Origin of the sequence: Kitasatospora sp. NPDC088861, from assembly GCF_044750105.1 — a bacterium.
Classification (GTDB): Bacteria; Actinomycetota; Actinomycetes; order Streptomycetales; family Streptomycetaceae; genus Kitasatospora.
Map to the genome: position 1 here is coordinate 395,994 of NZ_JBIVJF010000004.1, position 57,671 is coordinate 453,664.

Sequence of the window (57,671 nt, forward strand, 5' to 3'; positions counted from 1 at the left end):
CGGCCTGCCATCCGAGTTGGCGAGGCGATTCGACCGCGACTGGGGCAAGGTCGTGCAGCCCGTCGGCCCGCACGACCCGGGCCGCCCGGCGTACGAGGCGCGGCTGCGCGGCCTCCAGACGTACATCGCCGACGTCGTCGCCCACAAGCGCGCCGGGAACCCCGTCGATGATCACGACCGACACGACCCGGCCACGGCCGGCGCCGACCTGCTGGGCCGGCTCGTCGCCGCCCACGACGCGGGCGAGTTGAGCCGCGAGGAGCTCGACTCCATGGTGTTCCAGCTGCTGGTCGCGGGCCAGGAGCCGGTCACCAACCAGATCACCACCATGCTGATCACCCTGCTGCGCCACCCGGACCAGCTCGCCCGGCTGCGCGGCTCCCTCTCCGAGGGGCCCGCCCACGACCCCGACCTGCTGGCCCGCGCGGTGGAGGAACTGCTGCGCCACGACGCCGCGTTCGAGCTCACCACCTGGCGTTTCCTCGCCGAGGACGGAGACCTGTTCGGGACCACCGTCCCGGCCGGCGACTCGGTGATCGTCTCGCTGTGTGCCGCCAACCGGGACGAGACGCGGTTCCCGGACGCGGACCGCCTCGACCTCGACCGCACGCCCAACGCCCATCTCGCCTTCGGCCACGGCATCCACTACTGCCCCGGCGCCGCCCTGGCCCGGGCCGAACTCCAGACCGCCATCGCCACCCTGCTCACCCGGCTGCCCGGGCTGCGCCCGTCCGCAGCCGCCGGTGAGGGCCTGGACTCCCTCGCCTGGATCCCCGCCGTCCTGGCGCGCGGGGTCAACCGGCTGCCCGTCGGCTACGACCGGCGCGTCTGAGCCGGGGCCCTCGGCCACCGCACGAACACCCCGAGGCCGCCCGCCGACGTCCACCCGGCGTCCGCTCCACGCCCGCACCACCTTCCACGGAGGACCACCATGCCGCCCGCCGGCACCGTTTCCACCCGCCACCACCGCACCGCACCCGGGCCCACACCCGCGCCCGAGCCCGCGAACACCGGGGGCGGCGCCGACCCGCAGTCCGACCCGCAGTCCGCCGCGCGGCTCGCCGCCCGGATCCTCGGCCTGCTGCTGCCGCACCGCCGCGCCTCCGACCCGGGGCTGGACGCCAAGCCCGAGCATTTCCCGTTCCAGATAGCCCAGTTGACGGACTTCATCACCGCCGGCGACCCGATCCTGTTCACCCTGCCCGGCTTCCCCTGCAAGTCGCCGAATCCCGCGAAGGTGCTCAGCCACCTGCCCGACGAGGGCGAGCGGCTGTCGCTCACCTTCCTCGACGGGCTCTGCGCGGAGATCGGCGGGTACTACGAGCCCGGCGCGCGGATCCTGATCTGCTCGGACGGCCACATCTTCGGCGACCTCGTCCACGTCCCCGACGACCACATCGACGAGTACTCCGACGAGTTGACGGCGATGATCGCACGCGAGGACCTCTCCCACCTCGCCACCTTCGACCTGCGGGACGTCCTCGGCGACCTGCCGTACGACGACAAACGCGCCCGGGTGCACGCCCAGTACGCGCCGAGCGTCGAGGAGTTGCGCGAGCTGGTGCTGACGGACGAGGAGACCCTGCGGCTCTACCGCGGCATCACCCGCTTCCTGACCGACGACACCGTCGGCTTCACCGGCACCCGCTCCGCCCTGCAACGCGACTGCCGCCGCCGCGCGTACGGGGTGATCCAGCGCAGCCGCGCCTGGGGCGAGTTGATCGCCGAGCAGCACCCCCGGTCGGTCCGGCTCTCCATCCACCCGCAACCGGCGGGCGCACCGAAGTTCGGCATCCGGCTGCTGGAGGCCGCCGACGCCTGGATGACGCCCTGGCACTCATCGGTACTCCACCGTGCCGACGGGGACTGGGAGTTGCTGCGCAGCGAGGACGCCGCGCAGCGCGGCCGGCTGGTCGAACTCGGCGGCCGGCCGAGCCACTACGAGGCGTTCTGACGCGCGGGCCCCACCTCGGCAGCCTGCACCCCCTCGACCCCCGCCCCACCAGCGTCCGCCCCGGCCCCGGCACCCTCCACCGGGGCCGGGGCCGGGGCGGTCGGGACGGCCGGCGTGCGGTGGTCGAAGGCGATCAACGGGTCGCCGGTGAGCGGGTGTTCGACCACCGCGGCCCGAACGCCGAAAACCTCGGCCAGCAGCTCCGCGGTCAGCACCTCGCGCGGCGCCCCGGAGGCCACCAGGGCGCCGCGGTGCAGGACGTGCAGCCGGTCGCAGACGGAGGCGGCGGCGTTGAGGTCGTGCAGCGCGACCAGGGTGGTGCGGCGCTGGTCCCGCAGCAGGGCGAGGAGTTCGACCTGGTGGCGGACGTCCAGATGGTTGGTCGGCTCGTCCAGCACCAGGACGTCAGGCTGCTGGGCGAGCGCGCGGGCCAGCAGCACCCGTTGCCGTTCGCCCCCGGACAGTTGGGCGAAGCGGCGGTCGGCGGCATCCGCCATGCCGACGCGTGCCAGCGCGTCGGCGGTGATCCGGTGGTCCTCGGCGTCGTCGGCGGCGAACGACCGCTTGTAGGGGGTGCGGCCCATCGCGACCACTTCGCGGACGCTCAACTCGAAGTCCCCGCCCCGCTCCTGCGGCAACGCAGCGATGTGCCGGGCGGACTGCGCGGGGCGCAGCCCGGCCAGGTCGCGCCCGGCCAGCAGCACCCGCCCGGCGCTCGGCCGCAGGTGCCGGTAGACGGTGCGCAGCAGGCTGGACTTTCCGCTGCCGTTGGGCCCGACCAGGCCGGCGATCTCCCCCTCCTCGGCGACCAGGTGGACGCCGGCCACCACCGCCCGCCCGGACAGGGTGACGCTCAGGTCCTCGACGGCGATCCTCACGTGCGCTCCAGTCGTCGGTCCAGCAGGTAGAGCAGGGTGGGGGCGCCGAGGACGGCGGTGACCACGCCGATCGGCAGTTCCTGGCCGTCCAGCGCGGTGCGGGCCACGGTGTCGACCACGACCAGCAGCAGCGCGCCGGTGAGCGCGGACAGCGGCAGCAGGCGCCGGTGGTCGCCGCCGACGAGCAGACGGCAGACGTGCGGCACCATCAGTCCGACGAAGCCGATCGCGCCGGAGACCGCGACCAGCACGCCGGTCAGCACGCTGGTGACGACGAAGACCTCCCGGCGCAGCCGGGTGACGTCCACGCCGAGCCCGGCGGCCGTCTCGTCGCCCATGAGCATCGCGTTGAGCCCGCGGGCACGGGCCTGGAGCAGGGCCAATCCGAGCGCCACCGCGACGGCGGGGACGGCGAGTTGGGCCCAGACGGCGCCGCCGAGACTGCCCATCAGCCAGAACAGCACGCCACGGGTCTGCTGCTCGTCGCGGGTCTGCAGGACGAGGTAGCTGGTGATGCCGCCGAGGAACTGGGCGATGGCGATGCCCGCGAGGACCAGGCGCAGCGGGGAGAAGCCGCCGCCGCGCCGGGCCGCCAGCCAGACCAGGGAGAACGCGGCGAGCGCGCCGGCGAAGGCCGCCAGGGAGACGGTGAGGCCGAGCGCGCTGCCGAAGGCGAGGTCGAGACCGAGCGAGGTGCCGAGGACGATCGCGGCGACCGCCCCGAGGGAGGCGCCGGAGGAGATGCCGAGCAGGTAGGGGTCGGCGAGCGGGTTGCGGACCAGGGCCTGCACGGCCGTGCCGACCAGGCCGAGCCCGGCCCCGACCATCGCCGCCAGCAGGGCGCGCGGGACGCGCAGCTGCCAGACGATGAGGTCGCGGGTGCCGGGTTCGGGGGCCCGCCCGGTGAGGTGGTGGGCGACCACCGACCAGACCTCGCCGGGCGGGATGTCCACTGCGCCGAACGACACGGCGGCGGTCAGCGCGAGTACCAAGGCGGCGATCAGCGCGACGGCCAGCGGCCCGGCCCGCAGGGTGCGGGCCGGGCGGGGCTCGTCGCGCCGTTCGGCGGAGACGGCCGACGTCACCGGCTACTGCCCGTTCTTGACGAGGTCGGGGTGGACGGTGGCGGCGATCTGCCGGACGGCATCGGCGTTTCGCACGCCCGCGATGGTGGTGACCTCGGAGCCGAGCCGCACGAAGTGGCCCTCCTGGACGGCCTTCAGGCCCTGGGTCGCGGGAAAGCCACGCAGGAACGCCTCGGCGTCGTCGAAGGCCTTGCGGGTGGCCTCCTCACTGCCCCGGTTGCGGACGGCGAGCTGGATCCAGTCCGGGTTCTTGGCGACGACGTCCTCCCAGGAGCCGGGCTTGAAGTCGGCGTCGCAGTCGGCGAACACGTTGCGGGCGCCGGCCTGGGTGATCACCGCGTTGGCGACCTGCCGACCGCAGACCGCCACCGGCTGCTTGGTGCCGGCGTCGAAGTCGAAGACGAAGTAGCCGGGCCGCTGCGCCTCCGCGACGCCGGCGAGGGCGGTGCGCACCTCGCCGATCTGCTTCTCCATCCCGGTGACGAGTTCCTCCGCACGGGCGGCCGTGCCGGTGACCGCGCCGAGGCGGCGGATGTCGTTCTCGACGCCGGACAGGTCGGTGCGCGGCGCCTTGGCGGCCTTGGGGGTGCCGGCGCAGGCGGTCGAGAGGAGGTAGACGTGCTGGATGCCGGCCGCCGCGAACTCCTCCTCGCTGGGCCCGGTGGCGCCACCGCCCATCATCGGCATCGCGCCGAAGGTGTCGACGTACAGGTCGGCGCCGGAGCCGAGCAGCTTCTCCTTGGGGATGGTCTTGTCGCCGAGCACCGGCACCTTGGCGCCCTGTTCGGCCAGGGCCGGCGGGAGAGTGCCCTTGCCGGGCGGGAAGCCGGTGCCGATCACCCGGTCGCCCGCGCCGAGTTGGAGCAGTATCTCCAGGGCGGCGGCATTGCTGGTGACGATCTTGGCGGGGGCCTTGGCGATGGTGGACTCGCGGTCCGCGCAGTCGGCCACCTTGACGGGGTAGCCGCCGGCCGGGGCGGTCTGGGCGGCGCCGGCCGCGCCGCGCTCTCCGCCTCCCCCGCCGCCGTTTCCGACGCCGTTTCCGGCGCCGCTTCCGGCGCCGCTTCCGCAGGCCGTGGCGAACAGGGCGACGGCGGCCGCGATTCCGCAGACAACGCGAGGGCGCATGACAATTCTCCTGGTCGGTGATCGTGCTCGGGGCCCGTCCTGCGAACCCGGACCAGGTAGTCGGCCGGACCGTCCGGGGGGTTCCCGGGGATTTCCGCACCGCCCGGCTCCCGTTCACCCGCCGGCCGCTGCCCGTTCGCCGCCCGACCGCCGCCCATCCGCGAACCCCCGGCGTAGGGTGACCGGATGGCCGATCCCACCGTCCTGCGGGACGATCTCGACCTGCCCGTCCGGTTCGGCCCGCGCCCGCCGCGCCGGGTGGTGTCGTTGGTGCCGTCGCTGACCGAGGCGGTCGCCGCCACCGCACCCGGGCTGCTGGTCGGCGCCACCGACTGGTGCAGCCATCCGGCCGACCTGGCGGCCACCAGGATCGGCGGCACCAAGAACCCGGACGTACCGGGCATCCTCGCCCTCGCCCCGGACCTCGTCCTCGCCAACGACGAGGAGAACCGGCGCCCCGACCTGGACGCGCTGCGGGCGGCCGGCCTGCCGGTCTGGGTCACCGACATCCGCACCCTGGACGACGCGTTCCGCTCGCTCGACCGGCTGCTCACCGCCGCCTGTGCGCTCCCGCGCCCGGACTGGCTGGACCGGGCCGAGGCAGCGTGGTCCCCGGTCCGGCGTCCGCCGGACGGCCCGCGGGCGATCGTTCCGGTCTGGCGCCGCCCGTGGATGGTCCTGGGCCGCGACACCTTCGCCGGGGACCTGCTGCGCCGCCTCGGCCTCCGGCTCGTCCACGCCGGGCACGCCGAGCGCTACCCCGCCATCCCGCTGCCCGAACTGCTCGCCTGCCGCCCTGAGTTGGTGGTCCTCCCGGACGAGCCGTACCGCTTCACGGCACAGGACGGCCCCGAGGCGTTCCCCGGCGTCCCGTCGGCGCTGGTCAGCGGACGCCACCTGACCTGGTACGGACCGTCCCTGGTGACGGCGCCGACGGTCCTCGCGCACGCGTTGGACCACCCGTTCGTACGAGGCTCGAACAGCACATCGTAGGATGACCGCCACTCACCGGGACCGCCGGTGACGAGTGGGGGGAACCACAGTGGCAGTCAGCGCATCCCGGAGAGCACTGGTCATGGTGTCGGCCGCAGCAGTCTCGACGGCCGTCCTGGCCGGCTGCGGCACCAAGCACGCCGACAACCACCAGAACAGCGCGCCGGACACCACGGCGGTCGCCGCCACCGGGACGCCGACCGAGACGCCGAGCGCGAGCCCGTCCGCGACCGCCACCCCGACGCCGACCGCCTCCCCGACGGCCAGTGCCTCCCACAGCCCGAACCCGTCCGCGAGCAAGTCCAGCAAGCCCGCCCCGACCACCCCGGCCCCGACCGCCACCAAGCCCGGCGCCCCGAGCAGCCCGCCCGCCGCTCCCACCACACCGCCCCCGGTCGCCAAGCCCGCCGTCGTGGCCCCCGTGCCCGTCGCCAAGCCCGGCCCGGTCGCTCCCCCGCCGCCGCCCGCTCCGCCGACCCCGCACGTCCCGCCGCTGCAGAGCAGCTGCCAGCCCAGCAAGCCCCAGCCCGACGAGCCCAAGGAGGCCGTCGGCGCGGCCCTCGCCACCGCCGCCGGCCAGGCCCGCACGCTCAACCTCAGCAGCGGCGGCACCGACAAGCTCCCGCCGCTGCCCGTCAACCTGGTCAAGGCGATCGCCTGGCAGGAGAGCGGCTGGCAGTCCGGCATCCTCGCCTGCGACGGCGGGATCGGCACCATGCAGATCATGCCGAACACGATCAGCTGGATGAACAGCAAGTTCGGCACCACCTCCGATGCGAAGACCCTCCCCGGGAACGTCCAGCTCGGCACCCAGCTGCTCGACTGGCTGGTCGCCTACTACGGCGACTCCTCCTTCGACGGCAAGTACGACCTCTCCCCCGACCCGGCCACCGGCAAGACGCCGCTGCTCGACCTCGTCATCTCCGCGTACAACGCCGGGGCGGGCAACGTGCACTACAACACCGTCACCGACCCGGCCACCGGCCAGGTCGTCGGCAGCCTGGTCATCCCCAACCCGGGATACGTGGCCAACGTCAAGGCGTTGATGACCGGCCAGCCGTGGACCAAGACCGGCTGACAAACCCCCGAACCCGCGCGGGACGGCGGAAGGGCCCGGAACGCGGTCTCGCGTCCCGGGCCCTTCGCCGTTGTTCCCCGCTGGTACGTCAGCCCCGCGCGGTAGTGACGGCGGCGCCCAGCGCCTCCTTGATCCGCGGCCCGAGGCGGGCGAAGCCCAGCTCCTTCATCGCCGCCCGCAGCAGTTCCTCCTCCGTACGCTTCACACCGTCACCGTCCACCCACCGGACGACGGCGAGCAGCTCGTCGGCCGAGTAGGCGGTCACGGGCCGGCCGGGCGTGAAGTCCGGCTTCTCGGGCCGGCCGGCCGCGACGGGCGCGGACTCGACGGCGGGCGCGGACTCGACGGCGGGCGCGGGCTCGACGGCGGGCGCGGGCTCGACGACCTCGGCCACCGGCTCCGCAACGGCGGCGGGCTCAGCAACGGCGGCGGGCTCAGCAACCGGCTCGACCTCGGCCACCGGCTCCGCGACGGCGACAGCAGGCGCCTCCTCGACGGCCTCGGCCTCAGCCACCGGCTGCACGTCCTCAATGGCCTCGGTCGCTTCAACCGACTCCACGACGACAGCGGCGGGCGCCTCCTCGACGGCCTCAGCCTCGACCACCGGCTCCGCAACAGCGGCAGGCTCAGCAACCGGCTCGACCTCGGCCACCGGCTCCACGACAGCGGCGGGCTCAGCGATCAGCTCAACCTCGGCCACGGGAACCTCGACCGCGTCGACCTCGGCAACCGTCTCAGGCTCCGCAGCTTCCTCGACCTCGACCACCAGCTCCGCAACGGCGACGGCGGGCGCCTCCTCGACGGCCTCGACCTCGACCACCGGCTCCACGACAACGGCAGGCTCAGCGACCGGCTCAACCTCGGCCACGGGAACCTCGACCGCGTCGACCTCGGCAACCGTCTCAGGCTCCGCAGCCGGCTCGATCGTCTCCGGCTCGACGACGGGCGCGTCCTCCAGGAGCGGAGCTTCCTCCGCAAGCTCGACCTCGGCCTTGGCGTCGGCCACGGCCTCGACAGCGGAAACCTCGACGGCGGCCTCGGCCTCCGTGGTTTCCGCGGCCTCCGCCAGGGCGGCGGTCGCGGCGACCACCAGGTCGTCGGCGGCCGGGGACGGTGCCGGGAGGGAGACCACGACAGCGGACGGGGCTTCCTCCGTCACCTCCTCCTCGGCTGCCTCGGCCGTCTCGACCACGGCCTCAGCCTCGCCCGAGTCTGCTTCCGCTTCCGCTTCCGCTTCCGTGTCCGCGTCGGTCACCGTCTCCTCGACCGAAACCGGACCCGGACCCGGAACCGAAGCCGGAACCTCGACGGTGCTGCCCTCCCCCGCGAGCCCATCGCGCTGGCCGCCGGCCAGGGCCTGGCGGGCGGCGAACGCGGCTTCGGCGGCGCGGCGGTCGGCCCGGGCGGCGGCGAGTTCGGTGAGCAGGTCGCCGAGGCCGGCTTCCTCCAGGGTGGTGCGCAGCCCGCGGATGGTGGGCAGGCGGTAGAGCGTGCCCTCGTCCGCGGCGAGCCGCTCGACGAGGTCGACGAGCTCGGCGAAGGCCAGCCCGTCGAGGTCGTGGTCGGGGAGCAGCCGGGCGAGGCCGCGCAGTCCGGTGTTGATCGCCTCGAAGGCCTGGGCGGTCCGCTCGACCAGGGCGCCGTCGGCGGGGACGACCGGCAGGGTGCCGGCGGGGGCGAGGGCGGCCCAGGCGCGGCGCTCGACCTCGGCGGAGGCGAGTGCCTCGTGCAGGTCCTCGCGGCGGATGCGGCGGTCGGCGGCGAGGGCCGTGGCCTGCTTGCGCAGGGAGCGGGCGCGCAGCCAGGAGAGCTTGACGCCGTTCTCGCGGCGCCAGGTGCCGTCCGCGGTGGCGGCGGCGAGGGCGCCGAGGTCGGCGTCGTAGGCGGCGGTGGTGAGGGTGGCGGATGTGCGGTGGACGCGCTGGAGCATCTCGACGAGGAGTGCGGCCTTGGCGACGGTGTCGGGTTCGTCGAGCTTGGCGTCGGCGGCGAGGACGGTGACGGCGTCCCAGGTCTGGCGGAGGTCGCGGCCGCGCAGTTCGGCGAGGGCGGTGGAGCCGGCCCGGGCGTCCTCGGGGGTGGCGACGGTGTCGACGGCCGCGTACCAGGCGTGGGTGTCGGCGGTGAGGGTGAAGGCCCCGAGTTCGGCGTAGCGGCCGAGGTCCTCGCGGAGGTCGGTCTCCGCCGTGGTGGCCTTGGCGTCCTGGGGGTCCTTGACGTCTGCGGCGTCGGCGACGTCCGCCGGGTCGGCTGCGTCGGCGTTGCGCGAGTGAAGCACTGTCATGTGAGGTCCGGTTCTGGGCGACGACGGCGGGGCTGGCGGCGAGGGGGCGGCGGACCGGTTGCGCGGGGTGCCCCGGGGGCGGGGCTGGGGGGCGCGCGGGCGGGCCGCCGGTTGTGGACGCCCAGAATACGGGTGCCCGTTCGAGCCTTGCACGCACCCACCGCCCGACGGGCCGGTGTCGTGTGCCATACCCCCCGCCTGGCCGCTACCCGGGAGGGCCGCACGGGTGGTGGGACGTTGGGCCGGACGGGTACTGGGGCCCACGGCCGTCGGGCCGGGCGGGCGGGGCCCCCGGGCGGGCCCCGGGCCGCCGCAGCCGGTCCAGCGGGACGGCGCGGAGCCGTCGGCCGAGGGGTGGGCGGTACCCGGCGTGGCCGAGGGAGGTGAGGTCGACCGGCGCGAGGTACTCGTGGAGCGCGGTGCGGTGCCACCATGCGCCGGTTTCCCGCAGTTCGCGCCAACTGGTGAACCGGTAGAGGTAGAGGGTCGCCCGGACGTGGGTCGGCGGGGTGCCGGGAAAGGGGTTGTGGCGCAGCAGGCGGAGGGTGGCGGGATCGCCGGCGAGCAGGCGCGCGACGAAGGGCAGGAACCAGGGGCGGGCGTAGGCGGGTGAGATGCCGGCGAACCACATCAGCCAGTCGAGCCGCAGGTGGTAGGGGGCGTACTGGCGCGGGAGACGGCGCACGTCGCCGGGTTTGCCCTTGAAGCCGTACTCGTGCCAGACGGTGTGCGGGGTGAGGGTCGGTTCGTCGGTGCCTTCGACGACGACCTCCTGGCGGACGCGGCTGATGCTGCCGAAGGCGCCGTAGGTGTTGACGAGGTGCAGCCGGTTGAAGGAGCGGTTCATGGCCTGGCGGCGGGAGACGAGGTTGCGGACCGGCCAGTAGCTCAGGACGGCGACGGCCGCGGTCAGGGCGATCACCAGCGCCTCGAACCAGACGGGCGTGGCGGGGTGGACGCGGGCGTGGACGGGCAGTCCGATGCGGGCCGGGTCGACGGCGGCGAGGGCGAGCGTGATCGTGAGCCAGTTGAGCCAGGCGAAGTTGCCCGAGGCGATCAGCCACAGCTGGGTGGCGACGACGGCGCAGGCGGCGTAGCTCGCGACCGGCTGCGGGAGGAGGAGTCCGACGGGGACGACGAGTTGGACGAAGTGGTTGGCGGCGACCTCGACGCGGTGCAGCGGGTCGGGCAGGTGGTGGAAGAACCAGCTGAGCGGCCCGGGCATGGGCTGGGTCTCGTGGTGGTAGCGCAGGCAGGTGAGGTCGCGCCAGCAGCGGTCACCGCGCAGTTTGATCAGTCCGGCGCCGAACTCGACCCGGAAGACCAGCCAGCGCATCAGCCAGAGCACCAGGGTGGGCGGCGCGGTGTCGGCGTTGCCGAGGAAGGCGGCGAGGAAGCCGGCTTCGAGCAGCAGCGACTCCCAGCCGAAGGAGTACCAGGTCTGTCCGACGTTGACGATCGAGAGGTAGAGCCCCCAGAGCACCGCCCACAGCAGGACGGACGCCCAGAGCGGGACGGCGTCACCGAGTCCGGCGGTCACGGCGGCGGCGAGCGCGGCGCCGCTCCAGGCGACGGCGGCGAAGAAGCGGTCGCTGTAGTGGAGGTGGAACAGTCCGGGCGCGTGGCGGAACGGGACCCGGGCGGTGAAGCGGGGCACCGGCAGCATGCCGTCGCTGCCGATGAGGGCGCGGAACTGTGCGGCGGCGGCGAGGAATCCGATCAGGTAGAGGCCGGCGAGCAGGCGTTGGACGAGCAGTCGGCTCAGCCAGTGGTCGGGGGCGGCGAACCAGTCCATGCGGCCCATGCCTACCATCGGCGGCCGCCGGGCGGGACGCGGCCGGGGTGCGGGCGGGGACGGTTCACCCGCTCGGGCCCGCACCCGGACGGCACCGTGGCGGGGAGCCTCTCCTCGGGGGTGAGAGGCGCCCCGCCACGGTGGCGGGTGGTGCGCGGTGGTGCGGATCGGCGAGCGATGGTGCGGAGGGGGACGGCGACGCCGCACGCGGACGGCGGGTCGGCGGGTCGGCGGCTCAGTTCGGCAGGACGAGTCCGGACTCCCCGGCGATGCCCGGGCGGCCGACGGGGGTGGCGCCGTTCTGTTGGAGCCGGTCGACCAGCAGGGCGGCCAGCGTGCCGAGTTCCTCCTCCGTGCGGGACTGCGCGGTGACGTCCATGCCGACGGTGAGGACACCGTTGACCTGGCCGGTGCGCGCGGCCCGCAGCGGGGTGCAGGTGAAGCTGAAGACCTGCTGGCCGCGCTGGGCGTCGGGGCGGCCTGACTGGATCCGGACGTCGTTGAGGACGGTGCTGCGCCCGGTGTGGTAGGCCTCGACGATGGCCTGCTGGAGGCCGGCGGCGCCGAGCTGCGGGTAGGCCAGGCCGATCGCGCCGTACGCCACCGGGGCGCCGAAGGTGTCGGCGTGCTGGGCGTTGGCGTAGCGGATCTCCTGACCGGGACCGTCGGTCAGCATGATGGGGAACGGGGAGCCGTCGAAGGCGGCGAACATCTCCTGCTGCTGGGCGAGCAGGTTGTCGCGCAGCCGGATCTCGGAGAGCAGCGCCTCGGCGAGGTGCTGGATGTCGCGCAGCCGCTCGCGCCCCCACTGCCGGGGTTCCCGGTCGAGGACGCAGACGGTGCCGATGACGGTGTTGGTGTCGTCGACGAGCGGGGCGCCGAGGTAGGCGCGCACGCCCAGTTCGTCGACGACCGGGTTCCCGGAGAACCGGGGGTAGGCGAGGATGTCGTCGAGCGCGAGGGGGGAGCGCTGGGCGACGACGTGCGGGCAGAAACCGTGACTCAGCGGCATCTGACGGGTGGGGAGGTCGAAGGCGATGCCCCGATCGGCCCAGGAAGCGCCGTCGTCGACCGCGACGTCGTTCGAGTTTGGCGGAATGTAGAGCCCCCGGAACATCTGGCGCTCGTCGTTGATGAAGTTGACCATCGCGATGGGAGCGCGGGTGATGCTGGCGGCCAGGTGGGCGAAGCGGTCGAAGGCCTCGTCCGCGGACGGTTCGTTGAGACCAAGGCTGCGCAGCCTGCGGGTCCGCTCGGACTCCCCGGCGGCACCCGGGAACTGGCCTTGAGTGCTCATCACATCAGTCATGGCGCACATGTAATCAGACATCCGGGCGGTTCGGTGCTCCCGGTCCGGCTCATCACCGTTGCTGATGGACAGTCAAAGCCGCATGTGAGCGGCCGCTCAGCAGGTTGCCGCGGCGGGTCAAGATCACTTCCCACTCAGAGCCATGGCAAAACTCCTCAGCGTAAGGACGGGCCGATTTCCGCCAATTCAAGATCGACTCTGGGTCAGCACAGGAGGCCCATACGACAATGAGCCCTGCCGAAGACACGGGCGGCATTCCCAATCCCCGGGAAGCCGCCCCGAGTTCCGCATGCACCGATTGCGACGGGGCAGTCGGCCGCCACCACCTCGAACCCCCACTCATCCCCGGGGAGCGGCTGGAGCGACTTCGACAGCACGGACGGAGGCACGGCACATCCACTGACACGAGAGGACCCCAGCATGGCGATGGACTACTTCACCGACGAGCGCCACGAGAGTCTCCGAGCGGAGGTCCGGGAGTTCGCGGAGAAGGAGGTACGCCCGCACGTGGCCCGAATGGAGGCCGAACGGACCGTCGAGTTCGAACTGTCGCGGGAGATCGCCCGGCGGGGCTGGATCGGGGTGACCATTCCGCGCGAATTCGGCGGACTGGGGCTGGGGCACCTCGCCAAGACCGTCATCGTGGAGGAACTCGCCCGGGTCAGCGGCGCCATGGGCGCGGTGGCGCAGGCCTCACAGCTCGGTGTCGCCAAGGTCATCCACTTCGGCTCGGACGTCCAGCGGCGCAAGTGGCTGCCGAGGTTCGCCTCAGGCGAGTCGCTGCCGACCATCGCCGTCACGGAGCCGGAGTGCGGCGGCCACGTGCTCGGCATGTCCGGCACCGCCCGCCGCGAGGGCGACCAGTACGTGCTCAACGGCCGCAAGTGGTTCGTCGGCAACTCCCACATCGGCGACGTGCACGGCGTGGTCCTCCGCACCGGCGAGGGCAGCAGGGGCCTGTCCGCGTTCCTGGTCGAGAGCGAGCGCCCCGGCTTCCGCGTCGGCGAACTCGGCTCGCAGAGCGGCCTGCACGGCTTCAGCTTCGGCGAGATCGTCTTCGAGGACTGCCGCATCCCCGTCGGCAACCGGCTGGGCCTGGAGGGCCAGGGCCTGGACGTCGCCTACTCCTCCTCCACCCTCTACGGCCGGCTCAACCTCGCCGCCGTCGCGCTCGGGATCCACACCGCGATCGTCGAGGACACCGCGCGCTTCGCCGAGGAGCGGGTGCTCTACGGCAAGCCGATCAACCGCCTGCCCAACATCGCGCTGAAGCTCGGCGAGATGCAGTCCAGGCTGATGACCGCCAAGCTGGCCGCCTACCACGCCTCGCACCTGCTCGACCACGGCAAGGCCTGCGATGCCGAGCTGATGAACGCCAAACTCATCAACACCGAGTACGCGCTGGACTCCGCGCGCAACGCCATGGAGATCCACGCCGCCCGGGGCCTGCAAACCGAGTTCAGCATCGAGCGCTACCTGCGCGACGCCACCCACGTCTACCCGCCGGCCGGGACCTCGGACGTCCAGCGGCTGCGGCTCGGCCAGGTCGCCTGCGGCACCTACGGCAAGCAGTGGTCGGCGGAGCTGTCCGACCTGGCGAGCTGGGCGTGGACCGAACTGTCCCAGCGGGAGGCCGCAGTGGAGCTTCAGGCCATCGGCGGCGGGCAGGTGGTACCGATACCGCTGGCGGGCTGAACCGGCGCTGCGCACCGACGGACCTGTACACCGACCGACCTGCGCACCGGCGGACCGGCGGACCGGACTGTCGGACGAGGGCGAACGTTCGGCGCGGCGGTGAATTGACCTGTTCCTGACGACTCTCCGGGAGGTTCTCCCGGCCCCCGGAGAGCCGTCCGCGCACCGCCCACGCGCCGCCCGCGGCCGACGTGAGCTGCGACGTTCCGCCGGCGGACACTCCTTCCGGGCACCTCCGCCATCGCCATCACCCGCCCACATATCGTCAGTTGATGTTGCGATGAGGGCACTTGGGACTGATACCGTTCCTGCCGTCGGCGGCCGTGCTGCACCCCCGCCCGGGCGATGACACCGCGTCACCCCGTCCGGCCACCCCGGCCGTGGCGCCCTGAAGCCCCGGCCGGACCTCGTTCAGGCCGACCCGCCGTTCGGCCCAGCGACTCGGCCCTGCAACAAGGAATCAGATGCCAGGCATATCGGCCCCCCGCACGGCCCACCGCGCCGGCCGGTCCGGCTCGCTCCGCAGCTCGCTCCTCGCCCTCGTCCTGGTCCCCAGCCTGGGCCTCGCCGCCGCCTGGGGCTACGCCGCCTACCTGCTGCGCGGCGCCGAACACCGCACCACCGTGATCGCCGGAAGCGCCGTCGTCGCCCTGGTCCTGCTGATCAGCCTGGTCCACGGCATCCGGACCGCGCGAACCCTGTCCGCCCGCCTCGGCGCACTGCGCGCCGACACCCTCGCGCTCGCCCAGGACGAGATCCCCGAGGTCGTCGGGCGGCTGCGCGCCGGGGAGCCCGTGCCCACACCGCCCGCCTGGTCGCCGTCCCGCCGGACCGGCGACGAGGTCCAGCAGACCTCCGACGGCCTCGCCGCCGTCCGCCAGGCAGCCGTCGCCGCCATCATCCACCAGGCCCAGGGCCGCGAGGGGACGAAGAAGGTCTTCCTCAACATCGCCCGCCGCACCCAGATCCTGATCCACCGGCAGATCAGCATGCTCGACGCCCTGGAGCGCGAGCACGAGGAACCCGAGCTGCTGCGCGAACTGTTCGCGGTCGACCACCTCGCCACCCGGATGCGGCGCAACGCCGAGAACCTCGTCATCCTCGGCGGCGCCCTGCCCGCCCGGCGCTGGCGCAACGCCGTGCCCATGGTCAACGTGCTGCGCAGTGCCGTCTCCGAGACCGAGAACTACGCCCGCGTCGTCGTCCAGGGCGTGCCGCGCGCCTCACTCAGCGGACAGGCCGTCGCAGACGTCATCCACCTGATCGCCGAACTCATCGAGAACGGCACCACCTTCTCCCCGCCGTACACCCAGGTGCAGGTCTCCGCGCAGGAAGTCCCCAAGGGCCTGGTGGTCGAGGTCGAGGACCGCGGCCTCGGCATGGGCGAGGACGAGTACGAGCGGCTCAACGACTACCTGGCCAACCCGCCCGAGCTGGACGTCTCCGCCCTCGGCGACGACCTGCGCCTCGGCCTGTTCGTCGTCGCACGGCTGGCCGCCCGGCACGACATCCAGGTCACCCTGCGGCCCTCGCCCTACGGCGGCACCCGGGCCGTGGTGCTGGTGCCGTCGGTGCTGCTGGAGCGGGCCGAACAGCCGGCCGCCATGGCCGGGCTGCCGTCCGGCGCGCGGGTCACCCGGACCCCCGTCCCCGAGCCCCTGCGGGCGGCGGGCGGCAACGACCCCGGCGGTCCGGACGGGGGGCTGACCGGCGCGCTCGCCGGAGTGCTCGGCGGGCTGATCGGCACCGGACCGGGCGCTCCGGCGCCCGGGGCCGAGCCGGGTGCGCCCGGCGGGCCCGGCGAGCCCGGGGCTGGTGGTGTCGCCGGCGGCCTGGTGGCGCCTGGCGTTCCCGGAGCTCCTGGTGTTCCCGGCGCGCCTGGCGTTCCCGGTGTGCCCGGTGTGGGTGGTGTGCCCGGTGCGGGTGGCAGCGGTGTGATCATCGGCGAACTGCTCGCCCAGTACCCCCTGGAGGGCGGCCCGGCCGGGGGAGCCGCCCCCGGCCCGGCCAACGGCGGTCTGCCGGTCGGTGCCGAGATACCCGGACTGCCCGGGGCCGTGGTCGTCCCCCGGCCCGTTCTCCCGCGCCCGTACGAGGCCCCGTCCGACAGTTCGCCCGGTGAGCCGTCGGCCGACGGCCGTGCTGCGGACGTGCCGGCCGGAACCACGGCCGGGACCACGGCCGGGCCCTTCTACGGTGCCACCGCCGAGCCCCCTGCGCCCGCGCACGAACGCGCCCAGGAGGAGCAGTTGAACCACGGACCGGACGGCGAACTGCGCACCCCGCGGGTCCTGCCGCAGCGGGTCCGCAACGCCAGCCTCGCCGAACAGCTCCGCGAGGCCCACGCTCCCGGCGCCGTGCCGCCCCCCGTGGTCGGCCCGCCGACCCAGGCCGGGCCCTGGCACGGAGCCGCCGGGGCCACCGGAGAAACCGGGGCCGCCAGGGCCGACGACCCGTCGCCACAGCGATCCCGCACCACCATGGCCGCCATCCAGCGCGGCACCCGGACCGCCCGCGCGGCCGACCCCGACGCGCCGACCAGCCCCACCGCCCCCCAGGCGCCCGCCGCGCCCCACTTCCCGGCCGCACCTTCCGCCGCCCGGGAAGCCTCCGCCGTTCAGGAAGCCAAGGAACAGCAGTGATGACGCAGCACACCGACACCCAGCGCGACCTCAACTGGCTGCTGGACCAGCTGGTGGCGCGGGTACCCGAGACCCGGCACGCCATCGTCCTCTCCGAGGACGGCCTGCTGGTCGGCATGTCCCAGGGTCTCGACCGGGCCGACGCCGAACACCTCTCCGCCGTCGCCTCCGGCCTGCAGAGCCTCGCCCGCGGCGCCGGCCACCGCTTCAACGGCGGCCGGGTCCGGCAGACCGTGGTCGAGATGGACCAGCTGTTCCTGTTCGTCACCACCGCCGGGCAGGGCGCCCGGCTCGCCGTCCTCACCAGCGAGCAGGTGGACGCCGGGCTGATGGCCTACGAGATCAACATGCTGGTCAAGCAGGTCGGCCAGTACCTCACCGCGGCGCCGCGCAGCGACGCAGGCCAGGCCGGCGCGGGCGGCGGTGCGTGACCGCCGACGCCGACGAGGCCTGGTTCTACGACAAGGACGCAGGCCATCTGGTCCGCCCCTACGCGATCACCAACGGGCGCACCGGCCCGGTCCGTGACGGATTCGCGCTGATCACCCTGGTGGTCACCTCCGACCCGCGCACCGACACCAGCCGGCTCACGCCCGAACCGGCCGCGATCCTCGACCTGTGCCGCGAACGCCCGCTGGCCGTGGCCGAGATCGCGGCCACCCTCGACCTGCCGGTCAGCGTCGTCAAGGTGCTGCTCGACGACCTCGCCGAGGCCCGGCTGATCCTCACCCGCGCCCCGGTCCAGCTCGCCGAGGCGCCGGACATCTCGCTGATCCAGGCCGTGATCGAGGGCGTCCGCCGGCTCTGACCCTGCGGACCCGACCGCCCCGCACCTCTCAGTCCCACTCCAGGAGAACCGAATTGACGACCCAGAGCCTGGTGCCGGGCGCGGTCAAGATCCTCGTCGCCGGCGGCTTCGGCGTCGGCAAGACCACCATGGTCGGCTCGGTCAGCGAGATCGAACCGCTGCAGACCGAGGAGCGGATGACCCGCGCCAGCATCGGGGTCGACAGCCTCGACGGCGTCCAGGGCAAGTCCACCACCACCGTGGCGATGGACTTCGGCCGGATCACCGTCCGCGAGGACCTGGTGCTCTACCTGTTCGGCACACCCGGCCAGTTCCGGTTCTGGTTCATGTGGGACGACCTCGCGCTCGGCGCCCTCGGGGCGATCGTCCTCGCCGACACCCGGCGGCTCGAATCCAGCTTCGCCGCCGTGGACTTCTTCGAGCAGCGCGGCATCCCGTTCGCGATCGGCGTCAACTGCTTCCACGGCCGCCGCGACGCCAGCCCCGAGGACGTCCGGCGCGCCCTCGACCTCGACCCCGAGGTCCCGATCGTGCTCTGCGACGTGCGGGAACGGGCGTCCAGCAAGGAGCTGCTGCTCGCCTTGCTCGACCAGGTGCACCGCAACGCCCTGTCCGCCGGGCGGCGTTGAGCGTCCGGTCCGTACGGGCTTGCCGGCTTGCCGGGGCCGGCGCCGACCTTGATGTCGGGGTCGGGGTCGGGGGCCAGGTCGGGGTCGGGGGCCAGGTCGGGGTCGGGGGTCAGGTCAGGGCCGGGGTTCAGGCGTTGGCCAGGGTTCAGGCGTTGGCCGGAGTGCGGCCGGTGAGCCCGGCCGGGTCGTCGAGTCCGGAGAGCGCGTGGACCAGCGGTGCCAGCTCCGGCACCTCGGCGGCCTGCGCCAGCGTCGCCTCCAGGGTGGCGTCGTGCACCGGGCGGGCGGACGTCAGCAGGGTGCGGCCCTCCGGCGTCAGCTCGGTGTAGATCCCGCGCCGGTCGTCGGCGCAGAGGTAGCGGCTGAGCAGCCCACGGTCCTCCAGCCTGGTCACCAGGCGGGTCGTCGCGCTGCTGCTCAGCGCCGCGGCGCGGGCCAGCTGCTGCATCCGCATGTGCCACCCGTCCTGCCGCGACAGGGCGTCCAGCACCGTGTACTCGACCACCGAGAGCCGGTGCTCCGCCTGCAGCGCCTTCTCCAGCGCCGCGTCGATCAGCCCGTGCAGCGCGGCGAGAGTTCGCCAGCCACGGGCCCGGACCTCGGCCGCGTCGTCGCGGATACCCATAGCTCGCCTTCCCTTCCACGTCCCTGCACGTCTCGCGACGTCTTCCCTGCGACAAGTATGCCAGCCGACGCGGATTAGCTGTCTATGCAAATAGTTTTCCTTATACCTCCCCCCGATGCCGGTCCAGAGCGGGCTCCCCTGCCCAGGCGGCGGCGCAGAGCGCGGCGGCCAGCTCCTCCGTGTAGCAGGCGGCCGCCAGCCAGGACCCGGCGAAGGCGTCGTGGTCGTCCGGGACCACCCGGCCGAACACGTCGCGGCGCCGGTCGGCCGCGGCGGCCCGCAGGGCGTCCAGGAGCTCGGCGGCCGTCACCAGCCCTGCGGCGCGCAGCAGGCTCCCGTCGCCGGCCGCCGTGGCCGCGCTCGGGGCCAGGGCGTGGCGCCCCGTGGTGACCGCCTGCTCGACCCGGCGGCCGAGCACGTGGACGGGTGGAGCGTAAGGGGCCTCGTTCGGGAGACCGGCCGGGAAGCCGGGCCCGGCATCGGCGGGTGCGGCGGTCCGGAGGTCGGCGGTCTGGAGGCGTTCGAGGCCGAGATTGACCCGGTCGGCCCGGTCCGCGGGGACGGCGAGCGAGGGAAGGCCGGGGATCTCGGGGGCCATCGAGGGCTCCGGGGGTGTACCGATCGCGAGCAGGCGAAGCTCCGGCCGGTCCGATCGCTCCAGACGGCCGATCACCCGCAGCCGCAGGCCGGGCGCGGTGGCGAGCAGTGCGAGGTTCGCCCGGAAGGCCAGCCCCGGGTGCTCGTGCCCCGTGCACAGACCGACCACCAAGCCGCCGTCGGCGCCGTCGGCACCGCCCTCGCAGCGCGCCAGCAGCCTCGGCGCCCCGCCCGGGCCGGCCGGAGCCGGGCCCAGCAGAGTCACGTCCAGGAACAGCAGGTCGCTCCCGGCCGGACGGCCCTCGTACGGCAGCGGCTCCGCCGCGAGCGCCCGCGCCACCTGGGCGGCCGCCGGTTCGGCCCAGAGCGCGGCCACCGGCTCCGCCGTCCACGCCGCGCCCGCCGCCCGAACCGCCCGGACGGAAGCACCCGCGCCCAGCCGCCCGGCGGCGGACCGGGTGGCGCCCTGGACGGCCAGCCCGGCGCGGCTGAACTCCCGGTGGCTGAGCGGGGCCTCCCCCAGCCGGACCGTCCGGTTGCCCGCACCGACCGCCTGCGGGGCCGCGTCCGCCGCATCACCGTGCGGCATCACCTCGGCCACCGTGCTGAGCCGCCCCCCGGCGTCCACCGCCCAACTCACCACTCCCGCATGCGTGGCCGTCAGCACCGGCTCGGCGAAGAGCCCGTACAGCCGCAACCCGCCCTCCTCGCCGTACGCCTGGCGGGCGGTGCCGCGCAGCTCGGAGACCGGGCCGCAGCCGGTGCTCAGAGCGGTGGTCAGGTCCAGCAGCTCACGCAGACCGGCCACCAGGTCCGCCAGCCGGTGGTCCGGCGCCCCGGACCGGGCCGCGCGTACCCTCGTCACCACCGCGACCGCCGCCGCGGCCGGGCGGTACAACCCCGCCAGCCGCGCCCGGTGGGCCGCCCGCAACAGCTCGGCCTGCACGACCGCCCCCGCGCCGCTCACCCCGGCGGCCAGCACGGCACACCCGGCCCGGTGGAGATGATGGGCCGCCGCCACCTCCACCGGGGTGGGCCCGGCCTCGGGCTGCGCCTCCTCCGAGGACGCTGGGGCGGCCTCGGTCGGCGTGACCTCCTCGGTCTCCTCGGTCTCCTCGGCCAGCTCGGCCAGCTCGGCCAACGGGCAGAGCGTGACCGCAGCGGCCCGGTGCACGCAGGCCGGGGCCAGCAGGCAGCCGCAGCGCACGTCGGCCGCATCCGCGACCACCGCGCCCGGGGCGTGCAGCACGAGCGCCGTCTCCTCGTCCACCTCCACCCGCCACTCGTCGCCGCAACGGATCACCGGCCGCTCCGCCAGCTTCGCCGCCGCGCCGTCCAGCCGCTTCTGCAACCGGGCGCTCAACCCGGCCACCACCTCCGCGACCACCTCCGGCCGGACCACCGGCCAGCCGCTCGTCCGCTCCGTCACACTCATCGCACCTTCTCCCCCACCCAGCGGGCCAGTTCCAGCGGACTCAACGCCGCCACGGGCATGCCGGCCGCGACCAGCTGGCCCGCGACCGCCTTCGAATAGCGGGCCGTCCCCGTGTCGTCCAGCGCCGCGCAACCGAGCAGGTGCACACCGGAATCCACCAGTGCCCGGGTCTGGGCCAGCAGCCCGCCCACCGGACCGCCCTCCTCGAAGTCGCTGACCACCACGACCAGCGTCCGGGACGGCACCGTCACCAGCTTCCGCGCGTACCGCAGGCCGCCCGCGATGCTGGTGCCACCACCGATCCGCACCTCCAGCAGCACACTCAGCGGATCCTCCACCCGCTCGGTCAGGTCGACGATCTCGGTGGAGAACGCCACGAAGTGGGTGCTCAGCGAAGGCACTCCGGCCAGGATCGACGCCGTCAGCGCCGCCCAGACCGTCGACGCCTCCATCGACCCGGAGACGTCCACGACCAGGATCAGCCGCCAGTCGGCCGACTGCCGGGCCCTGGTCCGGAACACCGGGCGCTCGGGCACGATGAGCGTGCCGCCGTCCCCCGACGGGCGGGCCGTGGCGAGATTGGCGCGAATGGTCCGGTCCAGGTCCAGTCCGCCACCCGGCCGACGCGTCGGACGCGGCACGCTGATCCCGGTCAGCGCCGGACGCAGCCTGGTCGCCAACGCGCGCGTCAGCTCGTCCACCAGACGCCGCACCAGCGGACGCAGCCGCGCCACCCTCGCCTCCGGCAGGCCGCCCGCATGCTCCAACACCGTGCGCAGCAAGTCGACCGACGGGCGGACGGCGCCCGGCTCGATCGCCTCCAGGACGTCCGTCCGGCCCTGCGCCACGGCGGCCGCCAGCACCTCCTCCCGAACGCCCGGCCCGAACAGCGCCGACAGTTCCTCGGCCCACTCCCGTACCCCCGGAAAGGGCGCCTCGCGGCCTCCTCGCCCGGACCGCCCGTCCAGGCCCGGGCCGGAGCCCTCGCCTCGCCCGCTGCCGTACAACTCGTCCAGGGCGGTGGCGAGTCGGGCGCAACGCCCGTTCAGGCCACCGCTGCCGGGGCGGCCGAGGAGCAGCCGCCAGCGCTCGGCCGTCGCGAGGGCGTGCCGCGTGGCGACGGGTGCGGAAGGGAGAGGGCCGACGTGGTGCGGAGGCTCGGGCACCGGGTCGTCCCCGGGCGCCGGCAGCAGGCCGCGCCGGGCCAGCGCCGCGCGGGCGGCCAGATCCGCGCGGACCCAGCCGGCCACCACCGCCGGTGGGACGTCCTCGGGCAGGCTCGCGAGCCGGGTGCCCAGACGTTCCTCGACCAGGACCAGCAATCGGTCCCGGGCGGCCGGACTGAGCGCGTCGAAGCCGCCGCGCAACGCCGGCAGCCGGTCCAGGAAGGCGGCGTCGGGCAGCGAGGTGATCCGCTCCAGCACGGGCTCCAGCGCCTCCGGTGCGGCGGCGAACAGCCCCTCCGCCGCCGTCAGCAGGCCGACCAGCCCCCGACCGAGCGCGTGCCGGGCCTCCGGACCGGTCGCCCCGTCCACCCACGAAGCCGCCCGCCCGCCCAGCACCTCCGCCCGCTCCCGGCCCAGCAGCACCCGCACCGCTCCGACCGCACCTCGCACCAACGGACTCCCCCGGTCCGCGAGTTCGGCCAGCACGTGCCCCAGCCGCAACCCGCCGTCCAGGTCCGCCCGCCGCGCCAGCTCCACCAGTGCCCGCGCATCCGCCGGATCGTCCGACCCGCCCAGCCCCTCCAGCTGCCGTACGGCCGCCACGGTCAACACCTCGCCCACCGCCCCCAACCGCCCCGCCCGCACGGCCGACGACCCGCCCGCATCGGGTGCATCGGGTGCATCGGGTGCATCGGGTGCATCGGGCAACGGTGCGGAGCCGTCGGAGCCGTCGGGGGTGTCGGGTGAGGGGTATCCCGGGAGGTGGCCGGCGGCGAGGCGGTCGAGGAGGGCCAGGGCGTCGAGGAGTTCGGGGAGGGTGCCGGAGGACGGGAGGACGGCGGCGAGTTGGGTGAGGCGGGTGTCGGCGAGGGCCGGGAGGCCGCAGGCGGCCGCGTCGGTGAGGCCTTGGAGGACCTCGCGGGCGGTGGGACCGTCGGCCTGCTGTTCTCGGCGGAGGCGTTCGCGCAGGGTGCCTTCGGCGGCCTGCGCGGGAGTGACGCCCCGGGTGCCCGCGACGGTGAGCATCGCGGCAGTGGCCGGGGTCCAGTGGAGGCTCCAGCGCGTGCCGATGGTTTCGGTGCCGCCCGCGCCGGTGGTGGTGACGGGGTCGGCATAGGGGACCCCGCAGGTGGTGAGGCGGTGGAGGAGGATCTCGCGGCGGCGGTCGAGGGGGGTGCGCAGCGGGTCGAGGCGGAGTTCGCGGGGCTCGGGGTCGGCGGGGCCGGGGAGGCCGAGGTCGGCGAGGAGGGTTTCGACGGCGGGGGCGAGCCCGCTGCGCGGGGCCGCGGGGGTGGCGCGGCCGGTTCGGGTGCCGACCAGGACGCGTTCGAGCGCCCGGGCGACGGCCCGGCCGCGGCCGAGGGGTTCGCCTTGGGCGAGGACGGTCTGGACGGCTTCGACGAGTTCGCCGCGGCCGGGGGCCGCGTGGCCGCGCAGGCGGGCGAGGTCTCCGGCGAGGCGGACGATCTCGCGGGCGTCGGCCGGGCCGGAGGGGTGGTCCTGGCTGCGCAGTGCCTCGCAGATCCGGACGGCGGTGGTGGTGAGGGCCAGGGTGAGGCGGTCGGGGTCGCCGCCGGCGTCGAGGACGGTGTGCTGCCACTCGGGATCGCGGATGCCCGCCGGATAGCCGGAGCGGGCGTCGAGCAGCGGGTACGTGTAGGGGATCAGGGAGAGGGCGTGCCCGAGGTCGTCCGGGTGCGGCGGTTCCTCGGTGGCGGCGGGCCCGTCGAGCAGGGCGGGCGCGTGGAAGGCACCGACGACGGCGGCGACCCGGCGCCCGTCGGCCGCCGCGGCCCGGATCCGGGCCCGCATCCAGGCTTCGCGCCGCAGGTCGTACGGGTCGACGCCGGAGCCGGTCTCGGCGTCGCGGCGCAGCGCCCAGCCGACCAGCAGGGCGGCGCGCCGGACGGCGTCGGGGGTGGAACCGGGGGCTGCGGTCTCGACGAGGCGGTCCCACAGGTCGTCGTCAAAGGCGCGCCCGGTGAGGCGGTGGCGCAGCGCGTCGGCGACGCCGGGGGTGCCTGGGTCGTCGGCGACGGGCTGTTGTTCCCCGTGGAGTGTGGTGCGGTGGGCGAGCGGGAGGTCGCAGGCGAGTGTCTCGACGCCGTTGCGCCGGGCCCAGCGCAGGGCGACCAGCTCCGGGGAGAAGTCGGCGAACGGGTAGAAGGCGAGCCGGCCGGGGCCGGAATCGGCCGCGGTGCCCCGACCGCCCTCGCGGCCGGCCGGGGCGGCCGCGAGGGCGACGGGGGCCTGGGTGGCCTCGTCCGCCAGCCAGCCGAGCCAGGGCTGGAACTCGGCGGGGAGTTCGACCAGCACCACCTCGGGCTTGGCGGCGTCGAGCAGCGCGGGGAGGACCGCGCTGAGCGACGGCGCGTGGTGCCGCACGCCGATCAGGTAGGGCCCGGGCCGGTCGGTGCCGGAGGCCGCCAGTTGGTCGGCCGCGGCCCGGACGGCCTGGCGCGGGTCGTCCAAGCCGTCCAGGCCGTCCAGGTGGTCAGGACCGAGCGGACGGGCGGGGCCGTCCTGGTGGTCGCGGCCGGCCTGGCGATCAGGGCCGGCCGGGGCGGGCGTCACCGTGCTGGTCATGGCCTCATGCCTCCAGGGCCGAGCGGAGGTCCCACAGGGTGCGCCAGGTGCCGGCGCCCTGTTCGGCGCGCCGGCGGACCGGTCCGTCCCAGTAGCCGAGCAGCCGGGCGGCGTCGGCCGGGTCGTCCTTGCGCACGACGCCGATGAGCTGGCCGGGGAGGCGGCCGAGCAGGTCGCCGCCGTCGGGCAGGTAGGCGGCGGTGACACCGAGCGCGGTGGCGACCGAGACGGCTTCCGCGGTGCTCATCACGGTGGACGGGCGCTCGACGTCCCAGCCTTCGGTGGAGCGGCCGGTGCGCAGGTCGCGGAAGGCGGTGACGAGGGCCTCCAGGACGGCGTCGTCCACCGCGTAGGTGGCTCCGGCGCGGGCGACGGCGACGGTCGACTGCCGGCGGACGAGTTCGACCTCGGCGGCGAGGCTGGCGATCGGGCCGACCGTCTCGAAGTTGAACCGCCGCTTGAGCGCCGCGGACATCTCGCTGACGCCCTTGTCCCTCAGGTTGGCGGTGGCGATCAGGGTGAAACCGGCGGCGGCGTGCAGCTGTCCGTCCGGGGTGCCGGCCAACTCTGGGACGGCGACCCGCCGTTCGGAGAGCAGGGAGACCAGCGCGTCCTGCACCTCGGGCAGGCAGCGGGTCACCTCCTCGACGCGGGCCACCGCCCCGCCGGTCATCGCGGTGAGCACCGGGGAGGGCACCAGGGCGTCCCGGCTGGGCCCCTTGGCGAGCAGGAGGGCGTAGTTCCAGCCGTACTTGAGCTGGTCCTCGGAGGTGCCGGCGGTGCCCTGGACGGTGAGCGCGCTGGTGCCGCAGACGGCGGCGGCGAGCAGTTCGGAGAGCATGGACTTGGCGGTGCCGGGCTCGCCGACGAGCAGCAGGCCGCGCTCCCCGGCGAGGGTGACGACGCAGCGTTCGACGAGGGCGCGCTCGCCGACGAACTTCTGCTCGATGGCGAGGCCGCGGCGGCCGGCCTTGAGCTTCTCGCCGTCGCTGCCCATGACGAAGGTGACGACGGCGCGCGGGGTGAGCCGCCAGCCGGGCGGGCGCGGGCCGGTGTCGTACGCGGCCAGGAACTCCAGTTCGGCGGCGTGCTTCTCCTCGGGCGGGATGATCTGCCGGCTCGCGGGGGCGGCGCCGGCACTCACCGGTGTGCTGCCCGTCGGTGTGCTGTTCGTCGGCGTGGCGCTCATCGGCGGGCCTTCCTGCGCTTGCTGGTCTGGAGCTCTTCGTAGCCGGGGGCGTCGCCGTCGAGGGTCCGCTGCCAGGCCCGGGCGAACAGCTCCGGGACGGGCAGGTAGGGCAGCGAGACGCGGTGGGTGGGCAGTTCGTAGAGCGCGGCCTTCCAGGTCTCGGCGGGCAGGGCGGGGGCCTTGGCCTCCTGCCAGCCGCCGGGCAGGAAGAGGGTGCGGCCGGCCCGGGCCCGCTTGGCCTCCAGCACCAGGTCGGTGGCGGCGAGTTCGGCGCGGGCGCGCTTGAGCCTGGCCGGCTTCCAGCCCGTCCAGCGGGCGATGTTGCGGTCGGTGGGGTCGGGCAGGGCCAGCAGTTGGAGGTAGAGCACCGCGGCGTCCTCGCCGAGGCCGTGGGCCCGGGCCGCCTCGGTGACCAGGTCGGGGACGGTGAGCTGCGGGTGCTGTAGCCAGGCCGCGGCGTCACCGGCCGCGGCGGCGGGGCCGGCGGCGGAGGCCGCCAGACGCTCCACTTCGCCGCGCAGGACGGCCTCGATGGCGCCCCGCTCGGTTTCCAGCCAGTAGCTGGCGCCCAGCCCGCCGAGCAGTTCGAGCACCGGGTCGTCGGGGCCGGTGAGCCCGGCCGGGCGCAGCCAGACCCGCTCGTACTCGCCGTGGTAGGGCGTCAGGACGAGGGCCGGGCCGCAGTCGACCAGTCCGTTCGGGTCGACTCCGCCCGCGGCCGGCAGGCCGAAGTGGGTGCGCAGGACGGCCGACATCGAGGCGCCCTTGGTGGTGTGGACGAGGTGGAGGTCGAGCAGCAGGTCGGGGTCGGCGAGGCGGCTTCGCAGCGCGGCGGCGGCCGCGGGCAGCAGCGGGCGCAGCGGGCTGTCGGCGGGCAGGTGGTAGGCGAGCCAGCGCAGGGCGTCGACGGCGTGCCCGAGGTCGCCGGAGGCCGGTGCGGCGCTCTGGTCCTCGGCGAGCAGCTGGGGGGTGGACCCGCCGTCGTCGCTGAGCCGGAAGGCCGTGGTGCCGGTCAGCCAGGGGGTCTGTGCGAGGTTGAGCACCGCCTCGATGTGTTCGATCCGCGCGCCCGTGACGGTGGCCTGGGCGGCCTCGGGGAGGGTGACCAGCCGGCCGAAGTGCCGGATCCAGGCGGCGGCGCCGGCGTCGACGTCGGGGCCCTCCGTCCAGAGGGTCTTCGGGTCGGCGGGCAGCAGGGCGCCCCAGACGTCGGTGAGGGCGGTCCGGTCGCGACCGCGCAGCCAGTCCCGGGCGGCCTTGGCCTCGGTGGACTTGAGGCCGTACTCGGCGAGGCGGTCGGCGGACAGGACGGCGCTGTGCCACTGGAAGAGCCCGGGCGGCGGGCTGAGCAGCAGGGCGGCGCGGGCGGCACCGATCCCGGTGAGCCCGCCGAAGGCGATGGCACGGGCGGGCTGCCAGGGGGCGCCGCCGTGCAGCACGGCCGCCTGCCGGAGCGCGGCGATCCAGGCGGCGTCGACCCGCTCCTCGGTGCCGCGTTCCTTGACGGTGGTGAAGTGGGCGACGGGGCCGAACGCGCCGCTCGGGTCGTGGTCGACGGCGTACCACTGCTCCGTGCCCTCGTGGTGCCGACGGTGGCCGAGGATGACGACGGTGCGGTCGGCGTGGCGCAGCACCTGCCCCTCGCGGGGGACGGCGGGCCGGCGGCGGTCGGCGCGGTCGGCGGGTTCGCCGAGGACGATCTCGCGCAGGGTGGCGCCGCGGTCGGCGAGCACTCCCTCGGTCAGTTCGCCGAGGAGCAGCACGAGGCTGGCGCGGTGGGCCGGTTCGGTGAGCGGGGCGGCCACCGCGTAGGCGAGGGTGTCGAGACGGCCGAGCAGGTGGAGCCAGCCGTGGTGGGTGTCGCCGTGTTGCAGGGTGACGGTGGCCGGGGTGCTCCAGCCCTCGCCGGTGGCGGTCGGCGGGTCGGCCAGGACGGCGGTGACGGCGCGCAGGTTGGTGAGCACCCGCCACCGGTCTCCGTCGCCCCAGTTGGGGCCGAAGCAGGCGACGTCGGGCAGGAGGGTGGTGACGGCCTCGCGCAGTTCGTGGTCACGGCCGTGCTCGGGCCGGTACTCGGCGGCCTCGGCCTTGGACGGCTTCTCGGCCTCCGGCTGCGGGACGAACCGTGCGGTCCGGTCGAGCAGGTCGGCGGCGGTGCGGGCGAGCCCGGCGACCCCGGCGAGCAGCAGCGGGTGGCTGATGCCGGGCAGGACGGTGCCGACCGCCTGAACGGGCAGGGCGCGGCGGGCGCCACCGGAGCGGGCGAGCGGGCGCCGGACGCCCTGGACGGTGATCCAGCGCTGCTCCTCCTCGGGCGCGGGCCGGCTGTCGGTCGGCCAGGCGGCGTCGATCAGGCGGGCGGCCTGCTCGGTGTCGACGCCACGCAGGACGCGGGAGCCTGCCTCGTCGCGGGGCCGCAGGGCGTGCCAGTGGTCGAGCGGGGGGACGAGCCCGGTGCCGGCGGCGGCGAAGTCCCCCGGGCGGCAGGGGCGCAGGTCGGCGGTGCGGTCGGTGTCCGTGGCCAGGTCGGGCAGGGTGAGGGCGAGGCCGCCGCGCTGCGCCTCGGTGACGACCGGTCGGGCCTGGCCGGGGAGGGTGAGGCGGCCGACCGGGACGTGGTCCGGGTGGCCGTCGGTGATCGGCAGGACGATGGCCTGTCCGTCGGCGGTCGTGGTGGTGACGGCGCGGCCGGGGTCGATCCGGACCCAGCTGCCGAGCACGGTGCCGTCGGTGCCGAGCGGCGTCTGCTCCAGGCCGGGCTGGAGCGGCAGCAGTCGGGCGCGAGCAGCGGGCAGCCAGCCTGCGGCCGCGGTGGCGGCGATCACCGGTGGTTCGGCGGCGCGGCCGAGGGCGCCGGTGTGCGGGTCGAGTTCGCGCAGGACGGCGCCGTCCTGGCCGTAGCGCAGCGTCCAGTGGCCGGTGCCGTCTCCGAGGACCCGGTGTTCGCCGGGCATCCGGGTGTCGCCGGGGTGCAGCGGGCGTTCGCCGGTGGTGCGTCCGCCGCCGGGCAGCGGGAGGGAGGGGGGCTCGGGATCCCGGTCGCCGTAGTAGTAGCCGGCGATGGTCTCGCCGGTGAGTTCGATGACCTCGCCGGGCCGGCTGGACCAGTAGGCGTGCTGCTTTCCGTCCTGGTACCAGGCGACGAGGAGTTCGCCGTCGACGAAGCGCAGCCGGGGCTGGTTCCAGCGTTCCTTCGCCGGGGGCAGGCGCAGGGTGTGCTCCAGCAGGACGCCCTGCGGGCCGACCACGACGGCCTGGTCGTGGCGGGCGAGGATCAGGTGCGGCCAGGCGTCCTCGACGATCAGGCCGGTGAGGCGCCCGCCGTTGAGGCCGGGGGTGTCGGGCGACTCCGAGTCCGGCCCGGCGGAGTCGGGGTCCGCAGGGTCCACGGGCTTGGCGGGGTCGGTCGGGTCGGTCGGGTCGGTCGGGTCGGCGAGCTTGGCCAGCGCCTCTTCCAGGGCGGGCCAGCCGAGTTCGTCGAGGATGCCGGCGCCGAGCGCCCCGGCGAGCAGGGCGGTGACGTCGAGGGCGGCGATCCGCTCGGCGGCGGCCGGGGCGACGGCCCGCACGGCGGTGCGGTACGGGCTCAGCGACTGCACCAGGTCGGCGGCGCCGGCCAGGCCGCGGGCGGCGGTCAGCTCGTCGGCCCGGAGTTCGGCCCACTCCTCGAACAGGCGGCGCAGCAGCGGCAGGGCGGGCACCTGCCGCTTGACGGCGGTGTCCCAGGCGGGCGCGGTCGCGGCGCGCAGGGCGGGCCGGAAGCGCGGGTCGGCGGCGACGGCCGCGAGGCCGGTGCTGTCGGCGCCGCACTGGTCGACCCAGTCCTTGAGGTCGAACCGGTGGGTGGCCGACGGGTCGGCGACGGGCACGCCGTCGGCGAGCAGCTGGTCCAGCAGGTCGAGTTGGGTCTGGCTGCGGCGGACGTCGGTGTACAGGTCCACCGGGACTCCGTCGGCCCGCAGCCGCTCGGCCATCCGGCCGGCCAGGGCGACGGTGGCGGCGCAACTGGGCCGGGAGCGCCAGCCGCGCCCGAGGTGGTGGCACCAGCGCCGGAGCCACGCGGCGGCAGGCTCGGAGTCCTCGGCGCCCTCGGGGCGCGGGCCGGTGAGCAGCTGCTCGGCCCCGGTCTCGGCGAGCAGGCCGAGCCAGGCGGTGTCGTTCAGGGCGGCGTCGGTGCCGGCCGGGTCGGGCATCAGCTCCAGCAGCCGGGCCCGGACCGCCGGGTCGCGCCGGCCGAGTTCGGTCAGGGAACCGTGCCAGGACTTCCAGAACGCGCCGGGCGCCCGGTTGACGCCCGGGGCGGCCAGCAGTTCGGCGAGCAGCGCCTGTTCGTGCTCGGCGCGGTCCAGCCCGGCGGCCTTGATCAGCGCGCGGGCGTCCTCGGCGACCCCGGCGTAGGGGGCCATGCCGGCGGCGGAGCGCTCGGTGCACAGCTGGCGGAAGCGCTGCCAGGCGGTCAGCGCATCGAGCCGCCCGGTGAGCTCCTTGACGTACTGGCGCAGGGACTTGACGGTGAGCGCGCCGGCCAGGGCGAACTCCAGGAAGACGGCGCGCAGCCGCTCCTCGTCGACCGTCAGGCGGTAGGTGCGCTCGGCCTCGCGGGCCTTGCCGAAGTAGCTGGCGGCGTAGGTCTGGTTGCCGTGGGCGAGGAAGATCCGGCCGACCTCCTCGCAGAAGGTGGGCAGGAAGTGCGGCACGGCGCGGCCGAGACGGGCGGCCAGCGCCTCGAACCCGTCCTTGGCGGTGCCGGGCTTGGACCGGGCCTGGCGGGAGAGCCGTTCCATCTCCTTGACCAGGGCGAGCGCGTGGTGCCCGTTGGCCGGGTCGTGGACCAGCGCCCAGGCGGGGAAGCCGAGCGCCTCCTGGCGGACCTGGCCGACCTCGGCGGGCGCGCCGTCGGGGACCAGCCCGAGGAAGTCGACGGCGAGGTCCTCGGCCGGTCCGAGCGCACCGGGGACCAGCCGGACGATCCGGCGCCCGTCGAGCGCGGGGTGGGTGTAAGCGCGGGCGGTGAGCACGTCGGCGGCGCTGTCGGGGCGGCCGGCGCCGGGCAGGGTGCCGGGCGGGAGCACGGCCCCCGCGTCGAGCAGCCGCTCGTGCGGCCCGGTGTCCTGGGCGGCCGCCCGGTCGGCGTCCTGAACGGCCCTCTGGTCGAGTCCGGTGGCGGTCATGCGGCGTCCTCCCCTTCGATGGTGCGGCCTGCGTACAGTGCGGCGGCCATCCGCATGCCCTCGGACCAGGCGATCGGGCCGACCTCGGCGAGCGGCAGCACCCGGCCGTCCGGGCCCGCCCAGCTGAGCGCGCCCGTCTCGCAGGCGTCGTACTCGTAGTAGTCGCCCACCCAGACGCGGGCCTCGACGGTGCGCCCCGCCTCCACCACGGGCTGGACGGCGGAGCCGCCGCGCACCCGGTGGCCGAGCCGGGCGCAACGTCCGAGCAGCTCGCGCAGCTCCCGGTAGCGGCCGCCGGCGTAGGTGGTGACCTCGGTGCCGGCCGGCAGTTCGTCCGGCCGGTGCCAGACCTCCCGGTAGAGCTGCGGCACGCGCTGGGAGACGCCGAGCTCGACGGCGAACTCGCGCAGGTCGTCGAGGTCCGGGAGCAGCACGGGGTGGGGTATCAGGATCTCTCCGTCGGTGAGCCGGACGGTGTCGCCGTCCAGGTCCACCAGGCCGATCCCGCGCTCGGCGTCCGCACCGCGCAGGAAGCCGGCGACGGCGCCGTCCGAGCCGGTGACCACCAGGTCGCGCAGGACGGCCTGCCAGGCCTCGTCCGCCCAGACCGCGGTCAGCACGGCGGCGGGCACCGGCAGCGAGCGCACCATCCACCGCTCGACGTCCTCCTGGCAGCGCCGCTCGTGCGCGGCCAGCCACTCGGTGAGCTGCCTGAGCTGGACGACCACCGGATCGTCACCGAGCTTCGACGGCAGGGACTTCAGCTCGCGGCCCGCCGCGTTGCGGCAGACCACCTTGCCCTCCCCGTCGAGCGCGACGCGGTACCCTCCCGCGCCTGTTTCCACCCATGCCACGGACGTCTCCTCCCACCTGCCGGTCAGCGATGCGAGGAACGTAGCGAGGCCCACTGACAAAGCGGCAGCCGGAGAGGCCGCTCCGCGGCTTCCTGGGCGCAAACCCGTCGAACGAGTGAACGGGGCAGACGGCACGCCGCCTGCCCCGCCATCCGCCTCCCGTCGCGCGCCAGGTCATGCCTGGCGCATCGTCAACGCACCGGCGCCGCACGGGGAACGATCACCGGCGCGCCGTCCCCGGGGGCGGCGAGCACGTCGCTGTCGATGTCGTACAGCGCGCGCACGAGCGGTGCGTCGACCACCTCGCGGGGCGGGCCGCAGGCCACCACCGAACCGTCGCGCAGGGCGACGACCAGGTCGGCGTAGCGGGCCGCCGCCGCGAGGTCGTGCAGCACCATGACGACCGTCCGCCCGCCGGCGGCGACCTCGCGGACCAGTTCCAGCACCTCGACGGCGTGCCCGAGGTCGAGCGCGCTGGTGGGTTCGTCGAGCAGCACGACGGGCGCGTCCTGGGCGAGCACCATGGCGAGCCAGCAGCGCTGCCGCTGGCCGCCGGAGAGGCGGTCCAGCCGGCGGTCGGCGAGTTCCTCGACGCCGGTGGCGCGCAGCGCCCCGGCGGTGAGCCGCTCGTCGTCGGCCGACCACTGGCGGAAGAGCCCCTGGTGCGGGTGGCGGCCGTAGCGGACGAGTCCGGCGACGGTGACCGCCTCGGGGGCCTGCGGGCTCTGCGGGAGCAGCGCGACCCGGTGCGCGGCCTGGCGCGGCCGCAGCCGCCAGACGTCCTCGCCGCCGACCAGCACCCGCCCGCCGTCCGGCCGGTGCAGCCGGGCGACGGCCCGCAGCAGGGTGGACTTGCCGCAGCCGTTCGGGCCGACGACGGCCACCACCCGGCCGGCCGGGACGGTGAGGTCGACGCCGGCGAGCACCGGGCGGCCGGGGCCGTAGCCGGCGGTGAGGCCCTGGATCGTCAACTCCATCGAGGGTTCCTTCGGTTGGAGGGGGCTGCGGGCCGGCCGGGCAAGGTGCCGGCCGACCGGGTACGAGCCCGAGCGCGGACACGGGCCCGAACAGGGCCCGAACGCGGGCACGGGCCCGGACAGGGCCCGAACGCGGGCACGGGCCCGGACAGGGCCCGAACGCGGGCACGGGCCCGAACGCGGACCGGTCAGGAGGCGGCGAGCGCCTTGCCGATGTCGCCGATGACCACGTCGGCCGCGAGCGGCCCGCCGCGGGTGGACCAGACCGAACCGTCCACGGTGACGGCGTGCTTGTTCTTCACCGCGCCCAGCTCCTGGTAGGCGGGCTTGGACTGGACGTCCTTGAGCGCGGTCTTGCCGTCGTCGGTGAGGGTGGACAGGAACAGCCAGTCGCCGTCGATCTCGGCGAGCTTCTCCAGGCTGAGCGCCGGGCTGTGCGCGTTGCCGTCCTTGTCCTGCGCGGCCGGGCGGGTGAGGCCCATGTCGAGGGCGACGCCGCTGGCGAACTGCTTCTTCTCCATCCAGCTCGGCCCGGTCGGGTTCCAGCGGACGATGGAGACGGCCGCGCCCTTGTTCTTGCCGAGGTCGCCACCGGCCTTGGCCGCCTTGGCCTCGTAGTCGGCGATCACCTTGTTGGTCTGGTCGAGCTTGTTGACGGCGTTTCCGATGCCGCGGAAGGCGAGCTTCCAGTCGTCGGTGGGCGCCATGGTGACGAGGGTGGCGGGGGTGATCTCGCGCAGCTGCTTGAGCATCTGCTCGTCCTGCATGTCGCCGGCCAGGATGAGGTCGGGCTTGGCGGCGATGACCTTGTCCATCACGGGCTGCAGCAGGTTGCCGACCACCGGGACGCCCTGGACCTTGTCCTTGAGGTAGGCGGGCGGCTCGTTGAGCCCCTGGCCGTTGGTGATGCCGACGGGCTTGACGCCGAGGGCGAGCACCGCGTCGAGGTCCTCCTGGGTGAGGGTGACGATCCGCTGGGGCGCGGCGGGGATCTCGACGGCCTTGCCGGTCGCGTCCTTGACGGTGCGCTTGCCGCCGGCCGCGTCCGCCGCCGGGCTGCCGGCGGCGGAGGAGCCGCCCGCGGAGCCCGAGGATCCGGAGGAGGACCCGGAGGAGCCGCACCCGGCGAGCAGGAGGGCGGCCGCCCCGGTGACGGCCAGCGCCCGGGCCGCGCGGCGGCGGACGGGGTGGAGCGGGCTCTGGGCGAACGGCATGGGTGCCTCCGGGCAGCGGTGGTACGGGGGTTGGGCGGCGTCCGGGCGACCCGGCACGGTGACGGTGCCCACAGGACGATGCGCTCATTAGGTTAGCCTTACCTTATGACATTGTCGCAAGTGGGCGCCCCCGGGGAGTCCCGCACCGAGCCGGACGCCCCGCCGCCGCCGACGCCACCGCGCGGGGACGGCCGCCGCGCCGCCTGGCCGATCGCCCTCGGCGCGGTCGCGGTCCTGCTCGCCCTCGCCGCGCTCTCGCTGTCCGTCGGCGCCGGGGAGGTCGGCCCCGGGCGGGTGCTGGACTACCTGCTGGACCGCCACGGGGCCCGCGCGGACGGCCGGCTCGCCCTCGTCGTCGGCGACCTGCGCCTGCCCCGCACGGCCACCGCGCTGCTGGTCGGCGCCGCGCTCGGGGTCGCCGGGGCGCAGTTGCAGTCCGTCACCCGCAACCCGCTCGCCGAGACCGGACTGCTCGGCGTCAACGCCGGCGCCTCGCTGGGGGTCGTGCTCGGCATCGCCGTGCTCGGCATCCAGACCTCGTACGGGTACCTGGCCTTCGCCTTCGGCGGCGCCGTGCTCGCCAGCACGCTGGTGCTGCTCATCGCGGGTGCCCGGGGCGGGTCCCCGATGCGACTGGTGCTCGGCGGCTCGGCGGTCGGCGCCACCTTCGGCGGGCTCACCGGCGTGCTGATCGTCAACTCGCCCGAGGCGTACGACCGGTACCGGGTGTGGGTGCTGGGCTCGCTGGCCGGGGTGGAGGGCTGGACGACGCTGCGCCAGCTCGCCCCGGTGCTCGGCGTGGGCTTCCTGCTCGCCCTGCTCGCCACCCGGCCGCTCACCGCGCTCGCGCTCGGCGACGACCTCGCCCGCGGTCTCGGCCACCGGCCCGGCGCCACCCGGGCCGCGGTCGCCTTCGCCGTCACCCTGCTGACCGCCTCGGCCGTCGCGCTGGCCGGCCCGATCTCCTTCCTCGGTCTGCTCGCCGGGTTCCTGGCGCGGGCCGTCGCCGGCCCCAGGGTCGGGCAACTCACCGTGCTCGCCGGCCTGTTCGGTGCCGCCGTGCTCACCGGGGCCGATGTGCTGGCCCGGCTGGTGGCCCGCCCGTTCGAGGCGCCGGTGTCGGTGATCGTCTCCCTGGTCGGCGCCCCCGCGCTGATCGCGATCGTCCGCTCCCGCCGGACCGCCGCGCTCGGCATGGCCGACCCGGCCGAGCCCGCCCCCGTCCGGCGGTCCGAGCCGCCCGCGCCGAAACCCGACCTGGTGCTGCGGCGCGGCGCCTGGTCGCTGCTGCTCCCCCGCCGGGCGCTGCTCGCCTCGCTCGCCCTGGCCGCGGCGCTGCTCGCCGTCGTCGTCGTGTCCGCCCACGCCGGGCAGAGCGAACTCGGCCTCGGCCGCACCCTCCAGGCCGTGTTCGGCTACGGCGACCGGCTGGACGTGCTGCTGGTGCAGAAGTTCCGGCTCGGCCGGATCGTCGCCGGGCTCGCCGCCGGCGCCGCCCTCGGCCTGGCCGGCTGCCTCACCCAGACCCTCTCCCGCAACCGCCTCGCCACCCCCGAACTGCTCGGCGTCAACGACGGTGCCACCGCCGCCGTCCTGATCTCCGCCACCGTCTCCGGCACCTTCGGCGCCTGGTGGGCCGGCCCGCTCGGCGCGCTGGCCGCCGTCCTGGTCGTCACCCTGGTCTCCGGCGGGCTCGGCGCGCAGGGCTACCGGGTGCTGGTCGTCGGCCTCGCGATGTCCGCGCTCGCCTCGGCCGTCATCCAGGTCGCGCTCGCCCGCCGCTCGCTCAACTCGGCCGGTTCGCTGTACGTCTGGACCTCCGGAAGTCTCAACGGGCGGGACTACGCCGTCGCCACCCCGGTCCTGATCGGGCTGGCCGTGCTCGTACCGCTCGCGCTGGCGGTGGCCCGGCGGCTGGCGGTGCTGCGCTTCGACGACAGCGTGGCCGCCTCGCTGGGCGTCGACCCGGGCCGGGTCCGGCTCGGCTGCCTGCTGCTGGCCGTCGCACTGGCCGGGCTGGCCGTCGGCGTGTGCGGGCCGGTCGGCTTCGTCGCGCTGGCCGCGCCCGTGATCGCCGGACGGCTGGCCGGGCCGGCGCGCGTGCCGGTCCTCGGCTCGGCACTGACCGGCGCCGTCCTCGTCGTGCTCGCCGACACCGTGGGGCGGGTGCTGATCGACGGGGTGGAGATCCCGGTCGGCATCGTCACCACCGTCCTCGGCGGCCCCTTCCTGCTCTGGGTGCTGCTCGGCCGCAAGGGCACCCCCGCTTAACCTTCCCGAGGAGTACCGCAGATGGAAACCCTTCCCCTCGTCGAGCCCGATCCGGCCGACCCCGCCTACCGCCTGGTCACCTTCGTGCACGAGGACGCGTCGTGCGACGGCGTGCTCGCCCTCCTGCACACCGTCACCGACAAGGACCGGCACGCCGGCGACCTCGCCCCGCACCTGATGACCCGCCGCGACGACGGCCGCTGGTCGATCACCTACCGGCTGCGCGCCGACCACCGGGCGTCCTACCAGCTGTACCCGTTCCGGGGGGACGCCCCCGGCACCGCCCGGGCGGACTGGCTGCGCGTCCTCGACCACGCCCGCCCCGACCCGCACGACGCCGCCCCCCGGCTGCCCGCCCGCGACGGGCGCCACCCGTCGTCCGTGCTCAGCCTGCCCGACGCCCCCGCCCAGCCGTACGTCCGGCGGCGCGACGGCGTGCCGCGCGGGCGGACGGTGGCCCACGAGGTGGCCGGGCGGCGGGTGGACGTCCACCTCCCCGCCGGGGGCGGGCCTTCCGCCGGCGGCGGGCCGTTCGCGGTGGCCGTGCTGCTGGACGGCGAGATGTGGGGCGAGGTGCTGTCGGTCGGCGACACCCTCGACAACCTGGCGGCGGACGGCGCCATCCCGCCCACCGTCGCCCTGCTCGTCCACACCATGGGCCCCTGCCGACCCGACGACCTCAGCTGCAACCCGGCCTTCGTCGACCTCCTCGCCGACCGCCTCCTCCCCTGGGCGGCGGCGGAGTTCGGCACCACCACCGACCCGGCCGCCACCGTGATCGCCGGCCAGAGCGCGGGCGGCCTCACCGCCGCCTTCGCCGCGTTCCGGCGCCCCGACCGCTTCGGCGGCGCGCTCTGCCAGTCCGGTTCCTTCTGGTGGCCGGACGAGACCGAGTTCGACGAGGGCAGTGAGTGGCTGACCCGCCAATTCGCCCGCGAGCAAAGGCGGGAGGCCCGGTTCTACGTCGAGGTCGGCCTCCAGGAGTGGATGCTGCTCCCGCAGAACCGTCACCTGCGCGACGTCCTCACCGCCCGCGGCTACGACCTCGCGTACCGCGAGTTCAACGGCGGCCACGACTACGCCTGTTGGCGCGGCGGGCTGGCGGACGGGCTGGCGCACCTGCTGGGGCGTGCCTGAGAACTCCCGGTGGACCATCCGGACCGACGGCGGCCGAGGCGTCCCGCCACCCGGGCGTGCTAGCGTCCCGGTGGCGGCGCGCCGGTGACCGCCCCGGACGAGATGTGCGCCGTACCCGGCCCGCCAAGACGACGCACCGAGGGAGACGTCATGGCCGCCGGTGCCCCGATCGCCCGTCCGCTCGACGTGCGGTGGATCCACGGGTCCCCGTCCGCGAAGCACAACACGGACCCGGACATCCAGGTCCACGCGTACGACGAGCACACCGTCATCCTGCGGCAGAACAAGGCGGTCGACTACGAGGCGCCGTTCCTGTTCCTGCTGTTCGGGGGCGAGCGGGCGGTCCTGATCGACACCGGGGCCACCGCCTCCGCCGCGTACTTCCCCCTGCGCACCGTGGTCGACGGACTCATCGACCAGTGGCTCGCCGACCACCCCCGCGACGGCTACGGACTGCTCGTCCTGCACACCCACCCGCACGGCGACCACGTCGCGGGCGACGGGCAGTTCGCCGACCGGCCCGCGACGACCCTGGTCGGCGCCGACCCGGCCACGGCCTGGCCGTACTTCGGCTTCGACCAGGACCCGGACGCCGTCGCGCGGGTGGACCTGGGCGGCGGCCGGGTGCTCGAATGCCTGGCCACCCCGGGCCACCACCCGGCGGCCGTCACCTACTACGACCCGTGGACGGGCCTGCTGCTCACCGGCGACACCGTCTACCCGGGCCGCCTCTACATCGACGACTGGCCGGCCTTCACCCGCACCGTCGACCGGCTGATCGACTTCGCCGAACGCCGCCCGGTGACGCACCTGCTCGGCTGCCACATCGAGATGACCCGCACCCCCGGCGTCGACTACCCCATCCGCACGACCCACCAACCCGACGAGCCGCCCCTGCAGCTGACCGTCGGACACCTCCGGGCCATCCGCACCGCACTCGCCGACCTCGGCGACCGACCGCGCCGGCACGCCCTGCCCGACCTGATCCTCTGGCCGAGCGCCTGAGCCCGGAAGGCCGCGTCCAACGAACTGACGCCGCACCCCGCGGTCGCGGGGTGCGGCGTGGCTGTTCAGTCGGCGGGGGGTGGTGCCGGCGCCTCCCAGGGGAGGCGGGTGGTGAGGAGGGTGCCGGCGGCGACCAGGGCGGCGGTGAGCAGAAGGGCGAGGCGGTAGGGGCCGGGTGAGCCGCCGTCGGTGTCCAGGGCGCCGATGAGGGCGGCGGTGGCGGCGATGCCGAGGGCGCCGCCGAGGGTGCGGACGATGGTGAACAGGCCCATGGCGCGGCCCATCGCGGGCCCGGGGACGTCGGCGAAGCCGGCGATCTGGACGGTGAGCACGGCGGTGCCCAGGACGAGCCCGACCGCGAACATCAACGCCCGTACGACCCAGGGGTTCTCGGCGAAGCCGAGGGCGGCCAGGACGAGGGCGGCGAGCAGCAGCGCGGGCAGCGCGAGGCGGCGGGGGCCGAACCGGGGCAGCAGGCGGTCGACCACCTGGGAGGCGGCCATCAGGCCGATCGCCTCGGGGAAGACGCTCAGCCCGGCGTCGAGGGCCGAGGCCCCGAGGGCGGCCTGGTAGAGCAGCGGGAGGACGAACAGGGCGCCCATCAGGCCGGCCGAGGTGAGCAGGGCCAGCCAGGTGGCGGTGCCGAAGGTGCGGTCGGCGAGCTGCCGCAGGTCCACCAGTGGTTCGGCGGAGCGGAGTTGGTGGCGCACGGCGATGACGAGCAGGAGGAGACCGGCCACGCCGCTGAGCGCCACTCCCGGCGAGGACCAGCCGTGCGCGGGGCCGAAGCCGAGCGCGTAGGTGAGCAGTCCGAGGCCGGGGGTGGCGAGCAGGAAGCCGGTGGTGTCGAAGCGGCCGGCCGGGGGCTCGTCCGCCGCGCGCAGGCCGATGAGCCCGGTCACGACGGCCGCGACCCCGACCGGCACGTTGACCAGGAACAGCCAGTGCCAGGAGAGGTGTTCGGTCAGGAGGCCGCCGAGCGGCGGGCCGAGGGCGGGCATCAGGGCGGTCGGGACGATCAGGATCCGGCCCAGGCCGGCCCGCTCGTGCGGGGCGAAGGCCCGGAACAGCAGGGTCATCCCGACGGGGGTGAGCAGCCCGCCGGCCACGCCCTGGACGGCCCGCGCGGCGGCGAGCGAGCCGAGGCCGGGCGCGGCGGCGCACAGGGCGGAGGCGAGGGTGAACGCGGCCAGGGAGCCGAGGAAGACCCGTTTCACGCCGAACCGGTCGCCGAGCCAGCCCGCCACCGGCAGGCCGACGGCGAGGCCGACCAGGAAGGCCGTCTCGACGGCGTTGGCGGCCGAGACGGGCCGCCCGAAGTCCTCGGCGATGGTGAACAGCGCGGGGTTGACGATGGTCGAATCCAGGCCGTTCATGCACATCGCGGCGGTGTAGACCACGACCACCGCGGCGCGCCCCGCGAGCAGGGGGCGCGCCGGGGCGGCCTCGACGGCCGGAGGGGTCACAGGTCGGTCCAGTGGGCGGTGATCCACTGCGCGGCGTCGGCGCGCTCGCACGGGCCGTGGGAGACGTTCCAGCCGGCCGGGACGGCGGCGAAGGCCGGCCAGAGCGAGTGCTGGCCCTGGTCGTTGACGAGGGCGAGGAACTCGCCGTCGCCGTCGAAGGGGTTGGCGGGGGCGTCACTCATCGGAGGACTTCTCCAGGTGGTCGGTGATCACGCGGGCGATGTGCGCGATCGGGGCGGGCAGGGTCATGTCCTTGTGCGAGCAGGCGACGTCGGTGTTGTCGATGCGGCCGGACACGTACGGGGTCCAGAGTTCGGGCACCAGGGTCTCGTCGATGGTGTCGACGGTGGCGCGGAAGAACAGCACGTCGCCGTCGAAGGGGCGGTGGTCGTGGCCCCGGACGAGGTGGTTGGTGTTGAGGTAGATCCGGTTGAGGGCGGCCACGGTGGCGTCGTCGAGTCCGGCGAGCGGGCTGCCCTCGCGGCGCAGCAGCTCGGTGACGGCGGCGAGTTCGAGTGGCCGCCCGGCGAGGTCCTCGGGGCCGTAGCCACCCATGGTGAGCAGCGCCTCCAGCGCCTCGGCCTGGTCGGGGACGGGCAGGTCGCGGAAGCCCTCGGCGGGGTAGGCGTCCAGGATCGCGAGCAACTCGACGGCGTGGCCGAGGTCCTGGAGCCGGACGGCGACGGCGTGCGCGATGATCCCGCCGGTGGACCAGCCGAGCAGCCGGTACGGGCCCTCGGGCTGGACCTCGCGCAGCCGGTCGACGTAGTGCGCGGCCAGCTCGTCCAGGGTCTGCGGCAGGGGCCGGGCCGCCGTGGCCGCGCCGACGCCCTGGGCCTGGAGGCCGTAGATCGGCAGGTCGGCGGGCAGGTGGCGGATCAGGCCGGTGTAGCACCAGCTGAGGCCGCCGGCGGGGTGGACGGCGAACAGCGGGGTACGGCGTCCGGGCGCGGCGGGCCGCAGCGGGAGCAGGACGTCCAGCGCGTCGGCGCTCTGCGAGCCGGCCGCCAGGGCCGTGTCGAGGGCGGCGACGGTGGGCGACTGGAACAGGGTGCCGATGCCGACGTCCAGGCCGAGCAGTTCGCGGATCCGCCCGGCGAGGCGGACGACCAGCAGCGAGTGGCCGCCGAGGGCGAAGAAGTCGTCGTCGACGCCGACCGCCGCGACGCCCAGCACCTCGGCGAAGAGTTCGCACAGCTGCTGTTCGCGCGGGGTGCGCGGCGGGCGTCCGGCGCCGGTGGCGGGCGCGTCGGGGGCGGGCAGGGCGCGGCGGTCGAGCTTGCCGTTGGCGGTGAGCGGCAGCCGGTCGAGCAGGACGACGGCGGAGGGCACCATGTGGGCGGGCAGTCCGGCGGCGGCGTGGGCGCGCAGGTCCTCGGGGGTGGGGGCGGCGACGGCGCTCGGGTCCTCGGGGCTCGCCGTGGTGACCGCGTAGCCGACCAGTCGCTTGTCGCCCGGGGCGTCCTCGCGGACGACCACGGCGGCGTCGGCGACGCCCGGGTGGGCGGCCAGCACGGCCTCGATCTCACCGAGTTCGATCCGGAAGCCGCGCAGCTTCACCTGCTGGTCGGCGCGGCCGAAGTACTCCAGGACGCCGTCGGCGCGGCGGCGGGCGAGGTCGCCGGAGCGGTACATCCGGGTGCCGCGTTCGCCGAACAGTTCGGCGTACGGGTCGGCGACGAAGCGTCCGGCGGTGAGGTCGGGGCGGCCGAGGTAGCCGCGGGCCAGGCCGGCCCCGGCGACGTACATCTCGCCGGTGACGCCGGGCGGGACGGGCTGGAGGTGCTGGTCCAGGACGTAGACCCGCAGGTCGGGGATGTTGACGCCGATGGTGCTGCTGCTTCCGGCGGCGGCGGTGGCCCGGTCGAGGGCGATGTAGGAGACGTGCACGGTGGTCTCGGTGATGCCGTACATGTTGACCAGGGTGGGCGCGTCCTCCGGGTGGCGGGCGTACCAGTCGTCGAGCCGGGCCAGTTCGAGTGCCTCGCCGCCGAACACCACGTAGCGCAGGGCGAGTTCGGATCCGGGGCGGTCCCGGTCGGCGGCGCTGAGCTGGTAGAAGGCGGACGGGGTCTGGTTGAGCACGGTGACGCGTTCGCGGGCGAGCAGGTCGAGGAAGGCCGCCGGGTCGCGACTGACCAGGTGCGGGACGACGACCAGGCGGCCGCCGTGCAGCAGGGCCCCCCACAGCTCCCAGACGGAGAAGTCGAAGGCGTAGGAGTGGAAGAGGGTCCAGACGTCGTCGGCGCCGAAGCCGAACCAGCGGTCGGTGGAGCTGAACAGCCGGACCACGTTGTGGTGGGTGACGGGGACGCCCTTGGGGCGGCCGGTGGAGCCGGAGGTGTAGATGACGTAGGCGGTGTCCTCGGCGCGCAGCGGGCGGGTGCGCTCGTGCTGGGCCAGCGGGGCGGCCGGGTGGGTGGCCGACTCCGGTCCGTCGACGAGCAGTTGGGGCACCTGGTGGGCGGGCAGCCGGGGCGCGGTGGCGCGGTCGGTGAGCAGGGCGGCGGGGGCGGCGTCGGCCAGCATGTAGGCGAGGCGGTCGGCCGGGTAGTCGGGGTCGAGCGGCAGGTAGGCGGCGCCGGACTTGGCCACCGCGAGGAGGGCGACGACGAGTTCGAGCGAGCGCGGCAGGGCGAGGGCGACGATGGTGCCGGGGCCGATGCCGTTGGCGGCCAGCAGCCGGGCCAAGCGGTCGGCGCGGGCGGCGAGTTCGGCGTAGTCGAGCTGCTCTTCACCGCAACTGACGGCGACAGCCCGCGGGTTGGCGGCTGCGGCGGCCTCGAACAGCCCGGCCAGGGTGGCGTCCGGGGCCGACGTGTGCGGAGCCGACGTGTGCGGAGCCGACGTGTGCGGAGCCGACGTGTACGGGGTGCCGTTCCACTCGACGAGGGCGCGCAGCCGCTCCTCCTCGCCGATCAGCGGGAGCCGGCCGAGCGCGGTGTCGGGGGCGGTGGCGGCGGCGGCGAGCAGCCGGGCGAGGCGGGTGGCGAGCCCTTCGACGGTGGCGGCGTCGAAGAGGTCGGTGCGGTACTCCAGGAAGCCGCCGATGCCGCCGTCGGGGAGCTCGCCCGCGTTGAGGGTGAGGTCGAACTTGGCGGTGCCGCTGGGGACGGCGGCGATCCGGGCGGTGAGGCCGCCGCCCAGCGGATGGAGCTCGTCGGGGCGACTCTGCCAGGCGAGCATCACCTGGAACAGCGGGTGGCGGGCGAGGGAGCGCGGCGGGTTGAGCTCCTCGACCAGACGGTCGAAGGGCAGGTCGGCGTGCTCGTGGGCGGCGAGGACGGTGCCTCTGACCTTGCCGAGCAGCTCGCGGAAGGTCGGGTCGCCCGAGGTGTCGGTGCGCAGGACCACGGAGTTGACGAAGTAGCCGACCAGGTCGGCGGTCTCGGGGTCGTCGCGGCCGGCGACCGGGGTGCCGACGGGGATGTCGGTGCCGCAGCCGTGCCGGGTGAGCAGGGCGGCGAGTCCGGCCTGGACGGCCATGAAGACGGTGCCGCCGGCCGCCCGGGCGAGCGCGGCGAGGGCGGCGTGGGCCTCGGCGTCGAGGGTGAAGGGCACGGTGGCGCCGTGGTGGCCGGCGACGGCGGGGCGCGGGCGGTCGGTGGGCAGTTCCAGCTGGTCGGGCAGGCCGGCCAGGGCGGTGCGCCAGTACTCCGACTGCCGCGCGGCGAGCGGGCTGGGCGCCTCGGCGGTGCCGAGCAGCTGCCGCTGCCAGGCCGCGTGGTCGGCGAACTGCACGGCGGGCAACGGGAGTTCCGGTGCGCGGCCGGCCAACCGGGCGGTGTAGGCGGCGGACAGGTCGCGGACCAGCGGGGTGGTGGAGGCGCCGTCGCTCGCGATGTGGTGGAGCAGCAGGAGCAGGGTGTGTTCGGCCGGGCCGTGGGTGAACAGGGTGGTGCGCAGCGGCGGCCGGCCGGTGAGGTCGAAGGCGTGCCGCACGGCTTCGGCGAGCTCGGTGCCGTCGTGCAGTTCGACGGGCTCGGCGGGCAGCACCCGCTGGTACGGCGTGCCGTCCGGCTCCTCGCCGTAGACCGTGCGCAGCACCTCGTGCCGGGCGGCGAGGTCGCCGAGGGCGAGGGTGAGGGCGGTCCGGTCGAGCGGGCCGGTGAGGGTGAGGGCGAGCGGGATGTTGTAGGTGGGGCTGGGGCCCTGGAGCCGGTGCAGGAACCACAGGCCGCGCTGGGCGGGTGACAGCGGCATCCGGTCGGTGCGCGGCACGGGCACCAGCGCGGGGCGGGTCTCGGGCTCGCCGCCGGGGTGCGCGTCGAGCAGGGCGGCGAGCGCGGCCGGGGTCGGGTGGCGGAAGACGTCGGCGAACCCGACGACGGCGGCGAAGGTCTCGCGCAGCCGGGCCGCGAGGCGGCCGGCCAGCAGCGAGTGGCCGCCGAGGTCGAAGAAGGAGGTGTCCCGCCCGGGTGCCTGCGGCAGGTCGAGGACGTCGGCGAACAGCCCGCAGACCAGTTCCTCCTGCGGCGTGGCCGGGGCCGTGCCGGGCTCGGCGGCGGCCGGCTCGGGCAGGGCGCGGTGGTCGAGCTTGTCGTGGGCGGTGCGCGGCAGTTCGTCGAGGACCAGGACGGCGGCCGGGACCATGTGTCCGGGCAGCCGGGCGGCGAGGGCGGCCCGCAGCGCGGCCGGGTCGAGGGCGACGCGGGGGGCGGGGGCGGGTTCGGCGGTGTCCTCCGGCTTGGCCTCGGACTCGGAGACCGCCTCGGAAACCGCCTCGGAGGCTGCCTCGGGAGCCGCCTCGGAGAGCACCTCGGGCACGACGTAGCCGAGCAGCTGCTTGCCCTGCGGACCGGAGCGGGCGATCACCACGGCCTGGGCGACGCCCGGCAGTTCGGCGAGGACGGCGGCGATCTCGCCGGGCTCGATCCGGAAGCCGCGGATCTTCACCTGGTCGTCGGCGCGGCCGAGGAATTCCAGGGTGCCGTCCGGTCGGCGGCGGGCGAGGTCGCCGGTGCGGTACATCCGGTCGCCGGGCGGGCCGAACGGGTCGGCGAGGAAGCGTTCGGCGGTGAGGTCGGGGCGGCCGAGGTAGCCGCGGGCCAGGCAGGCCCCGGCGACGTACAGTTCGCCGGCGACGCCGTCGGGCGCGGGGCGCAGCGAGCCGTCGAGGACGTAGGCGCGGGAGCCGCGCACCACCCGGCCGACCGGGGCGCCGTCCGGGCCGGGCGTCCAGGCGTAGGCGTCGACCGTGGTCTCGGTCGGGCCGTAGAGGTCGATCGGGTGCAGGCCGGGTGCGGCGGTGAGGCGCTGCCAGAGGGCGGGCGGGGTGGCCTCGCCGCCGACCGCGATGACCGCCGGGCGGTGCCACTCCTCGTCCAGGATGCCCTCGGAGAGCAGGACTTCGAGGTAGGAGGGGGTGACGTCGAGGTAGTCGACGCGTTCCCGGTGCAGGTGGCCGGCCAGGGCGGCCGGGTCGCGGTAGGTGGCGTCGTCGAGCAGGTGCAGCTCGTGGCCGTGGACCATCCACAGCACCGGGTCCCAGGAGGCGTCGAAGGCGAACGAGGCGCTGTGCGCGACACGCAGGCGCTCGCGGCCGGTGCGGCGCACGGCCGGGGCGATGTGGTCCTCGCCGTGGCCCGCGTACAGGTTGGCCAGCGAGGCGTGGGTGACGACGACGCCCTTGGGGCGGCCGGTGGAACCGGAGGTGTGCAGCACGTAGGCGGCGTGGTGGGGCCGGGGGGCCGGGGGTGCGGTGGCGGGCTCGGCGTCCGCGTCCCCGGGCAGCACGGCGGGCAGGCCGGCCGGCAGGTCCAGTTGGGCGAGGGCCTCGGCGGTGCCGACCGCGCAGACCGGGCGGGCGTCGTCCAGGACGGCGGCCAGGCGCTGCCGGGGGTGCGCGAGGTCGAGGGAGACGCAGGCGCCGCCGGCCTTGAGCACGCCGAGCATCGCGACCAGGGTGTCCACGCCGCGCGGCAGGGCGAGCGCGACCGGCGCACCGGCGCGCACGCCGAGGGCGTTCAGGCGGTGGCCGAGGCGGTTGGCGGCGGCGTCCAACTCGGCGAAGGTGAGGGCGACTTTGCCGCTGCGGACGGCGACGGCGGCCGGGGTGCGGGCGGCCTGTGCGGCGAACAGCTCGGGCAGCGTCCGGCCGAGCGGCGGCTCCGTGCGGCCGGCGGTGGCGCGGCGCAGGCCGTCCGGGTCGAGCAGGTCGATCCGGGCGATGGGCGTCTGCGGGGCGGTGAGCAGCAGGTCGGCGAGGGCGTCGAGGTAGCGCAGCAGCCCGTCGCGGTGGGCGGCGAGTGAGGCGGTGTCGTGGCGGGCGGGGTCGGCGTCCAGGACGAGGCGCAGCGCGCCGCCGGGGGCGGGCGAGACGCCGACGGCGAGGTCGTCGACGGGCCCGGCGGCGAGGTTGCGGACGACGCCGGGCAGGCCGGCCAGGTCGAGATCGCCCTCGAAGGCCTTGATGTTGACCATCGGGCCGAACAGGGCGCGCCGCTCGCCGGTCAGCCCGAGGTCGCGGCGCAGGTCCTCCAGGGGGTAGCGCTGGTGGCGGCGGACGGCGCGCAGTTCGCGGACCACCCGGCGCAGCAGCGCCTCGGCGCTGTCGGCGGGACGGACGGCCAGGCGCAGCGGGAGGACGTTGGCGGCGGCGACGGGGGTGCGCAGGGCGGCCGGTCCGCGGCGGTTGGCGAGCGGCAGGCCGAGCACGACGTCCTCGGTGCCGGCCAGGCGGTGCAGGTAGCCGGCGGTGGCGGCGAGGAGCAGTTCGGCCCAGGTGGCGCGGGCGGTGGCGGCGGCGCGCTCCAGCCGGTCGCGGGTGCCGGCGGGCAGCTCGGCGGTGAGGCGCAGGGGGGCCTGGGCCGGGGTTGCGGACAGTGCGGGCGCCGGGCTGCCCGGCAGGGTCGCCGGGGTGTCGGCTCCGGCCAGGCGGTCGGCCCAGTAGGCGCGGTCGGCCGGGTACTCCTCGCCGTCCCGGTAGGCGGCCTCCTCGGCGGCGACCTCGGCGAGGGTGGCGAACGGGCGTGCGGCGGGCTCGGTGCCGGTGGCGTGCGCGGTGTACAGCTCGGCGAGGCGCTCGCCGAGGAGGTTCAACGCGTAGGCGTCGACGGCGAGATGGTGGATCCGCCGGTACCACTGGTACCGGTCTTCGGCGAGGCGGATCAGCGCGTGGGTGAACAGCGGGCCCTCGGCGAGGTCGGCCGGGCGGGCGAGGTCGGCGCGCATCCAGGCCTCGGCCTCGGCGGCCGGGTCGTGCGCGGCGCGCAGGTCGAGGTGGTGCAGCGGCCAGCGGCGGCCGGGGCGCGGCTGCTGGCGGGGCGTGCCGTCCGGGCCGGTGACGACGACGGCGCTCAGTGCCTCGGCCTCGTCGACCGCCTGCCGCAGCGCGTCCTCGAACCGGGCCTCGTCGAGCGGGCCGGTGATCTCGACGGCGTCGCCGGTGTTGTAGACCGGGCTGTCGGGGTCGAGTGACTGCGCGTACCAGATGGCGGCCTGGGCGGCGAGCAGCGGGACATCGACGGCCTGGGTTTCGACGGCAGGCATGGTTCGGGGTGCTCCTCGGGGTCCGGCGAACGAAACGCCTAGTTAGGTTAGCCTAATCTAACTTCATATGATCTGGTCAACGGCCCCCCAGCGCGGGGGCCCTGACATCACGGAGGCGCCGCCCATGCCCCTGACCGCGACCAAACAGGCCGTCCGCGAACGCGTCCACGCGCACCGCGCGGAACTGCTCGCGCTCAGCCACCGCATCCACGCCCACCCCGAGACCGCGTTCGAGGAGCACCGCGCGGCCGCCTGGTGCGCCGAACTCCTGCGCGCCCACGGCTACGCCGTCACCGCGCCCGCGCACGGACTGGACACCGCGTTCACCGCGAGCCTCGGCAGCGGGCCGGTCACCGTCGCACTCGTCTGCGAGTACGACGCGCTGCCCGGCCTCGGGCACGCCTGCGGGCACAACCTGATCGCCGCCGCCGGCCTCGGCGCGGCACTCGGCCTCGCCCCGTACGCCGACCAACTCGGGCTCACCGTACGGGTGATCGGCGCGCCGGCCGAAGAACGCGGAGCCGGAAAGGCACTCCTGCTGGAGGCGGGCGCCTTCGACGGCGTGGACGCGGCGATGATGGTGCACCCCTGCCCGGTCGAGGTCGCCGACTTCCGCTCCTTCGCGCTCGGCACCCTCTCCGTCCGCTACACCGGCCGCGCCGCCCACCCGAGCCTCAACCCGCACCAGGGCCGCAACGCCGCCGACGCCCTCACCGTCGCCCAGGTCGCCCTCGGGCTGCTGCGCCAGCACCTGCCGCCGCAGTGGCGGGTGCACGGCATCACCACCGCCGCCGGCACCGCGCCCAACCTGATCCCCGACAGCGCGAGCGCGGAGTACGAGATCCGCGCCTCGGCGGCCGAGGACCTCGCGCAGTTGCGGGCCCGGGTCGAGGACTGCTTCCGGGCCGGGGCGCTCGCCACCGGTTGCGAGGTGACGCTCGACCGGCCCGAACCGGACTACCTGGACATGCGCTCCGACCCCGCCCTGCTCGCCCTCTGGCGGGCCAACGCGGCGGCGCTCGGCCGGCCGGAGCCGGTCGAGAGCGGGCCGTTCGCGTGCACCGACATGGGGAACGTCTCCCACGCCGTGCCCGCCATCCACCCGGTGCTGGACATCACCGGTGGTGCCTGCGCCCCGCACGAGGCCGCGTTCGCCGAGGCCGCGGTGGGGGCGGAGGCCGACCGGGCAGTGCTGGACGGCGCGGTCGCCATGGCCTGGACGGCGGCCGACCTGGCGGCGAACGCCTGACAGCCGACGCATGGCGACCGACGGCCGCCGATCGACGACTGACAGATGACAACTTTCAGATAACAGATTTCATCATCTGTTATCTGAAATTTGTTCGCTGAACGTTGTCATCTGTTCGCCGCCCTCGCCCCGCCCCCGTCAGCCGCCCAGCAGCGCCGCCGACGACGCCCGCACCGCCGTGACGCCCAGCTCCCTCACCAGCTCCCCGACCTCGCCCGGCCGCTGCGGGTCGGCCAGCACCACGGCGGCGCCGGTCCGCAGCGGCCAGAGGAACTCCCAGAGCGGCAGGCCCAGTTGCAGCACCCGGTCACCCGGGCCGAGCGGGTGGGCCGCCTGGAACTCGCGCACCCGGCGGTCGGCCTCGGCGTGGGTGAGCCGGACGGCGTCCGGTCGCCCGCCAGGGCCGTACCCGACGCAGAGCAGGTGCTGCGGCGTGAGCGCCCGGGGCGGGTCGGTGGCCAGCTCGTCGTCCACGTCCAGCCCGGCCAGCGCCTCCGGCACCCCCTCCCCCAGCACGCAGACCGGCGCGGTCTCCGCGAGCAGCCGCTCCCGGCGCCCGGGTGCGTCCGCCGGGTCCAGCGGCAGGTACGCCGCGCCGGACTTGGCCACCGCGAGCAGCGCGGTCAGCAGCTGCGCCGGGTGGCGGGCCGGCGCCAGGCCGACCACCGCCCCCGGCCGGGCGCCGCGCGCGGCCAGGGCGCGCGCCAGCCGGTTGGCCGCGGCGTTCAGGTCCCGGTACGTGACGACCGCGCCGCCCGCGAGCAGCACGGCGGGGGCGTCCGGGGTCCGGGCGGCCTGCGCCTCGACCGGCCCCACGACGGTGGTCGGCGGGTACTTCGCCGCCCGGTCCGTGCGCGGGGGCGCCTGCGGCCCGGCGGCCTCCAGCAGCACCGTCTCCATCAGGCCGCGCCGAGCAGTGCGGCCCAGGCCTCGACAGCCGGGCGCTCGGCCAGTTGCACGAACGCCACCTCGGCGCCCTCGGCCCGCCAGCGCTCGGCGAGCGCCATCAGCCGGACCGAGTCCAGGCCCCAGTCGGCCAGGTTCTCGTCCAGCGGGACGTCCGCCGGGTCCTCGCCGAGCAGGTCGGCGACCTCGGCCCGGATCCGCTCCACGGTGAAGGCCATGCCCGTCACTTCCCTTCCAGCATCGCGAGGACGGCGTCGGTGGTGGTGACCTGCCCGCAGCGGCCGGCCACCCAGGACAGCGCCGCGCGGTGCTCGTCCGGGCCGAAGTCGGCGACCGCGTCGGCCACCACGAAGGCCGGCAGGTCGCGCATCCAGGCGTCGCAGGCGGTGGCCTGTACCCCGATGTGCGCGTACACGCCGGTGATCACCAGCTGGTCCCGGCCCTGTTCGCGCAGCAGCCGGTCCAGATCGGTGCGTACGAAGGCGCTGTACTTCCACTTGGTGAGCAGCGTGTCGCCCGGTGCGGGGGCGACGGCGTCGGCGATCGCCGTCGCGCGAGGGTCGTCCGGGATGCCCGGGCCCCAGAAGTCCTGCTGGAGGCCGCGTTCGGCCGGGCTCTGCCCGCCGGGCTGGGCCGAGTAGAGCACCGGTATGCCGTGGGCGCGCGCCGCCCCGGCCAACCGGCCGACGTTCCCGAGGAGTTCGGGCACCGGCGCGGCGGCGGCGTCGAAGGCGTCCAGGAAGTGGTTCTGCAGGTCGTGCACCAGCAGCACGGCGCGGTCCGGGTCGACCGTCCACTCGACCCGGTTGGCGGGCAGTTCGGTGGCGGCGGGCAGGGGATAGGAGGGAATGCGGGGCAGGCCCACGGTGGTCTTTCCTTCAGTGAGTAGGGAGTGCGGCCGCGATGGCGGCGCGCAGGTCCTTCTTGCTGACCTTGCCGATCCCGGTGGCGGGGAAGGCGTCGACGAACTCGACCCGGTCCGGCACCTTGTACTCGGCCAGTCCGCGCTGCCGTACGAAGCGCTTCAACTCGATGCTCTTCGGCGGCTGTTCGCGATGCTCGGTACGCAGGACGACGTAGGCGCAGGTGCGTTCGCCGAGGTAGGGGTCGGGCATCGACACCACCGCCGCGTCGTGCACGGCGGGGTGGGCGAGCAGGTGGTTCTCGATCTCCTCGGCGGCGACCTTCTCGCCGCCCCGGTTGATCTGGTCCTTGGCCCGGCCCTCGACCACCAGGTGGCCGGTCGGGGTGCGGCGGACGAGGTCGCCGGTGCGGTAGAAGCCCTCGGCCGTGAAGGAGTTGGCGTTGTGCTCGGGCGCGTTCCAGTAGCCGCGGATGGTGTACGGGCCGCGGGTGAGCAGGTGGCCGGTGGCGCCGTCGGGCAGGTCCTGGTCCTGGTCGTCGACCACCCGGACCTCGTCGTCGGGGGAGATCGGCCGGCCCTGGGTGGTGGTGATCAGCTCCTCCGGGTCGTCCAGGCGGGTGTAGTTGACCAGTCCCTCCGCCATCCCGAACACCTGCTGAAGCGTGCAGCCGAGCACCGGGCCCACCCTCCGGGCAGCCTCGGCGCTGAACTTGGCACCGCCGACCAGCAGCACCTCCAGGCTGTCCAGGTCCCCCGCGCCGGGGCCGCCCGCGTCGCGCTCGGCGGCGTCCAGCCAGAGCAGGGCCAGCGGCGGCACCAGCCCGGTGATGGTCACGCCCTCGCGCTCGATCAGCGGGAAGGCCGTCTCCGGGTTGGGCCGCGGGCACAGCACCACCCGGCCGCCCGCGTACAGCGTGCCGAGCGAACCGGGCGAGCTGAGCGGGAAGTTGTGGGCGGCGGGCAGCGCACACAGGTAGACGCTGTCCTCGTCGAGCGCGCACAGCTCGACCGAGCCGCGCAGCGAGTAGATGTAGTCGTCGTGGGTGCGCGGGATCAGCTTGGGCACGCCGGTGCTGCCGCCGGAGAGCTGGAGGAAGGCGACGCTCCCGGGCTCCGGCTCCTCGACCGGCCCGGGCCCGTCGCAGGGCACGTCCGCCAACCGGAGGTGCTCGCCCGGGTCGTCCCCGGCCACCAGGACCAGCCGCAGCGCCGGGCTCTCCGCCTTGACCCGGGAGGCCAGTTCGCGGTAGTCGAAGCCGTTGTCGACGGCCGCGACGACGTAGCCGGCCGCCCCGGTGAAGGAGCAGAAGTAGCCGATCTCGGTGGCGCGGTGGGCGGGCAGCGCGAAGACCGGCAGCGCGCCGATCCGGAACAGCGCGAAGACCACCTCGAAGAACTCGGCCACGTTGGGCAGTTGGACCACCACGCGGTCGCCGCGCCCGATCCCCCGGGCGAGCAGCCCGGCGGCCATCCGGTCGGCGCGGCGGTCGAGTTCGGCGTACGTCCAGCGCCGCCCCTCCCCCGCCGGGTCGACGATCGCGATCCGCTCGCCGTGCGCGGCGGCGCGCTCACGCAGCATTCGCCCGAAGGTCTCGCCGCGCCAGTACCCGGCGGCCCGGTAGCGCTCGGCGAACTCGGCGGGGTACGGGGTGAAGGCGGACTCCTGAACGGAGGTCCGGCCCACAACGGCGGACTGGTTCTGCGTCAGAAAGCTCTCCGTCGCCGTCACTGCGACACCCCCGCGGCGTCCAGGAAGGTGCGGAACTTGGCACTGGTCTCGGCGAGTTCGTCCTCGGGCCGGGACCGGTCGACGACGCCCGCACCCGCGTACACCCGCAGGGTCCGCTCGTCCGCCTCCGCGCAGCGGATGGTGACCACCCACTCGCCGTCGCCGTCCGCGTCACCCCAGCCGACCATGCCGGTGTACAGGCCCCGGTCGAAGGGCTCGACCTCGCCGATCACCCGCCGGGCGACGGCCGTCGGCGCGCCGCAGACCGCCGGGGTCGGGTGCAGGGCGGTGGCCAACTCCAGGGCGGAGACCGCCGGATCGGCCAGTTCGCCGGTGATGGTGGTGGCCAGGTGCCACATCGCGGCGGTGCGCACCAGGGTCGGCCGCGCCGGCACGTCCAGGGTGCGGCAGTACGGCGCCAGCGCGGCGCGGATCGCGTCCACCACGACGGCGTGCTCGTGCAGGTCCTTGGGCGATTCCAGCAGCGCGGCGGCGCGCCGGACGTCCTCGCCGAGGTCGGCGCTGCGCGGCACCGAACCGGCCAGCGGGTTGGCCAGGACGGCCGTTCCGCGCCGGGAGAGCAGGAGTTCGGGGCTGGCCCCGATCAGCGTCCGCCCGCCGCCGGCGGGGACGGCGAAGGTGTAGCCGCCCGGGTCACGGCGGCCGAGCCGCTGGAGGATCGCGGGCAGGTCCAGCGGGCGGTCGGCGCTCAGCTCCAGCGTGCGGGCCAGCACGACCTTGCTCAACTCGCCGCCGCGCAACCGCTCGACGGCCGCCGCGACGCCCGCGCCGTACGCGGCCGGCTCGGGGATCGGACGCACCTGCCAGTCGACCACCTCGGCCGGCGGCGCGGGCAGCGCGATCAGCGGGTCGTCGCGCAGCGCCCCGGCTCTGCGGACTCTCTCGGGGACGGCGAGTTCGACCCGGCTGTCGTGGTCGAACGCCACTGCGCCGACCACCAGCGGCCGTTCGACCCCGGCACGACGGGCCTCGGCCAGCGTCGCGGCGACCCGGACGGGCAGCGGGCGCCCGTCCTGCGGGACCCGGGCGTGCACCCCGGCGGTGAGCAGGGTGCGGGTCGGCGAGGCGAAGAACGCCTCGTCGGCCGCGGCCCGGTACTGGCCGAGCAGGCCGCTGGCCGCGCCGATGACGGCGTGGTCGGGGGCCGGGGCGGAAGGGTCGGCGGACCCGGCGGGGGCCGGGGCAGCGGGGACGGGAGCGGCGTGCTCGACGACACCCCCGGCGGGGGCGTGGTGCACCGTGGTCACCGTGAAGTCTCCAGTCTGGGACGGTCTGGACGGTCTGGACGTCGGGGTGGAAGGTCGGGGAAGGAAGTCAGGGCATGGCCGACGCCCGGGGGTTGCCCGGGGCGCGGAGGGGAGCGGAGGGAAGCTGCGAGGAAGGCGTGGGGACGGCGAGGGCGCTCAGGCGCGCAGGGTCGCGCCGCCGTCGACGTAGAGGTCGTGCATGGTGATGTGCCGGGCCCGGTCGGAGGCCAGGAAGACCACCGCCTCGGCGATGTCGGCGGGTGCGGCGATCCGCCCGAGCGGGATGCCGACCCGCCAGGCGCCCAAGTCGCCGTCGATGACCCGCCGTTCGGCGGCCTCGGCGTCCTCGCCCCAGAGCGCGCGCTGCATCCCGGTGTCGGTCGAGCCGGGCGAGACGATGTTGCACCGCACGCCGGAGCGGGCGAGTTCCAGCCCGAGGCAGCGGGTGAACATGGTGGCCGCCGCCTTGGACGCCGCGTACGCGGCCATGCCGGCGCGCGGCACCCCGGCGGCGTTGGAGCCGACAGTGACCACGGCGCCGCGACCGCGGTCGGCCATCCGGCGGCCGACCGCGCGGCCGGTGTGGAAGACGCCGGTGGTGTTGACCGCGAAGGTCTCCGCCCAGTCCTGGTCGGTGAGTTCGACGACGGGTGCGGTGCGCAGGATCCCGGCGACGTTCACCAGCGCGGCGATCGGCCCGAGTTGGCGCTCGATCAGGTCGACCGTGTCGTCCACCGCCCGGCCGTCGGCGACGTCCAGGACGTACGGGTGCACGGCGGGCGACTCCGCCGCGAGGGCGGCGAGCGGGCCGGGGTTGCGGTCCACCGCGGCGACGACGGCACCCTCGGCGACGAGCGCCCGGGCCACGGCCGCACCGATGCCCTGCCCGGCCCCGGTGACCATCGCGACGGCACCGGCGAATTCGGACTTTTGCACGGACATCCCCTCCGACCAGCAATATTAGGTAAGCCTAACCTAACACATATGTTCGGCTGCGCCGATGCCCTGTGCAGTCGTCAACTCACCGCCACCCTCTCGACTCCGGTCCGATCTCCGCCATTTCCGGGCACACCGGTACGAGACGTTTCGTCTCGCCGAGAGCATGGATCGAACCCCCACGGCCGCGGTGCCGCGGCGACTGGAGGGCGGTGAACTGCCCGACGGCGACCGAGAGCTGAGGACGGCTACCGGTCGCTCACGAGAGGGCCACGGGCCCCCGGAGGCGACTCAGCCCGTCGCGCCCGTCGCCGGAGCCGACGGAGCCGGAGCCGACGGAGCCGCCGGGGCCGGGGCGAGGCCGGTGCAGCCCCGGAGGGCGTCGCGGCGCTTGCGGGCCGCCTCGGCGGTGGCGCCGGTGGCCGGGACGGGGACGCCCTTGTCGTCGATGGTCGCCGGGGCGAAGGCCTCGCCGGTGACCTTGCCGTCGCGGGTGAGGGTGAGGGTGGTGACGCCGGTCTCGTTGGAGAAGGCGTAGTTGGAGGTGCCGTACCAGAGGAAGTTGCCGAAGCCGTAGCCGATGTACGTGTTGCCGAGCATGCCCGAGCCGACCATGGTGTGGGCGTGGGTGCCGACCACGGCGGTGGCGCCGGCGGTGGCGAGCTTCTTGGCGATGGCGGTCTGCGGGCCGGTGGGGCAGGCCTTGCCCTCGTCGCCCCAGTGCAGGTAGACGAGGACGACGGGCGCCTGCTGCTTGGCCGCCTCGACCGCCTTGACCAGCGCGGGGACGTCCAGCGCGGAGGCGATTCCCGGCTTGTTGGCACCGGCCCGCCACTTCTGGTTGGTCAGGTCCTCGACCTGGCTGGCGGCGACGACGGCGACCTTCACACCGCGCACGGTGGTGACGTACGGGGCGTACGCCTCCTTGGCGTTGCGGCCGACGCCGACGACCGGGATCGGCGAGGAGTCCTTGGCGGCGAGGGTGTCGGTGAGGCCGTCGGCGCCGAAGTCGACGGCGTGGTTGTTGGCCATGGAGACGACGTCGACGCCGGAGTCCTTGAGCGCCGAGAGCGCCTTGGGCGAGGTGCGAAAGGTGTAGGTCTTCGGCTCGGGGGCGCCGCGCCCGGTGATCGCCGTCTCCAGGTTGAGGACGGACAGGTCGGCGTCGGCGAGCGTCCGGGAGAGCGGGCCGAGGGCCTGCTCCGGCGGCTGGACGGCGAGCCGGGCCTCGGTGCGGCCCTCGAAGTGGACGTCTCCGGCGAACGCGACGGTGATGCTGCCGTCGGGCCGGGGCGCGGCGTTCTTCCCGGCGGCGGTTCCGGACGGCGTCGCACCCGGGCTGGTGGACGCGCCCGCCGCCCCACCCGAGGAGGCCGCGGTCGAGCCGGGCGCGGCGGCCGGCGCCGGGGCGGGGTCGTCGGGCCCGCAGGCGGCGACGGCGGTCAGGCCGACGAACAGCGCGACGGCGGCCGCGGCACGGCGCATGAGTGGTTCCCCCCGGGTCGATCCAGAAGCGGTCAGCCTACGGCACGGGTTCCGCACCCATCCGCCTCGGTTCCGCAACATTCCGAGCACAACACCGGCGGGCCGGACACCCACCCCCGAACACCCACGGCCGGACACGAGCCGACGAACACCCACGGCCGGACACCCACGGCCGGACACCAAAGACTGGAGCACCGGGCGCCGAGGACTGAGCGCCGCCCCGGCGCGGTAGGAGATGCTGAACCGCCCCCGTCCGCCAGAGCCCGGAGCCGCACCCACCCCATGGACGACACCGATACCACCGCCTCCGCCGGCCCCGCCCCCACCGGCCGCCCACCGGCCGACTTCACCCCCGCCGAGCGCGCCCGTGGCCGCGCGCTGCGCCGCGCCCAGCTCCCCTGGGCACTGGGCGGTCGGCTGGCGGGCCTGGCGCTCACCCTGCTGCTCGGCCTGACCCCGGCCGGGGCCGGCCTGGTCTCGGCCGTCGGCGGCTGGTTCGGCGGCTCCCGGACGGCCGGGGTGCTGGCGGGCGCGGCGGCCCTGGTGGTGCTCGGCCAGGCGTTGCAGCTGCCGTTCGGCGCCCGACTGCGGGTGGTCCGGGCCCGGTACGGGCTGGTGACGCAGGGCTGGGTCGGCTGGACGGTGGACGCGCTGCGCGGCCTGGGGCTGGCCCTCGTGCTGGTCCTTCCGCTCGCACTCGGGCTGTTCGCGCTGACCGCCTGGTCGCCGCGGCACTGGTGGCTGCCGGCGGCGGGCGCGGCGGCGGTGCTGACGGCGGCGCTGTCCTTCCTGCACCCGCTGCTGATCGAGCCGGTGTTCAACCGCTTCACCCCGATGCCGCCGGGCCCGCTGCGCAGCGCCCTGCTGGCGCTGGCCGAGCGGGACGGCGTACGGGTGCGGGACGTCCTGGTGGCGGACGCCTCGCGGCGGACCACCGCGCTCAACGCGTACGTGTCGGGGCTGGGCGCGACCCGCCGGATCGTCGCGTACGACACGCTGCTGTCGACGGCCACGCCGCGCGAGGTGGAACTGGTGGTGGCGCACGAGCTGGGCCACGTGAAGCACCGGGACGTGCCGTTCGGCACCTTGCTGGGCGCGGTGGGCGCGGCCGCGGCGGTGGCCGTGCTGGGGGTGCTGGGCTCCTGGCGACCTCTGCTGTCGGCGGCGGGGGCGGCGGATGCGGCCGATCCGCGGGCGCTGCCGCTGCTGGCGGCGTGCGCGGCGCTGCTGGGGGCGCTGTCGGGGCCGGCCCAGTGCGCGGTGAGCCGCCGGATCGAGGCCAGGGCGGACCGGCATGCGCTCGAACTGACGTCGGACGCCGAGCAGTTCGTCGCGATGCAACGCAGACTGGCCGTGGCGAACGTCTCCGATGTCGACCCGCCGAGGGCGCTTGAGCTACTGTTCGCCACTCACCCGAGTGCGACCCGCCGGATTGCCGCCGCCCGCGCCTGGCAGGCCACTCAGGGACAGGGAGGCCCGGAGCGGCGCGCGAACCCGGGGGAATCCGTTGTATAGTGCAACAAATATCGAGGAGGTAGGAACGCCCGTGCCCGGCCGCCAGTCGTCCATCGACGCCATCCAGCGCGAGCTGACCGCCTTCGCCCGGCGCGCCCGGCACAAGGCCTCCCAGCTGCACCCCGACCTCTCCCTGGTCACCTACAGCATCCTCGACCTGATCACCGAGCGCGGCGGCTGTCGGGCCGCCGACGTGGCCGCCCACTTCATGCTCGACAAGTCGACCGTCAGCCGCCAGGTCACCGCCCTGGAGAAG

At 75.2% G+C, this 57,671-nt stretch carries 39 protein-coding genes and 1 riboswitch (2 of these 40 cut by a window edge); of the genes, 15 read left to right on the forward strand and 24 right to left on the reverse strand.

All coding sequences use genetic code 11. The features are described from left to right. Both ACIP37_RS10980 and ACIP37_RS10985 read left to right on the forward strand, forming a co-directional pair. Nucleotides 1-832, forward strand: the 3' portion of a protein-coding gene (locus ACIP37_RS10980) for a cytochrome P450 (RefSeq protein ID WP_400843634.1). Its footprint begins 539 nt before the window's first position; only the last 832 of its 1,371 coding nucleotides appear in the window; its start codon lies off the left edge, out of view; it ends in the stop codon at nt 830-832. 99 nt (nt 833-931) lie between these two features. After that, on the forward strand, nt 932-1,954 hold the full coding sequence (locus tag ACIP37_RS10985) for an L-tyrosine/L-tryptophan isonitrile synthase family protein (RefSeq protein ID WP_400843637.1): 1,023 nt from the start codon (nt 932-934) through the stop codon (nt 1,952-1,954). Here the strand turns inward: ACIP37_RS10985 and ACIP37_RS10990 are convergent. Genes ACIP37_RS10990 through ACIP37_RS11000 form a run of 3 tightly spaced genes read right to left on the reverse strand, consistent with a single transcriptional unit; the run spans nt 1,939 to nt 5,045 of the window. Beyond that, a complete protein-coding gene (locus ACIP37_RS10990; protein ID WP_363579542.1) occupies nt 1,939-2,832 on the reverse strand; it encodes an ABC transporter ATP-binding protein in 894 nt (297 codons plus the stop codon). The genes ACIP37_RS10985 and ACIP37_RS10990 overlap by 16 nt on opposite strands. After that, the gene (locus ACIP37_RS10995) at nt 2,829-3,917 is read right to left on the reverse strand and encodes an iron ABC transporter permease (RefSeq protein ID WP_363579543.1); all 1,089 of its coding nucleotides are present in this window, start codon (nt 3,915-3,917) and stop codon (nt 2,829-2,831) included. Before ACIP37_RS10995 ends, ACIP37_RS10990 begins: the two co-directional genes overlap by 4 nt. Before the next feature lie 3 nt (nt 3,918-3,920). Next, on the reverse strand, nt 3,921-5,045 hold the full coding sequence (locus ACIP37_RS11000) for an ABC transporter substrate-binding protein (RefSeq protein WP_400804737.1): 1,125 nt from the start codon (nt 5,043-5,045) through the stop codon (nt 3,921-3,923). Between the two features lie 186 nt (nt 5,046-5,231). On the opposite strand from ACIP37_RS11000, the gene ACIP37_RS11005 reads away from it, so the two are divergent. Further along, nucleotides 5,232-6,038, forward strand: a complete 807-nt coding sequence (locus tag ACIP37_RS11005) for a helical backbone metal receptor (protein ID WP_400804734.1) — start codon at nt 5,232-5,234, stop codon at nt 6,036-6,038. 49 nt (nt 6,039-6,087) lie between these two features. After that, nucleotides 6,088-7,116: a transglycosylase SLT domain-containing protein gene (locus ACIP37_RS11010; protein WP_363579549.1), complete on the forward strand. Its 1,029-nt coding sequence runs from the start codon at nt 6,088-6,090 to the stop codon at nt 7,114-7,116. 88 nt (nt 7,117-7,204) lie between these two features. Here the strand turns inward: ACIP37_RS11010 and ACIP37_RS11015 are convergent, their stop codons facing one another. From ACIP37_RS11015 to ACIP37_RS11025, 3 genes are all read right to left on the reverse strand, one after another. Continuing rightward, entirely contained in the window at nt 7,205-9,400 is a 2,196-nt protein-coding gene (locus tag ACIP37_RS11015) for a hypothetical protein (protein WP_400804730.1), read from the reverse strand. Nucleotides 9,401-9,605: 205 nt separating this feature from the next. Next, entirely contained in the window at nt 9,606-11,195 is a 1,590-nt protein-coding gene (locus tag ACIP37_RS11020) for a lipase maturation factor family protein (protein WP_400805270.1), read from the reverse strand. A gap of 235 nt (nt 11,196-11,430) precedes the next feature. Further along, nucleotides 11,431-12,504: a GAF domain-containing protein gene (locus tag ACIP37_RS11025; RefSeq protein WP_363579553.1), complete on the reverse strand. Its 1,074-nt coding sequence runs from the start codon at nt 12,502-12,504 to the stop codon at nt 11,431-11,433. A gap of 420 nt (nt 12,505-12,924) precedes the next feature. Here ACIP37_RS11025 and ACIP37_RS11030 point away from each other — a divergent pair, with 420 nt between their 5' ends. From ACIP37_RS11030 to ACIP37_RS11050, 5 genes are all read left to right on the forward strand, one after another. After that, nucleotides 12,925-14,199, forward strand: coding sequence for an acyl-CoA dehydrogenase family protein (locus ACIP37_RS11030; protein ID WP_400804726.1), 1,275 nt, complete (start codon nt 12,925-12,927; stop codon nt 14,197-14,199). Between the two features lie 464 nt (nt 14,200-14,663). Next, the gene (locus tag ACIP37_RS11035) at nt 14,664-16,841 is read left to right on the forward strand and encodes a sensor histidine kinase (protein ID WP_400843640.1); all 2,178 of its coding nucleotides are present in this window, start codon (nt 14,664-14,666) and stop codon (nt 16,839-16,841) included. Next, nucleotides 16,841-17,272, forward strand: coding sequence for a roadblock/LC7 domain-containing protein (locus ACIP37_RS11040; RefSeq protein ID WP_360205186.1), 432 nt, complete (start codon nt 16,841-16,843; stop codon nt 17,270-17,272). The genes ACIP37_RS11035 and ACIP37_RS11040 overlap by 1 nt, the downstream gene beginning before the upstream one ends. Beyond that, nucleotides 17,269-17,649 carry a DUF742 domain-containing protein gene (locus ACIP37_RS11045; protein ID WP_363579557.1) on the forward strand — a complete coding sequence of 127 codons (381 nt, stop codon included), beginning with the start codon at nt 17,269-17,271 and terminating at the stop codon, nt 17,647-17,649. The genes ACIP37_RS11040 and ACIP37_RS11045 overlap by 4 nt, the downstream gene beginning before the upstream one ends. A gap of 53 nt (nt 17,650-17,702) precedes the next feature. Further along, on the forward strand, nt 17,703-18,278 hold the full coding sequence (locus ACIP37_RS11050) for an ATP/GTP-binding protein (RefSeq protein ID WP_363579559.1): 576 nt from the start codon (nt 17,703-17,705) through the stop codon (nt 18,276-18,278). Nucleotides 18,279-18,423: 145 nt separating this feature from the next. Here the strand turns inward: ACIP37_RS11050 and ACIP37_RS11055 are convergent, their stop codons facing one another. The 8 genes from ACIP37_RS11055 to ACIP37_RS11090 form a co-directional block, all read right to left on the reverse strand. Further along, nucleotides 18,424-18,903, reverse strand: a complete 480-nt coding sequence (locus ACIP37_RS11055) for a MarR family transcriptional regulator (protein ID WP_363579560.1) — start codon at nt 18,901-18,903, stop codon at nt 18,424-18,426. A gap of 100 nt (nt 18,904-19,003) precedes the next feature. Beyond that, nucleotides 19,004-20,935 carry a hypothetical protein gene (locus ACIP37_RS11060; RefSeq protein ID WP_400804717.1) on the reverse strand — a complete coding sequence of 644 codons (1,932 nt, stop codon included), beginning with the start codon at nt 20,933-20,935 and terminating at the stop codon, nt 19,004-19,006. Then, nucleotides 20,932-24,687 carry a DUF5682 family protein gene (locus ACIP37_RS11065; RefSeq protein ID WP_400804713.1) on the reverse strand — a complete coding sequence of 1,252 codons (3,756 nt, stop codon included), beginning with the start codon at nt 24,685-24,687 and terminating at the stop codon, nt 20,932-20,934. Before ACIP37_RS11065 ends, ACIP37_RS11060 begins: the two co-directional genes overlap by 4 nt. Nucleotides 24,688-24,691: 4 nt before the next feature. Continuing rightward, nucleotides 24,692-25,876: an AAA family ATPase gene (locus ACIP37_RS11070; protein ID WP_400843643.1), complete on the reverse strand. Its 1,185-nt coding sequence runs from the start codon at nt 25,874-25,876 to the stop codon at nt 24,692-24,694. Further along, nucleotides 25,873-31,047, reverse strand: a complete 5,175-nt coding sequence (locus ACIP37_RS11075) for a hypothetical protein (RefSeq protein WP_400804707.1) — start codon at nt 31,045-31,047, stop codon at nt 25,873-25,875. The genes ACIP37_RS11070 and ACIP37_RS11075 overlap by 4 nt, the downstream gene beginning before the upstream one ends. Then, on the reverse strand, nt 31,044-31,901 hold the full coding sequence (locus ACIP37_RS11080; RefSeq protein ID WP_400804704.1) for a DUF4132 domain-containing protein: 858 nt from the start codon (nt 31,899-31,901) through the stop codon (nt 31,044-31,046). The genes ACIP37_RS11075 and ACIP37_RS11080 overlap by 4 nt, the downstream gene beginning before the upstream one ends. Nucleotides 31,902-32,092: 191 nt before the next feature. Continuing rightward, entirely contained in the window at nt 32,093-32,878 is a 786-nt protein-coding gene (locus tag ACIP37_RS11085; protein WP_363579569.1) for an ABC transporter ATP-binding protein, read from the reverse strand. A 188-nt stretch (nt 32,879-33,066) separates the two neighbouring features. Next, a complete protein-coding gene (locus ACIP37_RS11090; RefSeq protein WP_363579571.1) occupies nt 33,067-34,092 on the reverse strand; it encodes an iron-siderophore ABC transporter substrate-binding protein in 1,026 nt (341 codons plus the stop codon). Nucleotides 34,093-34,197: 105 nt separating this feature from the next. On the opposite strand from ACIP37_RS11090, the gene fhuB reads away from it, so the two are divergent. The 3 genes from fhuB to ACIP37_RS11105 all read left to right on the forward strand — a co-directional run bounded on the left by fhuB (nt 34,198) and on the right by ACIP37_RS11105 (nt 38,505). Continuing rightward, nucleotides 34,198-36,363 carry a Fe(3+)-hydroxamate ABC transporter permease FhuB gene (fhuB, locus tag ACIP37_RS11095; RefSeq protein ID WP_400804700.1) on the forward strand — a complete coding sequence of 722 codons (2,166 nt, stop codon included), beginning with the start codon at nt 34,198-34,200 and terminating at the stop codon, nt 36,361-36,363. Between the two features lie 21 nt (nt 36,364-36,384). Further along, nucleotides 36,385-37,500, forward strand: a complete 1,116-nt coding sequence (fes, locus tag ACIP37_RS11100) for an enterochelin esterase (RefSeq protein WP_363579574.1) — start codon at nt 36,385-36,387, stop codon at nt 37,498-37,500. A gap of 77 nt (nt 37,501-37,577) precedes the next feature. Next, nucleotides 37,578-37,638, forward strand: a riboswitch (guanidine-III (ykkC-III) riboswitch). 12 nt (nt 37,639-37,650) lie between these two features. After that, entirely contained in the window at nt 37,651-38,505 is an 855-nt protein-coding gene (locus ACIP37_RS11105; protein WP_363579575.1) for an MBL fold metallo-hydrolase, read from the forward strand. A gap of 65 nt (nt 38,506-38,570) precedes the next feature. Here ACIP37_RS11105 and ACIP37_RS11110 read toward each other — a convergent pair whose 3' ends face one another. From ACIP37_RS11110 to ACIP37_RS11120, 3 genes are read right to left on the reverse strand one after another with little or no spacing between them, the layout of a single operon-like run. Further along, a complete protein-coding gene (locus ACIP37_RS11110) occupies nt 38,571-39,971 on the reverse strand; it encodes a DHA2 family efflux MFS transporter permease subunit (protein WP_400804695.1) in 1,401 nt (466 codons plus the stop codon). Next, nucleotides 39,968-40,153, reverse strand: a complete 186-nt coding sequence (locus ACIP37_RS11115; protein ID WP_400804692.1) for an MbtH family protein — start codon at nt 40,151-40,153, stop codon at nt 39,968-39,970. Before ACIP37_RS11115 ends, ACIP37_RS11110 begins: the two co-directional genes overlap by 4 nt. Further along, the gene (locus ACIP37_RS11120; protein WP_400843646.1) at nt 40,146-47,462 is read right to left on the reverse strand and encodes an amino acid adenylation domain-containing protein; all 7,317 of its coding nucleotides are present in this window, start codon (nt 47,460-47,462) and stop codon (nt 40,146-40,148) included. Before ACIP37_RS11120 ends, ACIP37_RS11115 begins: the two co-directional genes overlap by 8 nt. A 124-nt stretch (nt 47,463-47,586) precedes the next feature. Here ACIP37_RS11120 and ACIP37_RS11125 point away from each other — a divergent pair, with 124 nt between their 5' ends. Next, complete coding sequence (locus ACIP37_RS11125; protein WP_380368954.1) at nt 47,587-48,711, forward strand: amidohydrolase; 1,125 nt, start codon at nt 47,587-47,589, stop codon at nt 48,709-48,711. A gap of 138 nt (nt 48,712-48,849) precedes the next feature. On the opposite strand, the gene ACIP37_RS11130 is transcribed toward ACIP37_RS11125, so the two are convergent. The 7 genes from ACIP37_RS11130 to ACIP37_RS11160 all read right to left on the reverse strand — a co-directional run bounded on the left by ACIP37_RS11130 (nt 48,850) and on the right by ACIP37_RS11160 (nt 55,900). Continuing rightward, the gene (locus ACIP37_RS11130; RefSeq protein ID WP_400804685.1) at nt 48,850-49,611 is read right to left on the reverse strand and encodes an AMP-binding protein; all 762 of its coding nucleotides are present in this window, start codon (nt 49,609-49,611) and stop codon (nt 48,850-48,852) included. After that, complete coding sequence (locus tag ACIP37_RS11135; protein ID WP_063349844.1) at nt 49,611-49,835, reverse strand: phosphopantetheine-binding protein; 225 nt, start codon at nt 49,833-49,835, stop codon at nt 49,611-49,613. The genes ACIP37_RS11130 and ACIP37_RS11135 overlap by 1 nt, the downstream gene beginning before the upstream one ends. 5 nt (nt 49,836-49,840) lie before the next feature. Next, nucleotides 49,841-50,482, reverse strand: a complete 642-nt coding sequence (locus ACIP37_RS11140) for an isochorismatase family protein (RefSeq protein ID WP_363579580.1) — start codon at nt 50,480-50,482, stop codon at nt 49,841-49,843. A gap of 13 nt (nt 50,483-50,495) precedes the next feature. Continuing rightward, nucleotides 50,496-52,166, reverse strand: coding sequence for a (2,3-dihydroxybenzoyl)adenylate synthase (locus ACIP37_RS11145; RefSeq protein WP_363627640.1), 1,671 nt, complete (start codon nt 52,164-52,166; stop codon nt 50,496-50,498). A 41-nt stretch (nt 52,167-52,207) separates the two neighbouring features. Next, nucleotides 52,208-53,359: an isochorismate synthase DhbC gene (gene dhbC / locus ACIP37_RS11150; RefSeq protein ID WP_363627641.1), complete on the reverse strand. Its 1,152-nt coding sequence runs from the start codon at nt 53,357-53,359 to the stop codon at nt 52,208-52,210. Nucleotides 53,360-53,635: 276 nt separating this feature from the next. Then, complete coding sequence (locus ACIP37_RS11155; RefSeq protein WP_363627601.1) at nt 53,636-54,421, reverse strand: 2,3-dihydro-2,3-dihydroxybenzoate dehydrogenase; 786 nt, start codon at nt 54,419-54,421, stop codon at nt 53,636-53,638. A gap of 285 nt (nt 54,422-54,706) precedes the next feature. After that, nucleotides 54,707-55,900: a CapA family protein gene (locus ACIP37_RS11160; RefSeq protein WP_363627602.1), complete on the reverse strand. Its 1,194-nt coding sequence runs from the start codon at nt 55,898-55,900 to the stop codon at nt 54,707-54,709. 282 nt (nt 55,901-56,182) lie between these two features. Between ACIP37_RS11160 and ACIP37_RS11165 the strand changes: the two genes are divergently transcribed. Both ACIP37_RS11165 and ACIP37_RS11170 read left to right on the forward strand, forming a co-directional pair. Then, complete coding sequence (locus ACIP37_RS11165) at nt 56,183-57,415, forward strand: M48 family metalloprotease (RefSeq protein WP_400804679.1); 1,233 nt, start codon at nt 56,183-56,185, stop codon at nt 57,413-57,415. Nucleotides 57,416-57,446: 31 nt separating this feature from the next. Next, nucleotides 57,447-57,671 carry the 5' portion of a MarR family winged helix-turn-helix transcriptional regulator gene (locus ACIP37_RS11170; RefSeq protein WP_063349838.1) on the forward strand. Its footprint extends 198 nt past the window's final position, so 225 of the gene's 423 nt are visible here — the first part of the coding sequence; its start codon is at nt 57,447-57,449; its stop codon lies beyond the right edge, outside the window.

Excerpts from the sequence above, each read along its gene's own strand:
- ACIP37_RS10985 (WP_400843637.1), top strand. The coding sequence starts at position 932 with ATGCCGCCCGCCGGCACCGTTTCCACCCGCCACCACCGCACCGCACCC.
- ACIP37_RS11000 (WP_400804737.1), bottom strand. The coding sequence starts at position 5,045 with ATGCGCCCTCGCGTTGTCTGCGGAATCGCGGCCGCCGTCGCCCTGTTC.
- ACIP37_RS11005 (WP_400804734.1), top strand. The coding sequence starts at position 5,232 with ATGGCCGATCCCACCGTCCTGCGGGACGATCTCGACCTGCCCGTCCGG.
- ACIP37_RS11015 (WP_400804730.1), bottom strand. The coding sequence starts at position 9,400 with ATGACAGTGCTTCACTCGCGCAACGCCGACGCAGCCGACCCGGCGGAC.
- ACIP37_RS11020 (WP_400805270.1), bottom strand. The coding sequence starts at position 11,195 with ATGGACTGGTTCGCCGCCCCCGACCACTGGCTGAGCCGACTGCTCGTC.
- ACIP37_RS11025 (WP_363579553.1), bottom strand. The coding sequence starts at position 12,504 with ATGACTGATGTGATGAGCACTCAAGGCCAGTTCCCGGGTGCCGCCGGG.
- ACIP37_RS11030 (WP_400804726.1), top strand. The coding sequence starts at position 12,925 with ATGGCGATGGACTACTTCACCGACGAGCGCCACGAGAGTCTCCGAGCG.
- ACIP37_RS11035 (WP_400843640.1), top strand. The coding sequence starts at position 14,664 with ATGCCAGGCATATCGGCCCCCCGCACGGCCCACCGCGCCGGCCGGTCC.
- ACIP37_RS11040 (WP_360205186.1), top strand. The coding sequence starts at position 16,841 with ATGACGCAGCACACCGACACCCAGCGCGACCTCAACTGGCTGCTGGAC.
- ACIP37_RS11055 (WP_363579560.1), bottom strand. The coding sequence starts at position 18,903 with ATGGGTATCCGCGACGACGCGGCCGAGGTCCGGGCCCGTGGCTGGCGA.
- ACIP37_RS11060 (WP_400804717.1), bottom strand. The coding sequence starts at position 20,935 with ATGAGTGTGACGGAGCGGACGAGCGGCTGGCCGGTGGTCCGGCCGGAG.
- ACIP37_RS11065 (WP_400804713.1), bottom strand. The coding sequence starts at position 24,687 with ATGACCAGCACGGTGACGCCCGCCCCGGCCGGCCCTGATCGCCAGGCC.
- ACIP37_RS11070 (WP_400843643.1), bottom strand. The coding sequence starts at position 25,876 with ATGAGCGCCACGCCGACGAACAGCACACCGACGGGCAGCACACCGGTG.
- ACIP37_RS11075 (WP_400804707.1), bottom strand. The coding sequence starts at position 31,047 with ATGACCGCCACCGGACTCGACCAGAGGGCCGTTCAGGACGCCGACCGG.
- ACIP37_RS11085 (WP_363579569.1), bottom strand. The coding sequence starts at position 32,878 with ATGGAGTTGACGATCCAGGGCCTCACCGCCGGCTACGGCCCCGGCCGC.
- ACIP37_RS11090 (WP_363579571.1), bottom strand. The coding sequence starts at position 34,092 with ATGCCGTTCGCCCAGAGCCCGCTCCACCCCGTCCGCCGCCGCGCGGCC.
- fhuB (WP_400804700.1), top strand. The coding sequence starts at position 34,198 with ATGACATTGTCGCAAGTGGGCGCCCCCGGGGAGTCCCGCACCGAGCCG.
- fes (WP_363579574.1), top strand. The coding sequence starts at position 36,385 with ATGGAAACCCTTCCCCTCGTCGAGCCCGATCCGGCCGACCCCGCCTAC.
- ACIP37_RS11105 (WP_363579575.1), top strand. The coding sequence starts at position 37,651 with ATGGCCGCCGGTGCCCCGATCGCCCGTCCGCTCGACGTGCGGTGGATC.
- ACIP37_RS11115 (WP_400804692.1), bottom strand. The coding sequence starts at position 40,153 with ATGAGTGACGCCCCCGCCAACCCCTTCGACGGCGACGGCGAGTTCCTC.
- ACIP37_RS11120 (WP_400843646.1), bottom strand. The coding sequence starts at position 47,462 with ATGCCTGCCGTCGAAACCCAGGCCGTCGATGTCCCGCTGCTCGCCGCC.
- ACIP37_RS11125 (WP_380368954.1), top strand. The coding sequence starts at position 47,587 with ATGCCCCTGACCGCGACCAAACAGGCCGTCCGCGAACGCGTCCACGCG.
- ACIP37_RS11130 (WP_400804685.1), bottom strand. The coding sequence starts at position 49,611 with ATGGAGACGGTGCTGCTGGAGGCCGCCGGGCCGCAGGCGCCCCCGCGC.
- ACIP37_RS11135 (WP_063349844.1), bottom strand. The coding sequence starts at position 49,835 with ATGGCCTTCACCGTGGAGCGGATCCGGGCCGAGGTCGCCGACCTGCTC.
- ACIP37_RS11155 (WP_363627601.1), bottom strand. The coding sequence starts at position 54,421 with ATGTCCGTGCAAAAGTCCGAATTCGCCGGTGCCGTCGCGATGGTCACC.
- ACIP37_RS11160 (WP_363627602.1), bottom strand. The coding sequence starts at position 55,900 with ATGCGCCGTGCCGCGGCCGCCGTCGCGCTGTTCGTCGGCCTGACCGCC.
- ACIP37_RS11165 (WP_400804679.1), top strand. The coding sequence starts at position 56,183 with ATGGACGACACCGATACCACCGCCTCCGCCGGCCCCGCCCCCACCGGC.